This is a genomic window from Ktedonospora formicarum, from assembly GCF_016587355.1.
Lineage (GTDB): Bacteria > Chloroflexota > Ktedonobacteria > Ktedonobacterales > Ktedonobacteraceae > Ktedonobacter > Ktedonobacter formicarum.
In genome coordinates this window covers 918,551-974,153 of sequence record NZ_BNJF01000003.1, presented here as the reverse complement: position 1 = coordinate 974,153, position 55,603 = coordinate 918,551, and the positions used below count along the sequence as shown (strand labels likewise).

General features: G+C 55.6%; 59 protein-coding genes and 1 pseudogene (2 of these 60 cut by a window edge). 19 read left to right on the top strand and 41 right to left on the bottom strand.

The features are described from left to right. The 3 genes in view from K3T82_RS48160 to K3T82_RS30905 are tightly spaced (at most 17 nt apart) and all read right to left on the bottom strand, a layout consistent with a single transcriptional unit that may run on beyond the window. Positions 1-624: the 5' portion of a cytochrome P450 gene (locus tag K3T82_RS48160; RefSeq protein ID WP_236031650.1), read on the bottom strand. 120 nt of this gene lie to the left of the window's left edge; the window shows 624 of its 744 coding nt (coding positions 1-624); it begins with the start codon at positions 622-624; the stop codon falls past the left edge of the window. Positions 625-641: 17 nt separating this feature from the next. After that, on the bottom strand, positions 642-1,112 hold the full coding sequence (locus K3T82_RS48155; RefSeq protein ID WP_236031649.1) for a cytochrome P450: 471 nt from the start codon (positions 1,110-1,112) through the stop codon (positions 642-644). After that, positions 1,109-1,753 carry a TetR/AcrR family transcriptional regulator gene (locus K3T82_RS30905; RefSeq protein ID WP_220197363.1) on the bottom strand — a complete coding sequence of 215 codons (645 nt, stop codon included), beginning with the start codon at positions 1,751-1,753 and terminating at the stop codon, positions 1,109-1,111. The genes K3T82_RS48155 and K3T82_RS30905 overlap by 4 nt, the downstream gene beginning before the upstream one ends. 303 nt (positions 1,754-2,056) lie before the next feature. Between K3T82_RS30905 and K3T82_RS30900 the strand changes: the two genes are divergently transcribed. Continuing rightward, entirely contained in the window at positions 2,057-2,989 is a 933-nt protein-coding gene (locus K3T82_RS30900) for a hypothetical protein (protein WP_220197362.1), read from the top strand. A 152-nt stretch (positions 2,990-3,141) separates the two neighbouring features. Here K3T82_RS30900 and K3T82_RS30895 read toward each other — a convergent pair whose 3' ends face one another. The 3 genes from K3T82_RS30895 to K3T82_RS30885 all read right to left on the bottom strand — a co-directional run bounded on the left by K3T82_RS30895 (position 3,142) and on the right by K3T82_RS30885 (position 5,941). Beyond that, the gene (locus K3T82_RS30895) at positions 3,142-3,684 is read right to left on the bottom strand and encodes a hypothetical protein (RefSeq protein WP_220197361.1); all 543 of its coding nucleotides are present in this window, start codon (positions 3,682-3,684) and stop codon (positions 3,142-3,144) included. An 861-nt stretch (positions 3,685-4,545) separates the two neighbouring features. Next, positions 4,546-4,986 carry a hypothetical protein gene (locus K3T82_RS30890; protein ID WP_220197360.1) on the bottom strand — a complete coding sequence of 147 codons (441 nt, stop codon included), beginning with the start codon at positions 4,984-4,986 and terminating at the stop codon, positions 4,546-4,548. A 550-nt stretch (positions 4,987-5,536) separates the two neighbouring features. Next, complete coding sequence (locus K3T82_RS30885; protein WP_220197359.1) at positions 5,537-5,941, bottom strand: hypothetical protein; 405 nt, start codon at positions 5,939-5,941, stop codon at positions 5,537-5,539. A gap of 498 nt (positions 5,942-6,439) precedes the next feature. On the opposite strand from K3T82_RS30885, the gene K3T82_RS30880 reads away from it, so the two are divergent. Continuing rightward, entirely contained in the window at positions 6,440-6,589 is a 150-nt protein-coding gene (locus tag K3T82_RS30880; protein ID WP_220197358.1) for a hypothetical protein, read from the top strand. Here the strand turns inward: K3T82_RS30880 and K3T82_RS30875 are convergent. Next, a complete protein-coding gene (locus K3T82_RS30875) occupies positions 6,579-6,989 on the bottom strand; it encodes a hypothetical protein (RefSeq protein WP_220197357.1) in 411 nt (136 codons plus the stop codon). The two genes, K3T82_RS30880 and K3T82_RS30875, sit on opposite strands and share 11 nt — an antisense overlap. 428 nt (positions 6,990-7,417) lie before the next feature. Between K3T82_RS30875 and K3T82_RS49280 the strand changes: the two genes are divergently transcribed. Genes K3T82_RS49280 through K3T82_RS30865 form a run of 3 tightly spaced genes read left to right on the top strand, consistent with a single transcriptional unit; the run spans position 7,418 to position 9,230 of the window. Then, positions 7,418-7,861, top strand: a complete 444-nt coding sequence (locus tag K3T82_RS49280; protein ID WP_268886689.1) for a protein kinase domain-containing protein — start codon at positions 7,418-7,420, stop codon at positions 7,859-7,861. Continuing rightward, positions 7,780-8,640: a serine/threonine-protein kinase gene (locus tag K3T82_RS30870; RefSeq protein ID WP_307811251.1), complete on the top strand. Its 861-nt coding sequence runs from the start codon at positions 7,780-7,782 to the stop codon at positions 8,638-8,640. The genes K3T82_RS49280 and K3T82_RS30870 overlap by 82 nt, the downstream gene beginning before the upstream one ends. Beyond that, positions 8,577-9,230, top strand: a complete 654-nt coding sequence (locus tag K3T82_RS30865; protein ID WP_220197356.1) for a hypothetical protein — start codon at positions 8,577-8,579, stop codon at positions 9,228-9,230. The genes K3T82_RS30870 and K3T82_RS30865 overlap by 64 nt, the downstream gene beginning before the upstream one ends. Positions 9,231-9,619: 389 nt before the next feature. On the opposite strand, the gene K3T82_RS30860 is transcribed toward K3T82_RS30865, so the two are convergent. Continuing rightward, positions 9,620-9,799: a hypothetical protein gene (locus K3T82_RS30860; protein ID WP_220197355.1), complete on the bottom strand. Its 180-nt coding sequence runs from the start codon at positions 9,797-9,799 to the stop codon at positions 9,620-9,622. 246 nt (positions 9,800-10,045) lie between these two features. Here K3T82_RS30860 and K3T82_RS30855 point away from each other — a divergent pair, with 246 nt between their 5' ends. Continuing rightward, positions 10,046-10,414: a hypothetical protein gene (locus tag K3T82_RS30855; RefSeq protein WP_220197354.1), complete on the top strand. Its 369-nt coding sequence runs from the start codon at positions 10,046-10,048 to the stop codon at positions 10,412-10,414. A 348-nt stretch (positions 10,415-10,762) separates the two neighbouring features. Here the strand turns inward: K3T82_RS30855 and K3T82_RS30850 are convergent, their stop codons facing one another. Together K3T82_RS30850 and K3T82_RS30845 are read right to left on the bottom strand one after the other, a co-directional pair. Beyond that, a complete protein-coding gene (locus K3T82_RS30850) occupies positions 10,763-11,665 on the bottom strand; it encodes a hypothetical protein (protein ID WP_220197353.1) in 903 nt (300 codons plus the stop codon). A 633-nt stretch (positions 11,666-12,298) separates the two neighbouring features. Continuing rightward, the gene (locus tag K3T82_RS30845) at positions 12,299-13,297 is read right to left on the bottom strand and encodes a coiled-coil domain-containing protein (protein WP_220197352.1); all 999 of its coding nucleotides are present in this window, start codon (positions 13,295-13,297) and stop codon (positions 12,299-12,301) included. A 128-nt stretch (positions 13,298-13,425) separates the two neighbouring features. On the opposite strand from K3T82_RS30845, the gene K3T82_RS30840 reads away from it, so the two are divergent. From K3T82_RS30840 to K3T82_RS30830, 3 genes are all read left to right on the top strand, one after another. Further along, entirely contained in the window at positions 13,426-13,662 is a 237-nt protein-coding gene (locus tag K3T82_RS30840) for a hypothetical protein (protein ID WP_220197351.1), read from the top strand. A gap of 554 nt (positions 13,663-14,216) precedes the next feature. Then, positions 14,217-14,444, top strand: coding sequence for a hypothetical protein (locus tag K3T82_RS30835; RefSeq protein WP_220197350.1), 228 nt, complete (start codon positions 14,217-14,219; stop codon positions 14,442-14,444). Between the two features lie 108 nt (positions 14,445-14,552). After that, positions 14,553-15,080: a hypothetical protein gene (locus K3T82_RS30830; RefSeq protein WP_220197349.1), complete on the top strand. Its 528-nt coding sequence runs from the start codon at positions 14,553-14,555 to the stop codon at positions 15,078-15,080. 357 nt (positions 15,081-15,437) lie between these two features. Here K3T82_RS30830 and K3T82_RS30825 read toward each other — a convergent pair whose 3' ends face one another. The 4 genes from K3T82_RS30825 to K3T82_RS30810 form a co-directional block, all read right to left on the bottom strand. After that, entirely contained in the window at positions 15,438-16,652 is a 1,215-nt protein-coding gene (locus K3T82_RS30825) for an MFS transporter (RefSeq protein ID WP_220197348.1), read from the bottom strand. A gap of 127 nt (positions 16,653-16,779) precedes the next feature. Next, positions 16,780-18,045: an MFS transporter gene (locus tag K3T82_RS30820; protein ID WP_220197347.1), complete on the bottom strand. Its 1,266-nt coding sequence runs from the start codon at positions 18,043-18,045 to the stop codon at positions 16,780-16,782. Between the two features lie 427 nt (positions 18,046-18,472). Then, complete coding sequence (locus K3T82_RS30815; protein WP_220197346.1) at positions 18,473-18,931, bottom strand: hypothetical protein; 459 nt, start codon at positions 18,929-18,931, stop codon at positions 18,473-18,475. Positions 18,932-19,335: 404 nt separating this feature from the next. Further along, the gene (locus K3T82_RS30810) at positions 19,336-19,611 is read right to left on the bottom strand and encodes a hypothetical protein (protein ID WP_220197345.1); all 276 of its coding nucleotides are present in this window, start codon (positions 19,609-19,611) and stop codon (positions 19,336-19,338) included. 137 nt (positions 19,612-19,748) lie between these two features. On the opposite strand from K3T82_RS30810, the gene K3T82_RS30805 reads away from it, so the two are divergent. Then, positions 19,749-21,752, top strand: coding sequence for an ATP-binding cassette domain-containing protein (locus K3T82_RS30805; RefSeq protein ID WP_220197344.1), 2,004 nt, complete (start codon positions 19,749-19,751; stop codon positions 21,750-21,752). A 109-nt stretch (positions 21,753-21,861) separates the two neighbouring features. Here K3T82_RS30805 and K3T82_RS30800 read toward each other — a convergent pair whose 3' ends face one another. From K3T82_RS30800 to K3T82_RS30765, 8 genes and pseudogenes are all read right to left on the bottom strand, one after another. Next, positions 21,862-22,311, bottom strand: coding sequence for an HIT family protein (locus K3T82_RS30800; RefSeq protein WP_220197343.1), 450 nt, complete (start codon positions 22,309-22,311; stop codon positions 21,862-21,864). A gap of 67 nt (positions 22,312-22,378) precedes the next feature. Continuing rightward, entirely contained in the window at positions 22,379-22,723 is a 345-nt protein-coding gene (locus K3T82_RS30795) for a YrdB family protein (protein ID WP_220197342.1), read from the bottom strand. Positions 22,724-22,798: 75 nt separating this feature from the next. Beyond that, positions 22,799-23,364, bottom strand: a pseudogene (locus K3T82_RS30790) (TetR/AcrR family transcriptional regulator). A 117-nt stretch (positions 23,365-23,481) separates the two neighbouring features. Beyond that, a complete protein-coding gene (locus tag K3T82_RS30785; protein ID WP_220197340.1) occupies positions 23,482-24,204 on the bottom strand; it encodes an MBL fold metallo-hydrolase in 723 nt (240 codons plus the stop codon). A 220-nt stretch (positions 24,205-24,424) separates the two neighbouring features. After that, positions 24,425-25,231 carry a class I SAM-dependent methyltransferase gene (locus K3T82_RS30780; RefSeq protein WP_220197339.1) on the bottom strand — a complete coding sequence of 269 codons (807 nt, stop codon included), beginning with the start codon at positions 25,229-25,231 and terminating at the stop codon, positions 24,425-24,427. Between the two features lie 193 nt (positions 25,232-25,424). Next, on the bottom strand, positions 25,425-26,006 hold the full coding sequence (locus tag K3T82_RS30775) for a dihydrofolate reductase family protein (protein ID WP_220197338.1): 582 nt from the start codon (positions 26,004-26,006) through the stop codon (positions 25,425-25,427). Between the two features lie 104 nt (positions 26,007-26,110). Continuing rightward, positions 26,111-26,827, bottom strand: coding sequence for a helix-turn-helix domain-containing protein (locus tag K3T82_RS30770; RefSeq protein WP_236031648.1), 717 nt, complete (start codon positions 26,825-26,827; stop codon positions 26,111-26,113). 192 nt (positions 26,828-27,019) lie between these two features. Further along, positions 27,020-27,979, bottom strand: coding sequence for an alpha/beta hydrolase (locus K3T82_RS30765; protein WP_220197337.1), 960 nt, complete (start codon positions 27,977-27,979; stop codon positions 27,020-27,022). A gap of 340 nt (positions 27,980-28,319) precedes the next feature. On the opposite strand from K3T82_RS30765, the gene K3T82_RS30760 reads away from it, so the two are divergent. After that, positions 28,320-28,838 carry a hypothetical protein gene (locus K3T82_RS30760; protein ID WP_220197336.1) on the top strand — a complete coding sequence of 173 codons (519 nt, stop codon included), beginning with the start codon at positions 28,320-28,322 and terminating at the stop codon, positions 28,836-28,838. A 266-nt stretch (positions 28,839-29,104) separates the two neighbouring features. Here the strand turns inward: K3T82_RS30760 and K3T82_RS30755 are convergent, their stop codons facing one another. From K3T82_RS30755 to K3T82_RS30745, 3 genes are all read right to left on the bottom strand, one after another. Then, a complete protein-coding gene (locus K3T82_RS30755) occupies positions 29,105-29,614 on the bottom strand; it encodes a hypothetical protein (protein WP_220197335.1) in 510 nt (169 codons plus the stop codon). Between the two features lie 631 nt (positions 29,615-30,245). Further along, on the bottom strand, positions 30,246-31,532 hold the full coding sequence (locus K3T82_RS30750) for a leucine-rich repeat domain-containing protein (protein ID WP_220197334.1): 1,287 nt from the start codon (positions 31,530-31,532) through the stop codon (positions 30,246-30,248). A 254-nt stretch (positions 31,533-31,786) separates the two neighbouring features. Continuing rightward, positions 31,787-32,455 (bottom strand): hypothetical protein, encoded by a 669-nt coding sequence (locus K3T82_RS30745; protein WP_220197333.1) that lies wholly within the window; start codon positions 32,453-32,455, stop codon positions 31,787-31,789. Between the two features lie 456 nt (positions 32,456-32,911). On the opposite strand from K3T82_RS30745, the gene K3T82_RS30740 reads away from it, so the two are divergent. Both K3T82_RS30740 and K3T82_RS30735 read left to right on the top strand, forming a co-directional pair. Then, positions 32,912-33,589 carry a helix-turn-helix transcriptional regulator gene (locus tag K3T82_RS30740; RefSeq protein ID WP_220197332.1) on the top strand — a complete coding sequence of 226 codons (678 nt, stop codon included), beginning with the start codon at positions 32,912-32,914 and terminating at the stop codon, positions 33,587-33,589. Between the two features lie 103 nt (positions 33,590-33,692). Further along, positions 33,693-34,262, top strand: a complete 570-nt coding sequence (locus K3T82_RS30735) for a dihydrofolate reductase family protein (protein ID WP_220197331.1) — start codon at positions 33,693-33,695, stop codon at positions 34,260-34,262. Between the two features lie 126 nt (positions 34,263-34,388). Here the strand turns inward: K3T82_RS30735 and K3T82_RS30730 are convergent, their stop codons facing one another. The 6 genes from K3T82_RS30730 to K3T82_RS30705 all read right to left on the bottom strand — a co-directional run bounded on the left by K3T82_RS30730 (position 34,389) and on the right by K3T82_RS30705 (position 41,513). Next, positions 34,389-37,154: a hypothetical protein gene (locus tag K3T82_RS30730; RefSeq protein WP_220197330.1), complete on the bottom strand. Its 2,766-nt coding sequence runs from the start codon at positions 37,152-37,154 to the stop codon at positions 34,389-34,391. A 584-nt stretch (positions 37,155-37,738) separates the two neighbouring features. After that, positions 37,739-38,272, bottom strand: a complete 534-nt coding sequence (locus K3T82_RS30725; protein ID WP_220197329.1) for a YceI family protein — start codon at positions 38,270-38,272, stop codon at positions 37,739-37,741. Positions 38,273-38,433: 161 nt separating this feature from the next. After that, positions 38,434-39,255: a hypothetical protein gene (locus K3T82_RS30720; protein ID WP_220197328.1), complete on the bottom strand. Its 822-nt coding sequence runs from the start codon at positions 39,253-39,255 to the stop codon at positions 38,434-38,436. A 16-nt stretch (positions 39,256-39,271) separates the two neighbouring features. Further along, positions 39,272-39,931, bottom strand: a complete 660-nt coding sequence (locus K3T82_RS30715) for a hypothetical protein (RefSeq protein WP_220197327.1) — start codon at positions 39,929-39,931, stop codon at positions 39,272-39,274. Positions 39,932-40,220: 289 nt separating this feature from the next. Further along, positions 40,221-40,703, bottom strand: a complete 483-nt coding sequence (locus K3T82_RS30710) for a hypothetical protein (RefSeq protein WP_220197326.1) — start codon at positions 40,701-40,703, stop codon at positions 40,221-40,223. 276 nt (positions 40,704-40,979) lie between these two features. Then, on the bottom strand, positions 40,980-41,513 hold the full coding sequence (locus K3T82_RS30705; protein ID WP_220197325.1) for a hypothetical protein: 534 nt from the start codon (positions 41,511-41,513) through the stop codon (positions 40,980-40,982). 292 nt (positions 41,514-41,805) lie between these two features. Between K3T82_RS30705 and K3T82_RS30700 the strand changes: the two genes are divergently transcribed. After that, a complete protein-coding gene (locus tag K3T82_RS30700; protein ID WP_220197324.1) occupies positions 41,806-41,979 on the top strand; it encodes a hypothetical protein in 174 nt (57 codons plus the stop codon). Between the two features lie 108 nt (positions 41,980-42,087). Here the strand turns inward: K3T82_RS30700 and K3T82_RS30695 are convergent, their stop codons facing one another. Further along, the gene (locus tag K3T82_RS30695) at positions 42,088-42,558 is read right to left on the bottom strand and encodes a hypothetical protein (RefSeq protein ID WP_220197323.1); all 471 of its coding nucleotides are present in this window, start codon (positions 42,556-42,558) and stop codon (positions 42,088-42,090) included. A gap of 567 nt (positions 42,559-43,125) precedes the next feature. Between K3T82_RS30695 and K3T82_RS30690 the strand changes: the two genes are divergently transcribed. Beyond that, a complete protein-coding gene (locus tag K3T82_RS30690; protein WP_220197322.1) occupies positions 43,126-43,884 on the top strand; it encodes an SDR family oxidoreductase in 759 nt (252 codons plus the stop codon). A gap of 105 nt (positions 43,885-43,989) precedes the next feature. On the opposite strand, the gene K3T82_RS30685 is transcribed toward K3T82_RS30690, so the two are convergent. From K3T82_RS30685 to K3T82_RS30675, 3 genes are all read right to left on the bottom strand, one after another. Then, a complete protein-coding gene (locus K3T82_RS30685) occupies positions 43,990-44,190 on the bottom strand; it encodes a hypothetical protein (RefSeq protein ID WP_220197321.1) in 201 nt (66 codons plus the stop codon). A gap of 616 nt (positions 44,191-44,806) precedes the next feature. After that, positions 44,807-45,031, bottom strand: coding sequence for a hypothetical protein (locus K3T82_RS30680; protein ID WP_220197320.1), 225 nt, complete (start codon positions 45,029-45,031; stop codon positions 44,807-44,809). Between the two features lie 507 nt (positions 45,032-45,538). Further along, entirely contained in the window at positions 45,539-46,129 is a 591-nt protein-coding gene (locus tag K3T82_RS30675) for a hypothetical protein (protein ID WP_220197319.1), read from the bottom strand. Between the two features lie 339 nt (positions 46,130-46,468). Here K3T82_RS30675 and K3T82_RS50220 point away from each other — a divergent pair, with 339 nt between their 5' ends. Continuing rightward, positions 46,469-46,909, top strand: coding sequence for a hypothetical protein (locus K3T82_RS50220; protein WP_420799352.1), 441 nt, complete (start codon positions 46,469-46,471; stop codon positions 46,907-46,909). 229 nt (positions 46,910-47,138) lie between these two features. Here K3T82_RS50220 and K3T82_RS30665 read toward each other — a convergent pair whose 3' ends face one another. After that, positions 47,139-47,351: a hypothetical protein gene (locus K3T82_RS30665; protein WP_220197318.1), complete on the bottom strand. Its 213-nt coding sequence runs from the start codon at positions 47,349-47,351 to the stop codon at positions 47,139-47,141. A gap of 802 nt (positions 47,352-48,153) precedes the next feature. On the opposite strand from K3T82_RS30665, the gene K3T82_RS30660 reads away from it, so the two are divergent. Then, a complete protein-coding gene (locus K3T82_RS30660; RefSeq protein WP_220197317.1) occupies positions 48,154-49,104 on the top strand; it encodes a phosphotransferase family protein in 951 nt (316 codons plus the stop codon). Between the two features lie 66 nt (positions 49,105-49,170). Here the strand turns inward: K3T82_RS30660 and K3T82_RS30655 are convergent, their stop codons facing one another. Next, entirely contained in the window at positions 49,171-50,721 is a 1,551-nt protein-coding gene (locus tag K3T82_RS30655) for an MDR family MFS transporter (protein ID WP_220197316.1), read from the bottom strand. 134 nt (positions 50,722-50,855) lie between these two features. Beyond that, positions 50,856-51,530 carry a TetR/AcrR family transcriptional regulator gene (locus tag K3T82_RS30650; RefSeq protein ID WP_220197315.1) on the bottom strand — a complete coding sequence of 225 codons (675 nt, stop codon included), beginning with the start codon at positions 51,528-51,530 and terminating at the stop codon, positions 50,856-50,858. 241 nt (positions 51,531-51,771) lie between these two features. Between K3T82_RS30650 and K3T82_RS30645 the strand changes: the two genes are divergently transcribed. Together K3T82_RS30645 and K3T82_RS30640 are read left to right on the top strand one after the other, a co-directional pair. Then, positions 51,772-52,446, top strand: a complete 675-nt coding sequence (locus K3T82_RS30645; RefSeq protein ID WP_220197314.1) for a TMEM175 family protein — start codon at positions 51,772-51,774, stop codon at positions 52,444-52,446. Positions 52,447-52,498: 52 nt separating this feature from the next. Further along, a complete protein-coding gene (locus K3T82_RS30640; RefSeq protein WP_220197313.1) occupies positions 52,499-53,386 on the top strand; it encodes an SPL family radical SAM protein in 888 nt (295 codons plus the stop codon). Between the two features lie 117 nt (positions 53,387-53,503). Here K3T82_RS30640 and K3T82_RS30635 read toward each other — a convergent pair whose 3' ends face one another. The 3 genes from K3T82_RS30635 to K3T82_RS30625 form a co-directional block, all read right to left on the bottom strand. Continuing rightward, complete coding sequence (locus K3T82_RS30635; RefSeq protein ID WP_220197312.1) at positions 53,504-54,082, bottom strand: RraA family protein; 579 nt, start codon at positions 54,080-54,082, stop codon at positions 53,504-53,506. A gap of 52 nt (positions 54,083-54,134) precedes the next feature. Beyond that, on the bottom strand, positions 54,135-54,902 hold the full coding sequence (locus K3T82_RS30630; RefSeq protein WP_220197311.1) for a DUF6585 family protein: 768 nt from the start codon (positions 54,900-54,902) through the stop codon (positions 54,135-54,137). A gap of 144 nt (positions 54,903-55,046) precedes the next feature. After that, positions 55,047-55,603, bottom strand: partial view of a TetR/AcrR family transcriptional regulator gene (locus K3T82_RS30625; protein WP_220197310.1) — the 3' portion only. Its footprint extends 70 nt past the window's final position; 557 of the gene's 627 nt are visible here — the last part of the coding sequence; the start codon falls outside the window, past its right edge; it ends in the stop codon at positions 55,047-55,049.

Sequence of the window (55,603 nt, the reverse complement as noted above, 5' to 3'; positions counted from 1 at the left end):
GATCTGACCTTCGAGACGGCTGAGGGGCGCGCCGAGACAGTAGTGTGCGCCCTGTCCAAAGGCCAGGTGCCGGTTGCGCTCGCGCGCGATGTCGAGCTCATCAGGATTATCGAAGTACTTGGCGTCGCGGTTGGCGGAGCCTAGCACAGCCATAACCAGTTCTCCATGTGGGATAGTTACTCCGGCGAGGGTGATATCCTCGCGAGCATAGCGTTCGGTTGCCATCTCGACGGGGCAGGTAAAGCGGAGCAGTTCTTCAATAGCGGTCTTGATGAGCACGGGTTCGGCTTGTAGCCTCGCTAATTGGTTGGGATGCTCCAACAGGGCAAAGGTGCCGCTCCCAATCAGGTTGACGGTTGTCTCATGCCCCGCGACCAGCAGCAGGAAGATCATAGCAAGGATCTCGTCTTCGCTAAGGTGGTCGCCTTCGTCCCGCGCCAGGACCAGGGCTGTAATCAGGTCGTCAGTGGGTTGCGCACGGCGGGCCTTGATGAGCTTTTTGAGATAGCCCAATAAGCTCATGATGGTAGGGATGAGGAAGAAGGGATTCTTGAAATTGCTCGCTGAGAGAAAGGCCTGGGTCCAGCGATGAAACTTCGCGTTGTCCTTAGCGGGTACGCCCAAGATACGCCCGATCATCGTCAGAGGCAGGGGAGGGCGAAATCGGCGATCAGATCCATGCTTTCTTTGGCTTCCACTTTGTCGAGTAGCTCGTTGGTCAAGACCTGTACCTGATCGCGCATCTGCTCAATCATACGTGGCGTGAAGGCTTTGTGGACGAGGGCGCGCAGACGGGTGTGATCGGGACTATCCAGGTCAAGCATGTTGTACTCAAGTGGCTTGAACATGGGCGGCATCCAGGGCATCTTCTTCAACTGTTCAGGGGTCATAGCTGTGCGACGATCCTTGGCGAAGCGCTCATCCTTCAGGACGTTGAGAACGTCATCATAGCGTGTCACCAGCCACGCGCGCTTATGACCGAACAGAGGTACCGGGAAGACGGGCGCTTCGGCCCGGAGCCGCGCGTAAAAGGGGAAGGGATTGGCCTTAAACGACGCGGAGGTGACATCGACAGGCGCGATAGTGTTTGGGATTGTTGTCGGTTGTGTCATGCTTGTGTACTCCTCAATCCATCGAGAATTAGATCGGTGATGAAAGCCGGGAGGGTTTCCCACTCCTCCTCTAGCGTCTCATCACCCATGACGTACTCCACCATAAGACCCAGGATCAGACCTGAGATGGCGCGAATGGTTAGCCTGACATTGGTGGGCCTGAGAACGCGCTTCTCTGCCCATTGCTGGAAGTAGACTTCCGCCATCTTCATTGTTGGCTCTACAATCTTCTGACGATACTGCTCCCGTAACTCCTGATTAACCATGATTTCTGAAATGAGGACCTTAAAGATCCTGAATTCGTCCGCCTTGAAGATAAGCATGCGGTGCGCGATATAGGCCATCATAAAGCTTCGGAATTCGCCCTTCGATACCTGAGAGATGTCCGTTAACTGGGAGAAGTCCGTTGCACGCTGGTCTGTCTCGTTAAGGCGGTCAAGGATGCCAAGTAGAAGGGCGGTTTTGTTTGTGAAGTAGTTGTAAATCGTACCATCGGCGACCCCCGCTTCGCGCGCGATATCCTTAATCGTCGTTGGGTGAAAGCCCTTGGTAGCGAACACGCGGGTAGCGGCGTCGAGGATCTGGCTGCGCCTCCCCGCGATAAGCTGCTCCTGCAATGCCTCTTTGAGCGGATCTTTCATTTTCTTGCCTCCCCATGAATGTATATTCACTCTGAATGAACACTCATTCAGAGCATAACATAGAACCTGGATGAAGGTCAAGGGGTGGTGGGCCTGCACCATACCCTTGTCCTGAAGGCCCGCGCGATGGGCCGAGGCAAACGCCTGGGAAGCATAAAATAGCCCTGAGCCTATGGGAAGGGGTTGCACGGCGCAGGGGATGGTACTAATAGTTGTGGCTATTCAGATGAAGGTGAATATGGCATAATGGCGTAAATAGGCGATATTCTATCTATTTTTTATGAAATTGAGGACAGAACACATATGCAATGTCGAACATGCCAGAAGGAGATACCGCAGGGAGCTGCGGTCTGTCCCGCCTGCCTGGCTCCTGTGACTTCGGTACCTGCGCCGTCAGAGTTTGTCGCGCCGCAGGGTGGGGCTCCCTTGCCGCCAGGAAATGCCTATCACGCGCCCTATTATCCCTATGTAGCACCACTCGCGCCACCAAAGAAGAAGCGCAAGACAGGGTTGATCGTAGGGCTCTCGATATTGGGCATAGTACTCGTTCTGGGGGGATGTGGCCTTGCGTGCGGTCTCTCGGCTCAGGGATTTGTCTACCTGGTCAATCAAGCGGGGACCACAGGCACTATGCAGCCTATAGAGACGACCGAAGCGCGAGCGGCCTATAATGAAGTGATGAATCTTACGCCTAAGATTAGCGATACGCTTGCCAGCCAGGGAAAAGACTCGTTATTTGAGGTCGATTCGGATGAGACGAGCAGTTGTGGTTTTCAGGACAGCTCTTATCACGCGTCAATTGACCATACGGGCTACATGAGGAACTGCCATCTGGATAAGTTCTGTGTGAATTTCGCTGTTCAGGTTGAGGTCAATCTCCTCAAGGGCGATCTGGCAGCCCTGATGTTCCGCGCCGATGAAGATATGAATAACTACTATTTGTTCCAATATGATGCGCAGGGGACATACGAGCTTATTGGTGCTGACAATCGTACCGATGATTTCGCTTATCTGGCGTCAGGCTCTGCCCCGACCAGGTTCAATGCAGATTATGGGAAGAAAGTTCTTGTGACCCTTATTGCCCGTAATGATAAATTCTATATCTATATAAATCAGCAATATCTGACCCAGGTAACTGACGAATCCTTTACTGTTGGCTTTCTGGCCCTGACGGCTGTAGATAATCAACGCCCAACTGAGGTGGCATTCTCTAACCTAAAGGTCTGGGAGCTCTAACAGACGGCAGAAAAACGATCAGGGGAACATGGTCGCAAAACCACGTTCCCCCTGACCGGTTCAACTCAACGGTTTACACAAAAGGCAATATCAACAACGAAGGCAGCGAGTCCTGGGTGTCGCCCTATTCGCTACTCGCCTCCTCCCGCTCACTACCACATGATATTTATACAGTAACGAATCTTTTTGGCGGCACGCTCCGTCTTCTGCCGCACCTCATTCAAGATATGGATCTCGATTTGGGTGGCATCGGTCAATCTTGTCCTCTGCGCCGCCTCGTTCGCGTCCTTGACCATTCTGACAGCGTTTCTGAGGCTCGACCTGACCGGGTCTACACCTTTGGAAAGACGATTTGCGGCTGTCGCCATGTCTTTAGCAGCCGTCTCGGCCTGCGTTGCCGCTTCTGCCTTGCCTTCCTCCTCCTCTGTACCCTTCGCCTTGTTGGCTTCCTTCCTGGCTTTGGTGGCGGCCTTCTCCAGCTCGGCTGCCTCCTTGCGCGTAGCAAAGATGGTCAGGCCACCGCGTGTGTGCTTGTCTGCCTCTCCGAGTACCAAATTGGCTGCGTCAATCTCGGCGAGGGCCGATTTGATGCGCCCTTGCTGCTTCGGTGGTAGGCCCGCCAAGCGCGTTCGCGCCTCGCTCAGGAGGTCGCGGGTGCCCTCAATCACCTCCAGAAAGGTATTGAGTGTTTCCATAGAGCTTGACAAACTCATTCCATTGCCCCCAGTAGGTTGAGGGTGCTTTGGATGTCCCGATGAGCCTTGCCTACTTGTTTGTTTGGTTCCCTCCTTGATTCTAAACGTACGTGGAACGGGGTAGTTAGCGGCCTGGTCGAAGTGGTAACCTCCGAGCCTTCGGCTACAAGGTTTGGCTATCATGCCACCTACGAACAAGTGACATTTCGCCAGCTCGCTATGTGCTACCAGTTCCAGTACAAGCCTCCATTGCGTTTGGCCTAACTGTGGATACCTCTGACTGTGAACAAGACAGTTTCATACTTTCCTTATCACGGAATGGCTTCCTGGTGCGCGATCCCATGTGCTTGCAGGCGTTCAGCAGCGAACCCAGGAGCCTCTCACGACAAGGATGGTTCAGGCCTCACTCTGTATTGAGAGCAAGAAAGCATACCCCCTTCCAGGCATGCGATAGGTAGTACGTCTCAGCGGTCGTTACGAGTCCATGTGGAATCGCGCAGAGCGAAACACACTTTTCCCATCGCGCCAGAAGACAATGGGTATATTTGAAACATCTATACTATACCTAATACCTTATATAAAAGGCAAGGACAACTTTTGGTTGTTTTTGTATATGCTCTGCTATACACTACGATTGTCCCTATTTAAACCATGAGTTCTGTGAAGGTTGCCATGTTATGCCTACATCTTGGATGAAAGACAAGATAGCTATGTTATTTTCAATGGTGCCAGGGGGATTGTCATATAGAATGGTAGGGGAGGCAAAGTCTGGGGTGTTGATACGTTTGGAGCATGGGAGACTGCGCGGGGAGCAGTGGTGGCGAGGCTCACGCCCCGCTCCACTGCTCGCCACGTCCGTTCTCAGGCTCCGATGCGAAGGTGGTTGAGCACGTCCTCTGCGGCCTCGGCGCGCTGCTCGTCGTACTTCTCGTCCAGGAGCATCGAGCCGCTGACGTTGAAGCTCGCCCTGTGCCGCCGCATGAGCTGCAAGATCACGTCGCTGGAGGCCGCGATCCCGTTGCTGCTCATGATCTCCAGAGCCACCGTGGCTGCCGCCAGGATGAGCCGCTTGTTCTGCTCGCGCAACTGGGTCATGGCCCAGATGCAGGCCAGGATGAGAGCCAGCTTGCGGTCGCTCTGCAGGCGGTCGCCCTGCAGGCCCGTGAGGGCGACCAGGGCGCTTCTCCTGTTCAGCATGTTGTGGATGTCGTCGAAGAACGCACTGTAGTTCGCCTGGTTGTCGCTTCCCAGCGGCAAACCCTTGGCGAGTGCGATCAGTTTGTCCGTGCCGGTTGCGCCCATGATGGGCTCCCCTCAGTCGAATCGGATAAGAGTGAACGTGGCCCATCCTCATTGGAAGAGACCCTGCCACAGGAGACTCTTAACGCCTGAGCGAAGAGCCTGCGACTTGTTCGTTATGACTATACCATATGCCCGATTGTGCTACAAGCGCTTGAATTGCAGTATTACACCCCTATACATTGCATAGTGGGAGCCTTAAGTCCGCCGCGTGAGCCTATTTATGTGTTCATTGCACATTGTTCTGCTAATTATTGCTTGTTATATTTTCTGCCGTATATTGCAATTGTCCCTATTTGAACCATGAGCTTTGTGAAGATTATCAGTATTAAACATATATGCTTTCCTCTTATATGAAAAGCGGGATAGCTATGTTATTTTCAATGGTGCCAGGGATAGGTGTTGTCAGGGGGATTGTTATATAGAAAGGTAGGGGAGGCAAAGTCTGGGGTGGCGATACGCTTGGAATATGGGAGGGCTGTGCGGGGAGCGCCGGAGGCGGGGCGCGCATCTCTGAGAGATGCAGCGCCCCGTCCCGGCGGCTCGACCGCGTTCAGTTCACGATCGCCGTGAGAATCTGCGTCGCCACGTGCGCGTCGCTTGCCTTGTCCTGGATGCCCCGCTTCGTGCCAGGGACCTTGAAGTTCTGCCGGAACAGCTGGCAGACCCACAGGAGGCTGTCGCGGGTCAGTTCGACCCGCTCCTCCTCCATGATCGCCAGCGCGATTCCGGCGGCGTCCTCGACGAGCTGTTCGTTCTGCTCGCCTGCCCGAACCTTGGCCCAGATGCAGGCGATGATTAGGGCAAGCCTGGGCTTGCCCTCCAGATCGGTTGTGAGCTGCGAGATTCCGTCCCGTGTACTACGGGCACCGAAGAGGTCCCCGTAGTACGGCTCGCTTCGGGGGAGGCCCAGCGGCAACCTTCCGGAGATGGCGATCACTTCAGTCGTTCGGCCCACGATGGGCTCCAATCAGTCGATACGGTTGTGAGTAAACGCGGTCCTATCCTTGGCGGATGAGACCCTGCCACAGGAGACTCTTGACGCCTGAGCGAAGAGCCTGCGATTTGTTCACTATGACTATAGCATATGCCCAATCGCTGCACAAGCGCTTGAATTCCAGCCTAAACGCGCCTCTCCACCACCTGGGATGGCCCTCATTCCGCCGTGTGAGCCTGTTTATATTCATTGTTAGGCTCATCATTTATTGCTATATATACCTTGCTGGACATTGTAATTGTCCCTATTTGAGCCATGGGTCATGTGAAGGTTCTTTTGCAACATTTTGCGAATATCAAGCGTGAGAGACTTATAAGTGGGAGAGATGTAATGTAGAGATGAGGTGAGGCTGTGCGGGGAGCGCCGGAGGCGGGGCGCGCATCTCTGAGAGATGCCACACCCCACCCCGGCGGCTCGACCGCGTTCGCGCACTTTCTTCTCGAGGAACTGCGAAGTGACGTGAGTGTCACTTCCCTCATCCTGAAGGCCCGGCGAGACCACGTCATAGACGCGGAAGCCCTGCCGGGATCACTGGGAGGCTTGCAGGAAGCCCTGATGGGCTCCCCTCAGTCGATGCGGTTCTGTGTGAGCGCTCGTCTCAGAGCCTGAGACGAGAGAGCACCGTCGTGGCGATCTCTGCGTGGTCGGCCGCAGTCGTGAGAACAGGCATGTAGCCGCCGGAGACGTCGATGTTCCGCTCCTGCTCGCGCATGACCTCCAGGAGAGCATCGCGGTTCAATGTGAGCTCCTCTGCATCCACGATCTCCAGCGCGGCCCTGGCTGCGTCCTTGACGAGCGGCTCGCCCTGCTGCCCCATCTGGGCCTTGGCCCAGATGCAAGCCACGATGAGGGCCAGCTTGCGCTTGCCCTCCAGCCTTGCCCAGTTGGCCAGGATGCGCTCCTGATCGTGCATGGAGTGCAGCCTTCCGAACTTACTGGCGTAGTTCGTCCGGGCGCCGCTGTGAAGCGGCAACCTTCCGGCGATGCTGATCACTTCGTTTGTGCCCATCACGGGCTCCAATGGTCGATTCGAATACTGCGTGAACGCGGTCCTTTCCTATAGGATAGGACCCTGCCACAGGAGACTCTTGACGCCTGAGCGAAGAGCCTGCGATTTGTTCACTATGACTATACCATATGCCCGATGGTTACACAAGCGCTTGAATTCCAGCCTAAGCCGCCTCCCTATTGCCTTAAGTCCGCCGCATGGGCCTGTTTATGCGCTGATTGCACATTGTTATGTTAAATGTTGCAAAAACGCCAATAATTTGTTACATTTATAGACATGATTGTTGAGCTGTAAAGTCGGTTTGAAACTCTTCTTGTGCAATGTATGGCTTATATATGTGATTTCCCTATCAAAATCTGGCGGGAATAATTCTGTTTCTTCTAATGTGTTCGTGCAGGGGAGAGGTTTATTTTGTTCTGGGGTAAAAGATGCCACTTGATGGATTACAGGTTCGCCACTATCTATTGCTCAAGCTGATAGGTAGTGGTGGTATGGGTGAGATCTATCTCGCCAGGGATCAGCGCCTTGATCGTCAGGTAGCGGTCAAGGTTGTGCGTTCCGATCTGGTGCTGGAGAACGATGAAGAGCAGAGCGCGAAGTTTTACCGCCTCTTTCAAAGAGAAGCGCGAACCATCTCTATGCTCGACCATCCGCATATTCTGCCACTCTTCGACTATGGCGAGGTCTCGCATAATGAGGCCCGGCTGACGTATCTTGTTATGCCCTATCATCCTGAAGGCTCGCTAGATATCTGGCTGCGCAAAAGTGGGAAGACTACCCCCTTCCTCTACTGGTTGTTGCCTCGATCATTCGTCAGGCTGCCGACGCGCTACAATACGCGCATGAACGGCATATCGTTCACCAGGATGTGAAGTCGTCGAATTTTCTGGTACGCGCGAGCAGTGTGAGCCCGGAGGCCCCTCACTTGATGCTCTCGGATTTTGGCCTGGCTCGTTTGCGCTTCTCCTCTTCTCATACCAGCACGCAGGCCCGTGGAACACCAAGCTATATGGCACCGGAGCAGTGGCGTGGGGAGGCAGTGCCAGCGAGCGATCAGTATTCGCTGGCGATTATGGCGTATCGGCTGTTGACCGGTCGCTATCCCTTCGTGGGGGATTCGGTCAATGTGCTCTATCAACATATAAACACTCCCCCTCCTGATGCTAGCCAGATGAACGCGCGAGTCCCAATCCAACTTGCCACTGTCCTGCAACTCGCGATGGCAAAGCAGTCGTCAGAGCGCTTCCCTACTATCGCCACCTTCGCGCAAGCCTTTGAGCAGGCGGCTCGGAGCGCGCCTATCGAACTTGGTGATAGCCTTGTCTCGCAGCCATTGGATGAGGAGCCGAGCCCTACCAGTGGGTCATGGTATATGGGGAGCATATCGGAGCCCTCCGCCCGGAGTACCTCCCACCTCTCCCACGGTAGGCGAACGCCCATTACGATTGGTGATCTGCCCGCAATCGCGCCAGAGATCCTCGAAGATTCTACTACGCCCCCAAGCATGTATTGCCCAACGCGATCCCTTTTTCTGGCGTGCATAACAAGACAACAGAACCTTCCCCAGGCAATGTACCCCCTTCGAGTGTGCCTCCATTTACGCGTGAGGGCGACCCGAGGCGGAGGCGTAAGCGCCTGCTCATCCTGCTAGCCGCGCTGCTGTTGCTCTTCGCCATTGTGGGGGGTATCCTGCTCGACATATCGATAAAGGCTAATACTGGTCAGAGGGCCGTGGCGACGCGCGCCCCGGAGGAGACGGAGACGAAGTGGAGTGGAACGACGACGACGGGTCATAAGCTCACACCGGGCGCGACGGTGACAGTCCCTGCTCTGGCTCCTGCGACCTCTACGCCCGGTGTTACTCCTACGCCTACGAAGAGCGAGGAGCCAGTCCCCTTCCAGGTCCAGAGCGTTGAGATTACCTTCGATCCGCCAGAAGCTACTGGCTCATGCCTCAGTATTGTTACAGTGACCTATATCGCGACCATCATGGTTGCCCCTAACGGACCCGGCGGTATCGTCGACTTCGACTATTCAAGCAATAATGGTCAGAGCTATGAGCATGCCGAACTGACATTCGCGCCCGGCGAGACCAGTCAGACCTTCACCTTCAGTCGGCAACTGACGCTCTCGATCCAACTCGGCTCCCTGGCCCTGGACGTCAAGCATACCGGCATCGTTACCACCACCAGCCCCAACACCATCACGCAGCAAGCCACACCCAAGGTCGGCTGCTCATAACCTCCCAAATGTAGGCGCTCAGCTTTAGCGAGCGCTGCCCCAGCTTGGTGTAGGGCCAGCGATTCGAGCACATTGGGACTATTTGGGCCTTTTCATTTGAAAGCAGATTATTTATACTATCTGTATCTATAAGTGTTGTATTGGCCAACCGTAAGATCGAATGATCAGCCAGATAGGAGCGATCCCTTCTTGAAGATCGGTAGGCACAGCACCCGGTCTGGATGATCGCTATGGTAGGGTGATCAGCGAACTCACTGGCAAGCATGCTGTGTTGTTCGTCGCACTACCAGGTGGAGCATGTCACTCCACACGTTGAGTTCATCGCGTACGTTTTCCGGAAAGGAAGTGCCCCTGAAGGAGGATATGACAACAGAGGAGGTAAATAAGCTCTAAGTACGACTGCCAGGGTTTGTCGAAGGTGCAGTCCGCCAGCGCCATCTGGCGGGCCGTATCTCCAGCAAACCCGCTGGGGACACATCTCTATCCCTCCGAGGGAAAGGATACCCAATGGCAATGGTAATGAGAAGGTCGGACGCAGCGATCCCTTGCGACTGTGGTCGCCGTTGCAAGTGCGTCTCCTGTGTCATCTGTCGGCGGGACAACCGGAGCCCGCTCTCGTCCGACAGGGAGGTGCTGTCGGCATTGGCCGTCGCCGTCAACAACGAGCGTCAGAAGCTGGAGGAGGCGGTAATTGCCGCGTTCACCAGATTCTTCCCCGAGCAGCCGGTCGCCAAGTTCAAGCTGCAGGGGGACGAGGAACTGCCCCAGCGCCCCAGCCGCTTCGTGATGAGCCGCTCGAGGCTTACCGTAAGCGGGTGGACGCGTACCTGGACGTCTGCGCCAGGGCCCTCCTCGACCAGCGGGTGGACGAAGCCACTGAGGACAAGCGTGTGTCCGACGGGCTGACCAAAAATGAGGAGCGTACGTATCGGACGCAGCAGCAGCGGCTGCTGAACCCTCCGATCCAGGCGCTGCTCAAGCGGTTCCGCACGGAGCTCGACCACGTCTGGAACACGTTCGAAGGCCAGATGCGGCGCGGGCTGCCGAACACGGTCAAAGTGCCGACCGTGATCGGGGAACTCACCATCGCCTGGCAGGGCGAACGCTGGGTTGTTCTGTCGCCGAGGGACAAGCAGTACCCGACTGAGGAGCCCAAGAGTGGTGGGCCGTTCCGTCGACGCTGAAGGCCTTCGCGTGGCCTGAGGCCGTAGTTAGAAATTTATCTCCTTAGCAAGAAGGTGTTGCCCCTCATTACGGGCGACACCCTTCTAGCGTTTTGGGGTGGAAATGTGGCTATGTATTGAGGGGAAGTATGAGAATGCGAAAGAACATTATATTGCTCAGCTTGAGCGAGCCTTGGCCCCCCTTGTGACAATACCCCTTTAGATGCTCCCCAACGTAATGTATGTTGCCAAAAACGCGGAGCGGGTGCGGCGCTCATGAGAGCGTCGCACCCGCTCGATGGAACGATGGATGGCACTGTACTTGTAGGGCGGGTCTTCAGCCTGTCAGGCTGCAGTCCCGCCGGGCGATCAGACCGCCGTGGTCAGGTCGGTCTGGCGGAGCTTCGCGGCGTTGTCGAGCTTGATGGTGATGGCCTCGGCGCGCAGCTTCTTCCCCATGGCCTCGTCGGCCTGCCTCTGCAGCGCCTGCCGCTTCCGCGGATCCGACTCGCGCGCCATCTGGCGCTCAAGCTCTTGGTGCTTCGCCTCGGCCGCCGCCGCTTCCGACTTGGCCGCGTTCCCCTCCTTCTCCCACTTCGCGGCGATGGCATCGCGGTGCCGCTCCCAGTCCGCTTCCATGGACTCCCGCGCCACCTGCGGCGCGGTGGACTCGTCCAGGACGAGATCCTTCTTGGCCGCGAGGTTGGCGCGGAAGTTGCGCACCCACTCGTCGGGGTCGAACTTCTTCTTCTGCTTCCCCTGCTGCTCCTCCAGCCACGCCTGGAGCTCTGCCTTGGCCGCAGCCTCGGGCCGCAGCTTCAGGCGCTCCACCTTGGCCTCATCCAGTGAGCTCTGGGCCACCCGGAGGAGGTCCTTGAGCTCCGCCGGCGTGGTCAGCCGGCGACCCGGAAGCAGGCTGGTTACGTCCTTGATGCGCGGCGTGCGCTTGTCATCGACCAGCGCGAGGAAGAGGGCGCCGTATTGGCGGCGGTACTCCTGCGCCCGCTCCTGCATGTGGGAGCAGGCCTGGTCGGCAAGAACCCGCAGCTTGCGGTCCATCTGCCAGCTGCGGACCTGCCGGGCCGCGTCCAGGATGTGCACGAGCTGGAGGACGCCCTCGGTCTCGTCGAGACCGTGCTGGTTGCCGCGCCGGATGCCCACGTTGTAGGCGTGGGTGACCATCCGCTTCAGGTCCTCGTCGGACGTCTGCAAGAGACGCTCGACGGTCCAGGCCTCGCCCGGCTTCGGGCTCTTGCCACGGCCAAATGCCATTGCAACTCCTCGTGAGAGGGGTGAACACCTCCAGCGTCTGCCGGAGATGTCGCTCGCCGGAGACCGACGAACGACACACTGCTACAGGCGTAGGTGTTCGCTCTGCGCGAGGGGTACAGCTTCCATATATTCCATCTGGTGTGTTGCCTTTGTATGTTCCTCCTGATGGTATGACCGCGCTGATAGTGTTGAGAGGATTGTTGGTCAATTCCAACTTCCTCGCGCACTCCGCCGCAGGTCATGTTCAGACTAGTAACGGTGACGGAAGGATCACACAACCTTCCATCGCACCTACTTGCAAGCAAGCAGGCTACAAAGTGATGTTGAGTGAAGCTATTGTAGCATAAGCCGCAAGAGTATGCTAGGCCAAAGTAGGGACAGTTTCTCCTCGCCGACAGTGTAAATATTATCTTCAAAGAAGGCATGTTTCCCTTACAAAACCATGCTTCATTGCCAAATGTAGTCGCTCAGCTTTAGCGAGCGCACGGGCGTAGCCAACACACCAACTGACCCCCAAAAACGCGGAACGGGTGCGGCGCTCATGAGAGCGTCGCACCCGTCCGATGGAACGATGGCACTGTACTGTAGGGTCAGCGGGCACTCAGCCACTCAGGCTGGGTTCCCGCCGGGCGATCACGCCGTCAGGTCGAAGTCCTCCGACCCCGCCCGTTGCGCGTTGCGCACGTGGACCTCGCGGACGATGCCGTGGACCTGGTGCCGCTTGGCCTCGATGGCCTTCTGCACCAGGTTCTTGAGCGTCGCGAGCAGGCCCGCGATCTTGGTGACCAGATCCTCGATGGCCTTGCGGAGGGTCGCAACCTTCTGCGTGAGCGAGGCCTTCAGCGACTCATTGGTGCGCTTGTCGTCGATCTGCTTCTCCAGGCGTCCGATCTCCTGCTCCTTCTTGAAGATCTCGGTCTCGGCCCTGACGCGGTTGCGCATGGAGCTCTTGAGGTCGCGCTCCGCGTTGTGCAGTACGACCTCGGCGGCCTTGCGCTCCTTCGTGGCGGCGCCGCCGAGCTTCTTCTGCTCCTTGATGTACGCCGTCCGCTTCTTGGTCCAGTCGGCGGGGTCGATCCCGTTCTTCTGGGTCTGGAGCCAGTTGTAGAACACCTCGTTGGCGTCGTGGTCGGATCGGGCTTCCAGGCGGATGCGGTCGAGCTTGATCAGCTCGCCGAACGAGGTCGTGGCGCTGCGCTCCAGCGTGCCGATGATGCTCCTGACGTTGCTCTCCAGCTTGGGAGAGCGTTCCAGGTCACCCACGTACTGCTCGACGAGCTTGGTGTAGGAGGTGATGACGACCGCCTCCTGCTCCTCGACCAGCCTGCAGGCGTCGTCGGCGGGCTTCTTGCGGAGCTGGACCTCCTTGTAGGCGGCGGCCAGCGCCGCGTCGACGGCCTTCACGCCGCGCCCCTGCCAGTCGCCTCCGGCACTCAGGTAGGCCTGGAAGACGGGGGCGTTGGACTGCACAGTGGCCTGCTTGCTGCCCGTGGTGCGGGTGTCCTGGTTGGCCATCTCGCTCTGGTAGTTGTGGGCCGCAGCGCTGTCCTTGTGGTTGAACCCGCCCCTGCCGTCGGCCCGCTGGTCGCGGAAGAGCTCACCGACGAGGTACTGCTTCTTGTCCCTTGGCATTGCTTGCTGCTCCTCGTGAGAGGGGTGAACATCTCGGTGTCTGCCGGAGATGTCGCCCGCCGGAAGACCGACGAACGACACACTGCTACAGGCGTAGGTGTTCGCTCTGCGCGAGGTGTACAGTTTCCATGATTCCATCTGGTGTGTTGCCTTTGTATGTTCCTCCTGATGGTATGGCCGCGCTGATAGTGTTGAGAGGATTGTTGGTCAATTCCAACTTCCTCGCGCACTCCGCCGCAGGTCATGTTCAGACTAGTAACGGTGATGGAAGGATCACACAACCTTCCATCGCGCCTACTCGCGAGCAAGCAGGCTACAAAGTGATATTGAGTGAAGTTATTGTAGCACAGACTGCAAGAGCATGATAGGCCAAAGTAGGGACAGTTTCACACGTCCAATATGTAGGCATTGAGCTTTAGTCAATACCGATCCTGCCCACGGCGGGGGGCATGGCGCAGGCTCAAGCTCAATGCCTACATATTCGCCTGGCTGGTTTTGTCCCTATATTCCCCTACGCATACCGTGTTCAATGTGCTATGATAAGCACAATTCACTGAACCCATCCGCTGACTGCTCGCGTCCTTTGGGGACTCGCTTTTTGAGTGGTCTAACTTCACATGGATGGTGCGCGAGGTTATTCTATGACTTCGCGTGTGCGTTTCGCTTGTGGTGCGAGGCATGTGGGCTAACTCGTTGGTGATGAGGGCGCGAAGAGAATTTTTCGCGACCTACCTGCGAACGAACAGAGCTCGCTCTCAAGCGTGCAAGGGAAATGAAAGGTACCATTGACGGATTTTCTCCCTAACCTATTTGTAGACGTTGCCCTCTTCCGGCTACCAGAGCGTATCCGAGACGGGGCTTCACCGGCAAACCAGGGTCGGAAGAAGATAAGGAACTCACACCCCTGAGGGGGCTAATCATGTCGGATAGCCGACTGACGCCTAGCCTACTGGTCAAGGCGTGCAAGCGGTTCCGCAAAGACCTGGTTCGGGGACGTATGTTCTCGACCTGTAGCGGCAGGTGCTACAGAGAGACTTGCACGAATTGCCCGGCCTGCCGGCTACTTTCTGACCGTCCGAGTGAGGACGGCCTGGATGAGTACCGGGTACTCGAGCTCCTTGATTGGGAGCCCGAGAAGAAGGCCTGATCCGTGAGAGCTTATAGGTGGTCTCCCTCTGCCGGGGTAACCCGATGGAGGAAAATCACAGGTAAGCGAGCGGGGATTCCCCACTTGCATCACGGAAGGCAATCTGCCATGAAGAGGTTCGGGAACCAGAGCGACCTGAACAAGCTCATCGAGCGGCTGCACGCCAAGGACCGGCGGATGGCGAAGTTCTGCACGAGCCACGCGGCGTGCCGCGTGGCGAACGGCAACGCGCTGGCGGCCGACGACGCGGCCGTCCAGCGCGAGATCGAGGAGATGAACCACAAGGACCAGGCGGCGGCGGCGGCCCTGACCGCCAAGGCCGAGGAGGTCGAGACCTCGATCTCCGGCGCCGAGGATGCCCTCGACGAGGGCGACCTCAGCGAGGCCCAGCAGAAGATCCGGGACATGGCGTCCTATTTCGACGAGCTGGCGGCGCAGTACGAGGCCGATGGCCTTCCCAAGAAGGCGGCGGCGACCCGGAAGGAGAAGCAGCAGCAACTGGACCGCCTCCGCAAGATCGCGACGGACACCCAGAAGGCGGACAGCGTCGAGGCCAGGAACCGGCTGAGGACGGCCAGGAAGGAGCGGACCCAGCAGCAGTTCGGGTGGCTGCTCAAGCGCCTCAACAAGAGCTGACAACCCCTGTCTGAGCGCTCAACCGCCGGCAAGAGAACCACCGGCAACCTGATGGCTACGGCCTGAAGGTGCCACCGTCAAGCAGGAGTGGCGTGACCCCCACCGGGGGCCACGCCGCTTCTGTGTTTTGGGAGGGGCCGCTGCTAAAGCGACGCGGCTACATATGGTGCATTTCAGGGGCGTGATGCCTGGTCGGAATCCGAACCATCTTCAATGTCACGCTTAGGCGTCAAGCATGAGTCTTATATGTAGCCGCGTCGCTTCAGCAGCGGCCTCCAACCCATTCGAAATATTCGCCCTCTCGCGTTCAAGCATGAGTCTTATATGTAGCCGCGCCGCTTCAGCAGCGGCCTTCAACTACATATGGGGTTTGGGGCGTTGGTAGACACCGAGCCAGGCAAGTTGCATTCCGAGCGTGAGGAGGAGGATGAAGGGCAGGAGCAGGTTGAGTCCGAGGTATTGGGTAACATTGCCCGCGCCCCAGGAGAATATGGCTCCGCCGATATTGCCCTGGCTGGCGAGTAGCCCGATGACGTTGGGGAGTAGCAGGGGTGGAACACGTGTGCCCATGATAGCGAAGGTTGTGGGGAAGATTGGTCCCAGGCTGAAGCCAGTCAGGAACAGGCCCAGAGCCGCTACTAGCGGCGTTGGCGACCACCATGTCAACAGCAGACCCACGAAGGAGCCGAGGAGACAGCCCTGTATGAGTCGCGTATTCCCCACCCTTTGGCTGAACCAGCCAAGCACGATCCGCCCACCAGTTAGGCCAAGCCAGTAGCCGCTGACCATCCAACTTGCGTACAGGGGCAGTGCCAGGCGTGCTCCGGTGAGAAAGCTATAGCTCCAACTACCCAGCGCGACCTCCACTCCACCGTAGAAGATCAAGAAGAAAATAGCGAACTGGACCACGCGTAGCCTCAGCGTTCCCGCGAAGAGCGCGCGCAGGCGGGGGGCCTCCTCTGCTTCGTTCGGGACATGCTTTTCGTAACTGAAGAAAATTCCAAGCAAGATCACAACACAGAGCACAGCCATCACAAGATAGGTACTCCCCCATTGCCAATCGAGCGCCAGTACGCCAGTTGCCAGTAGAGGCCCTAGCCATGCGCCCAGGCCGAAGAAGGCGTGCAGATAGTTGAGTAGCATGGTGTTATTGGGGAGCCCGACCATATAGGCATTCAGACCGGCATCCAGGCAGGCCATGCCGAAGCCAGTCATGACGAAGGCGCATAGCACCAGGGGGTAAGGTGGTGCTAGAGTTATGAGCGAGGCTCCCCCAATATAAATAAGCGCACCACCAAGCAAGACGCGGCGTAAGCCAGCGTGCGCGATCAGGCTACCCACGCTCAGGGAGCCGCTAAGATAGCCACAGGTAGCCGCCAGGAAGATCAAGCCCACCGTCGCGGGCGTGATATGGTACGCGCCCTGAATGCCAGGTAGAAGGATACCCAGCACGCTATCGTTAAGTCCAATCAAGACAAAGACCGCGAAGGCCAACGCTATTCTGAGGCGTACTAGCCTCGGACCGGCGCGTCGTGCGTCCAATGCCTCCTCGTTTTGCGTTTCTTTATTCATAACTACCCCCTTCTTGCCATTGTAAGCGTTGTGTCTAGCCTCTTACTGGCATTTCACAGAGACGGCGAACCCTCGATAAGCTACCCGGACGGTAGCTCTCGAGGGTTTAGTTGAGACAGCGTCGAAACTACTTGTGCCGCCTGAACCTGAACTTGTATAGCGTCCAGAGCAGGCAGGTGGATGACAGGGCGAGCCTGAGCCCCCTGGGATGGAGCACCCAGACCAATCCGACAAAGATCAGCCCTGACCCGGTGAAACCGATTGCGACGGTGTGCACGCCCGCGAATTTGAACGTCTGAAGCATCAGGCAGACGAGCAGGCCGTTGAGTAGCATCCCGTCGTTGGCAGCCATCATGTCGATGGCGCTCATGCGACCCTGGATATGCTCTGGCACCTCATTCACGATCAGCTCTGTCGCGATGATGTTGATCGCGTTAAGGCCGACACTTGCCACCGCCAGGCAGAACATTGCCAGCCAGAGCGATGTCGCGCCCCTGCCTAGCATGAGGAAGAAGCACAGCCAGGCCGACCAGCCCAGCAGGCTAATCACGTTCGAGTAACGCCTCCTGCCCCGAAGCGATTGCACCAGGGCCGTGCAAAATTCCCCGATGCTGGCTGCCGTTACGAGCAGGGAGTACGCGTGAGGGCCGCCGAGCGCGTAGCCAGTGAGCTGCTGAAGCATGGAACCGCTCATACAGGTCGTCACGACGAAGTACACGACGACTGCGAGCCGTACCTCTCGCTTCTGGCCCAGGTACTCCAGGGCCTCACGCATCTTCACTTTCTCTTTCTTCTGAACTGGTCTAGCACGTTTTCCCTCCCGCATATGGCGTAGGACACGCATGAACGGGAGGAAGCTTGCTGTGTTCAGCAGGAAGAGCCATCCCAGTTGCCCCGGCGCGGACAGAAGTCCACCAATCACGGCCCCAAGCGCTATCGCCAACTGGCCAGTGAGATTATTGATGTACCGGGCATTGTTGAGCAGGGAGTAGGGGACTAGCCTCATGATGTACACCGGCTGGGCGGTGCCGAACACCATACTCGCAACGTTCCCGAGCAGAATCAGCGGGTACAGCCCCCACAGGTTCAGGTTCCCCGTGAATTGGAGCACACAGAGGCCGAGCGCCTGCCCTAGTTGGACAGAACTGGCCCACAGCATGACCTTGTGATGGGGATACCTATCGATGATGTTCCCACCCCACGACCCGAGGAACATTCTGGGCGCAAGGCCAATAGCCACCGTCCCGAAGAGCGCCCAGAGCCCTCCCTGGAGGGCGATCATTCCGACGACGATTGTTTGCCCCCAGCCCCCAGCTCTTGAGAGGAAGAGGGTAGTCATATAGCACCGGAATTGACGCACTCGCAAGCTTTCAGGAAGCGTCAGGCCCCACACATTACCACCTTCTTAGTGATGAGATCTTTCTTGCAGCTTTCCCACGAGGTCTTGCGCGATTATTTGGCTCAAGTATTCTCTATCGTTTCTATCAATCCTTTCGTCTGGTTGCTGTCTCTCGCCTGATTTCTTGACTGTGCTGCCGCAGGGATAGAATCCCGCGCGAGCCACCGCAAGATCCTCTCTTTGAATCTCCCTTCAAGGACGTCAGACCCAGGCTATGACGTCCCACGCGAACGTGTGCTCAGAGCAGCGGGATGAGCATGAGCTGATCTCCGTGAAGGGGGAACAAATCTGGAGGATGCGATGCTTTCCCGCCAGAGGACGAAGAAAAGGCATCGGAGAACTCTACTCATGTTATACTCCGCACGCTTCCTCTTATCAAGCCTTTTTATCTATGCGGAGCCCCAATTTGATGCTTCGCGTGTTAAAGCGTATCGCGCCATAGGTCATCAGCGCGCGTGAAGCGAGGCCACCACTCTGCCTCCTGCTCTTCGTCGACCTCTTCTTCGGGGGGCCAGAGGTCGATACCAGCCGCGTCATCGATGATGACGGGAGCATGGCAAGTGAAGCAGCGGCGTGGCGCGTCATGCTTAAAGCTCCCACCACAGGCACATGGCTTGAGGCGAGCCTCTATCACCCGCATGAGTGAGGTATGACTGTCATTTTCCCTGGATGCAGCCTGATCGAGGGCCTGGAATGTCTCATCGTAGTAGCAAACCTCGACATGGATGGGGCAGGTATCGCAATAGAGGTAGTGGTAATCGATGAAAGGTGAGTGATCGATACGTTCAAGTGGACGCTGACAGGCTGGACAGGTGATCCGCTGCCGATTGAGCCAGTTGTCGTCCTCAACATCCTGCGTGTTCGTTTGATCTTCGGTCATGGTAAATCCCTTTATATATGAAGTGCTTGCAATCATTGTCATTGATCGCTCTCGCTCTTGTCAAGAAGCGTGGTGATGAGTTGAGCATAGGAAACGGTGACACCGCATTGCCCATTTGGGGATCCACATATCGATTAGGAATAGTGTAGTTCATGGCCTCAAGGAGCCTCGTTGACTACACTATTCCCAAAGAATAGGTGACCTGTAGCCCGTAAGTACAGGACACAAGCTCAGAGAGAGGTAAATTAGTACTAACTCCATTCTTTTAGGATTAGAAGCAATTGTTGAATTACGTGCGTGTGTGTTACATTACTACTGTAAATTTTGAGGCTAATCGGGTGGTAACACTTTGATGCTGGCTTCATATCGCACGGCTCGTCTGATCGGGTCTGTTGCGAAAAACGTCAGGTGGTATTCGCTTCACGCGATTTCCACATGCTGGCGCGCACATATACAACTTGCTCCGCGATCCTTCCGCCTGTGCCTCTGACTTTTCTGGTCTGGTTGTGCGCGGGAAGTTCTGAGCGCGAGACGCAAGAGAATAGAGCCATTTCAGCAGCGACGTCGCGTGTTCCTTGTACGAATACCAGGCACGTTAGTGGCGATGGTGTTCGCATAAGAATTGTGCGATGGATAGCGCGGATGGCGCTGTACATGTAGGAGATAGGGAAAAATTGCATCCCTGACTGCTCCCTCGCATGGCGAGGAACAGGGGGGTGCGCAAAGAAGGGAGCTACTATGGACAGCTCGCGTCACCACGACGCGAGGATAGCACCTTAAAAAACATATATACCTTCAACTGATCTTAGGAGGATCAGTGAACCGTACCGAGCAAGAGAACCGTACCGAGCGAGTGAGCCGTACCGAGCGTTTGAAGCAGTTCTACCAGTTCATGAAGCTTCTGGTCTGTGGTCGGCGTGCGGCGCTGATTGCTATGCTGATCGTCACCGCGATCAGTGTTGCGGCGGCCTTTGAGACGCCCATTCTGATCAAGGAGGTCGGCCTGGCTGGCACGCTCAAGGACGCTGAAGTCCTGGCGGGCATTCTGGTTGTCGTCGGCGCAGTTAATGCGTTGATGACACATTGGAGCAACACCATCGGCGCGAGCCTGGTGTACACGGGGATTGCCCGCATTCGGTTGCAGCTTCGGGAGCGCGCCGAACAGGCCCCTCCCGGTCTGGACAGCGACATGCTGGGTAACGTGCAGCAGACGGTGTACCGGCGCCTGAATAGCGCCTCGAACGCCCTCATGAGCGGGCCCGTCCCTTTCATGAGCGCTACGCTGGCCTTGATGGCCAACGCCACGGCGGTTGTGGTGATTGCTGGTAAGTTCTCACTGCTCCCGCTGGTCACGCTGATCCCGTTCCTGGTAGTGGCGATCTGCATCGGGCATGCACGGACGAAGGCGATCGCTGAGCGCAGTACCGCCAACCGTTTCCTCACTAACGTCGTACAGGCAGTGCTGGGCTCTGCTGGGCTCAGGCGCATGCACCTCCACACCGCGCCGTATCTTGTGGAGCGGTACGAGAAGGATGTGGAATCTGTCCGGGACACGTCGTTCCGCACCGAGCGCGCGGCTAGCGCAATGGTCATGCCCCTGGGCATGGGCACCACTGTCGCTACGGCTTCGCTGCTGATTGTGGCGGCGCATGTGAACATGCAGTCGTCGGTTTCGACAGCTATCCTGGCGGCCCTGACCCAGATGTCCGCGGCCCTGCTCCAGGTGGCTCGTTCCTGGGTGCGAGTTCAGGAACTGCGTTCGCCCATCGAGAACACGCTGAAGGCCCTCGCGTTGCCGAGGCTTCCGGCCTATGAAGAGCCGGAGACCACGCCTCGCAAGTGCGTCTCCCGCCTGTTCTCCCGTCGGGAGCGCAAGCGCCTGTACAGCGTCTGGCGAAGCGGGCTGGTGTCCTGCTTCAAGAAGGCATGGAGTGGCCTGAAACTCAGGTTGCGGCTCCTGTGGATCTCGATTCGCTACTGGAAGAATGCCGAGAAGCGGCACCACTTCAAGGGCGTCGAGCTTCAGCGCAGGATGGTAGCCTCCAGGCGGCGGTTCCTGATCAGAAGCCTCTTCGCCTATCGGCGTAAGCGGAAGGCGACTAAGGGTAAGGTGTGTCTGAAGAAGGCCGTATCTCCCCCTGCCATTCCCAGCCTGCGTCTGGAGAATGTCAGCTACACGGTACAGGACACTCCGTCCGGGGTGGAGGCGACGATCCTGCAACCGTGTTCGCAGACCCTCACAGGTGGGAACGTCTACGTGGTCACCGGGAAGACGAGCCACGGGAAGACTACGCTGGCGAAGATGCTCGTTGGTCTGCTCACGCCCACAACTGGGCGCGTCCTGATCAACGGCCAGGATATGGCGGGTCTCGGATATGATGAGATCCGAGAGCAGAGCATCGCGCTGTTCGCGCCCGAGTTCATCAAGGGCTCCAGCGTCCACGATGTGCTCTCAACCGCGATGGACGGTGCCGCCAACCCTGAACTTGTCGAGCGCTTGCTCGCCAGGGTGGGGCTGGCAGGTCTTGATCTCGCCCTGGACCCGACAAAGTTGAAGTCTCCTGGCACCAGGCAGCGTCTGGCTGCCGTTGAGATGGCTCTGAAGCGGGAGACGAATCCGCACTGCAGGATTCTCGTCATGGACGAGCACACCAGTTCCCTGGACCCGGAGGCCCGGGAGACTGTGGAGCGACTCCTGGCGGAGTACTACCATGGTTGCCTGGTTGTGATCATGGCAAGTCGGAAGTGGGAGCCTGTCTGGTCGGGTCACCCGCCGGTCATCTACCTCAACCTCGAAAACGGTCAACTTATGCCTGAGTAAGCTCGGGCAGCCAAGCTCACGGAGGCGATCCCTCCAAGAGTGAAGCCGTGTTCTATGCCACCCACAAGGTGAGCATAGAACACGGCTTCGTGGTTTTTATGGGGATAGGTTAGCCTAGCGCGGCTAGACGGCGTTTGAAGTCTTCGCAAAAGGCGGTCAACTCTGGGGCCTGGATGGCGTGCTCTGCATCGACTTGCAGGAAACCGAAGACGCGCGGTCCCTTGAGTTCGGGCGCTAGATCAAAGGGACGGGGAACGACGTGGATGTGGACGTGATGGAAGCCTTCGCCCTCTGCGAAGCACATGGTATATTCCTTCTGCACCGAGTCATAGCCGCGCATAGCCTGCACAAGCTTGTATTCTATCTCCGCGCGCTCCTGGTACTCCTCTAGCGTTAACTCATGCAGGGCCTCGACATGGCGCTTGGGCAGGATCACCAACCAGCCAGCATGCGTAGTGGGATAGGCATGATCGACAACCCAGTGCTCGCCCTCATAGATGAACGGTGCGGGCGATATGCGCCGCTCACCACTCAGGTTCAGGCAGGTAAGGCATTCCATTGGAAGGTCCTCGCTTCTATAGTTATACTTATCAATCAAGTTATTAGTATAACATGTTGTAGAGCGGCTAATACTGCTGCCCGAAGGCGTAGCCAAGCCCCCAGTTGAGGACAAAGACGAGGGCGAAGGCAAGGCCCCAGGCTGGCTGCTTTGCCAGATAAAGGGCCAGGGCTGCCGAGCCGAAGAAGATTATCCCTAGCACGATCCGCCAGATACCATTCAGGTGCCACTGCGCCGTAGGCGCGCCAAAGAGAGCCCAGACCACAATCGCTAAGACGGGCATCCCAATGCCAAATAATAGCTTGAAGGGCAGGTTAGGCCCCACGACAAAGCCCCAGTAGCCCCACGCGACCAATACACCCAATTCCAGAAAGAATGCCAGCGCGAGATTGCTGTTTTTAATGATAGCCATAATGATAAATCCGTTCTTATATATTGTAGCCGTGTTGCTTCAGCAGCGGTGCTACTGCGTCATATTGGTCGCCTATTATTTCTTCTGCTGTTCCAGACCATCGATATAGAGTTTAATCATCCAGTGGAAGCTGGCGTCCTTGTTTATAGCCATACGAAAGCCCCCGGCGAGATCCAGGGCAATAAAGCCGTGAACAATGCTGCGTAGAGAGCGGATAGCGTGGATGGTGCCTTCTTCCCCCAGATTATAGGGGCGAGAATGGCCGCGATCACCTCCACAATCTTTCCCGCAACCTGCTGGGCCTCTGGATCGTCGGGGTTGGGTGCCAGCGTCAGCATGTAGCGACCCGGCATCTCCCGGCTGTACGTTAGATAGGCGTTGGAGAAGGCAATGATAGCCTCTTCGCGCGCCTTCCCAACCGCCGAGCGGAGTGTATGATCGAACAGGTCGCGCAGGCAGTAGAGGGCGAGATCACGCTTGAGTCCCCCCAGTCCCGCGACATGGTTATAGAGTGAAGGCGTACGCACCCCGAGGCGTTCGGCGAGGCGACCGAGAGACAGTTGTTCAAGTCCATCCTCATCAATCAACCTGGCGGCCTCTTCTACCACCCGTGCTTTATCAAGCCCAATCCTATGAACCATGTAATGCCTTCACTCCTTTACACATACCGCTGCTGAAGCGACGCGGCTACATATATTAGGTTTTGACCTTCATATGTACGCATCCGCTTTAGCGAGCGCTTTCCCTTCCTCATGGTGCTATGCTTCCTGCGATTCTTTATCCTTCGCGACGACTCGCTCCATGACCTGGATGGCGCGCTCCATCTCCGCCTGGGGCTGCTTGAGGACGCGTCCATGACCGACTGAGAGCGAAGAGGGCTGAAGCGCCAGCAACTTGCGTGCGCTTGCCAGGGCGAGACCCTTGTTCCAGGTTGCCATAACGACCAGGGGGAAGAGTGGTACGAAGGTGCCACAGACCGCTACGCCGCCCATCGTTTGAAAGGCATCACCTACGATAAGCGCGCGGTCACGCGTGTCGAAGTAGGCGACCTGTCCAGGTGTGTGACCTGGCGTGGCAACCACCTCCAGCGAGCCGACGCGATCACCTTCATTGAACAGCAGTGTGGGCTTTGTCTTCGTGACCACGTATCCGCCGCGTAGCTTCGTCTTTGGCTCACCGGGGTCCATACTCATATCACCCGAGAGGAAGCGAGCGTCCCGTGCGCCGATGCCAACCTGTGCGTCCGGCAGGGCCTCATGCAACTCATCCAGGGAGCCTACGTGGTCAGCATGGGCATGTGTCAGGAGCAGGCGCGTGATAGGCAGGCCCAGACCGCGTGCTATCTCGATGATCTTTGGCCCCTGCCCGCTCATAGCGGCATCAATCAGTGTAAAGCCATCGTCCTCGCGCACAAGGTAGCAATTGATAAAACCCAGTTGTGTCAACTGGTAGAGATTCTCGCTATGCTTGGTTACTTTCATGATAATACCGTCTCACCCTCTCTTGCGAACTGGAATTGTTTATTAACTAATATGTGCATATATTAAACTAATCACATTAGTTTGTCAAGGGGAAAAGAGCGGAGATTGTGGTGAGCTTGCTAGGATGCACCTTATGAGGCTACGGTGCTTCTGATGAGATGATTATCAGAAGCACCTTGTAATGTTGGCGCTTCCCAGGGGATTCGCGCTTTAACTGGAGCTATTCAGGAAGAGAGCACTTGAAGAGCAGACCGAGTGGTTTGCGAGCGGAGATAGTGAGGCCCGACTTCTCGTTGAGCGTTTTCTCGTCGGGGTAGAGGTCCTCTGTTTCGACTATGAAGCCGCTATCCTGCATTGCTTTGAGGTAGGTCACGAGCGGACGGCGTGAAACTGGGAGGCGAAGCCCTCCCGCTCCTGGCATGGCGAACAATCCATGACCAAAGTCGGTCAAGGCCCCTTTCTTCGACAACGAATGGACAAAATCGGGATGTGGTACAGCCGCGATCAGTTGTCCCCCCTTCGCCAGAACGCGAGAGCATTCCTTCAATGCCTGTTCCAGGTTGCGGGTTATGAGCTCATTGAAGAGCATACTCGCCAGGATGAGATGAAAACTCTGATCGGGGAATGGGAATGGGTCGGAGACATCCAGAATCTCATATTCAGCCCCATCGATGAAGAAGTTGGATTGGGCAATATCAAGTTGCTCTGACGACTGGTCTGTGATAACTAAACGGCTGGGGAGTTGTCCGGAGAAGCGTCGAAGCAGCATAGGCACGAAGTAGCCGTTGCCGGCCCCAAGCTCAAGAATGGCGTTCCCCGCGATACCAGGGATCTGTTGCAGGATGCGGTCATTAAGCACATATCGCTTGAACGGGCCGCCGTGATATCCTGTGAGACGATGCCATTTTTTGGCGATTTGATCATAGTAAATGGTTCGGGCTATGGTTTCTTTTCCCTTCTGAACTCTCACCTCTGCGGGCGAGAGCGCTAAGGTCTTATGCGAAAACCAACCCTCATTCGAGGGCACGGCGCCGCTGCCGCGGCTAGCGCACGCGTTCAGGTTTTCGGATAAGGAGTACGTAGATAATCGAGCACTTAACTGTGCCTGCCTAGTATACCTCATCGCTTTAAGCGGAACAATGGGTTTTTGCGCTTTTTTATGCCCGGCGTGGCAAAAGCGCAACGCCGGGCATCCTAACTCAATTGTTCCGCACCCGGCTTTAGGCGCGTGCGTAGCGCATGAGTACTACGCCTGATGGGAATTGCTCAGACGCGATCAAGCGCAGAGAAACATTCAGCCCTTCAGGAAATAGCTTCTTGCCGTTGCCGAGGACGATTGGGTACACAAGCAGGCTATATTCATCGACGAGGTCATTCTGGGCCAGGGTATGTACCAGCACGCTACTGCCATCGATGACGATGTTCTTGCCCGGCTGCTCTTTTAAGGCGCGTATTTCATCGACAACGTTTGCGCGAATCAATGTGGAGTTGCGCCACGCGGAGGTCGATGTGAGGGTGGTGGAAACGACATATTTAGGCGTCTTGTTCATGACATCGCCGAAGGGGTCGCCATCTGGCATGGGATTGAATGCGCCGCCGTGGGTCTGCCATGTTTTGCGTCCCAGAAGCATCGCGTCACTCTGGCTCATTTCCTCAAAAAAGTGCTTTCCTATATCGTCGTGCCAGAATGGGCCTGTCCATCCGCCATGAGTAAAGCCGCCTTCGGTATCTTCTTCCGGGCCTCCTGGGGCCTGGATAACATTGTCCAACGATACAAACTCTGAGACAACTATCTTGCGCATGATTCCCTCCATATAATTCTTTATTGACGTATAATCGAAAGGGTGTTCCATAGATTTTTGTCAAATGCTACCCCTTCCATCAACCTGAACAAGGATAGTATGCCTCAAAGAAAAGGAGTTGTCTTGTACAAAAACGAAAGCTGCTCTGGTCGGCTGTGTTGAAGGAGTTGCGCGGGCGTTTGCCCGATGAAGTGTCGCAGTGACCGTGTGAGATGGGGCTGATCGTAATAGCCCGTTCGCTGAATGGTGTCGGGAATGGAGGTACCTTGCTGTAAGAGGAAGGTCGCGGCGCGGGCCCGTTCGATTTGGCGGATAGTGTTCTGCGTAATTCCTGTAGATTGCAAGAAGCGATACTGAACCGAGCGCGTGGTCAGATCGTTGGGTTGCCCCTGAAGCGCTGCCTCTATGATGAGATCACGAACCAGTAATCCCTCATGTACCAGTCTGTCAACAAAAGTATCGGCATTCTCATAGGTAGGGAATTGCCATGCCGAGCCGCCTAGTTGGAAGGTGTTGTTGGTTGCTTCTGGCAGATCCACCGAATCGTCCACCAGCGATCTTATCGGCAGATGGGGCAAAGATACCCCCGGCTTTAGCAGGATACCTACCCACTCTCCATCCGTGGGGCAATCTCCAACCGGGGTGAATCTGGTCTCTGGTCCCCGAATGCTCATGGTCATTTTGCCCTGAAGCTTGCTAATAACCAGTTCAACGCGGCTGACGGCGATGGAGAGAAACGGGTGAGTGCCCTCACTGTGAGAGCACCAGATCCTTTCAACAAAGGGCGAGTCCGAGAGTCGTAGCTCATCAAAGTGAATCATGCATCTGCCTCCAACACTTCCCAGAGGGGACAATTAACGGCCTACAGCAGCGCTCAGAAAGCTATACGTAAGCGCAGAGCTTTCTCCATCATAGCTCAAGATGAGAGGAGGCACAATCACCCAAAGGGAGTAATCTATCAGGTAAATAGTTGGCATGATCGCGTGACCATGCCAACTGGAAAGAGAAACAGACTAGGAGATGAAGCGGGTCAGGAAGGTCTGAGTAGCGCTCTCGTACGCGGCGGGGTCAGTCGTGTAGGCGAGGGCGTGACCCGCGCCGGGAGTGATAACCACTTCCCTGTGGAGCGCGGAACATTGCTCGTAGAGCTGATGCACCATCGCCGTTGGCACAAAGGTATCCTCCGCGCCGTGGATGAAGAGGGTCGGGAGGCGGTTCTTGCGCACCTGCTTGATGGCTGAGGCTTCGGCGAAGCTATAGCCAGCGTGCAGCTTGCAGAGCAGGCTAGTCAATGGGATCAGGGGGAAGGCGGGTAGCTTATACATGCGCTTTAGCTGGTAGGTCAGGATATCGAGAGCGGAGGTGTAGGCGCAATCGGAGATGACGCACTTCACCTCCTGCGGTAGCGGCTCGCCACTGGTCATGAGCACCGTCGAGCCCCCCATTGAGATCCCATGCAGGACAATGCTCGCGCCCTCACCCGCGCGCTGGATAGCGTAGTGAATCCACTTGATGTAGTCGAGGCGATCATGCCAGCCGAAACCAATATAGCCACCCTCGCTCGCGCCATGTCCGCGTGTATCAGGCATAAGCACATTATAGCCGAACTGCTCATGATACATGCGAGCGAAGAGCGCCATATCATTCCTGGCGTGACCCATATAGCCGTGGGCCAGGATCGCGGTACGTGACGTCGGAACCTTTGCGGGCAGATAGTAGCCACGCAAGAGCAGGCCGTCAAAGGACATCATATCTATATTTTCGAATGCCTGCTGCTCAACCCAGGGAATTTCGGGAAGTGGCACATCACCGCTGGAAGATGTTCGGTTCGCCTCCAGGTCCGGACTCTCCAGCAGAATATCCTTGCGCTTCTGGCGAATGATGCCCAGGCGATAGAAGTACACAGTACTTATAAGCAATACGAGAAAAATCAGGGTAACGATGGTGAGTAGAATCGTAAGAACAGTCGACACGCTTTTTTATACCTCACTTGAGAAGGCCATTCATATTGAAGATATCTTATCATTGAAGCCTGGCGATAACAATGGGAGCAGGAGTTTGAGGGCAGGAATGTCGGCAAAGGTAGGACCAGGTTGGCGAACACATCGGTTTTGACCGGCGCTATTGATACTCAAAAAATACGCCTGTAGCGCGAACCCATGTCATTTCTTGTGTTTGTCGCTCTATTTATAAAAGAAATGTCCGCCAGTCAGAACTTTTGTCGTGTTTAGCCCCCTCAAGAGCAAGGGTGGCTTTAGCTTAGATTAGATGTGACGAAGTGCTGTACATATCTAATCTAAAGAGAGGGACTTCATGAAATTTTCAGTTAAAGCAAAGATCATTTGCCTGGCTGTATTCAGCAGTTCGCTTGCCCTATTGCTGTTAATCAGTTCAGGCCATTCGGCATCAGCCGCCAGCGTAAAGACCAATGAATCCGCCAAAGCTGTAAAGCCCCAGCCCGATGGCGAAGGCATCTCGCTCTACAACACGGGCACCTCACTCTACACACCAGGAACGTCGCTCTACAACACGGGCACCTCACTCTACACACCAGGAACGTCGCTCTACAACACGGGCACCTCACTCTACTATCCACATTATCCATCCTATCGTCCGTACTACCCGTACTATCGTCCGTACTACTATCCGTACTACCGGCCATACTATCAGCCGTACTACTATCCGTACTACCGGCCATACTATCGCCCGTATTACTACCAACCTTATCGCCCATACTACCGCCCGTATAGCACTTATTCTCACCCATACTATGGTTCATCAGCCCGTACAGCCGTGCACTCATATTACCAGACCATGTTAAGAGGTTGGTAATGACCGGCTAGCTAGAAAGAGCCGCGACTAAGGGGGCACGGTACACATACTCCGTGCCTCCTCTCTTCATGATGGGAAGCCGTGTCGCTTGAGCAGCGGTGCCTCTCCCTACGGATATGCTCACTTCAACGCTCCTAATTACTCTTGCCCAAAAACAAAACGTCGCGGAACCCCTGGGTGTGGGGACCGCGATGTTTTGGTTGTCTCTCGCTTGTAAGCAAAACAATATGCAAGCTGCTTGTTAGCAGCGAAAACATGAAAGCCAGTCATGCAGCGTCGCACATCTCGTGAGAGGGCGCGCCATAGGGTTCCAGCCAGTGGTCATCGAGGCCCTCGAAGAACTTGGACGCTCGGTGGTAGATCTCCCAGGCAGGGCTCCTCAGTTGCTTGTAGACCCACTTGAGCACATTCGTCGCCTCGACGAAGAGTTCACGGTTCGCCTCCAGGCGCTCGCGCACCTCGGTGGGTAGCCCAGGATCAGGCTCAGGTGCGGCGTATTTCTTGAGGAAGGCGAGCCCACCGGCGAAGTCCACAATGGTATCATCCTTACGGACACCCATTCCAGAATGCACGGCCTTCCCAGTTCTCTTGCGGTACGCCACCGTGAGCGCGTCGTACGTTATCAGGAAGATTGCGTCGAACATCAGGCAATACCCCAGGAGACGCAACTCCGAAGCCCTTAGGAGGCTATAGGTTTTGTCACCATCTTCTAGCGATGCCCGCACATCCTTGGTCGCCTTCATGGCAGCGACCAGCGCCTCCTGTAAGGCTTCCAACCCCTTCGGAGTTGGTTGTACGCCTCTTGCCTCTGCGCCTTTCTTGCGTCTCGGGCCTGCTCTGCCGTTACGTGCCGAGGCCTCCGACTATGACTGCCTTCTGACATTTTACATCGCCTCCAGTGGCCGATGTCTTTGTCTTGCTTATTCTTTTGTGGCTGGTATGGCTCTCCCAGAGGATTGCCAGCAGCCTATTCATTTAGCGTTCACCTCGTTTCTAGTTCTATGCGTTTACCGAAATTCTGTCCAATCTGCTGATCATTTTTTGTCTCCCCGCGCACACATTACGTGGCAACCAATGACAGGAGTGAAGTTCGGAAACGAAGGGGATCAAGCCTACCCTCCGCCTGGTGAGCGCTCCGCTCCAAGCTCTTCCGCGAAAACTGGCTCCGCTAATACGGTTAGTGCTGCCCCTTGTGAAGGGACGACTCGCTCAGAAATTTGCGAAGAGAACCACCTGCTATCATCCATCAATATTTGGTTATGATGAACAGCGACCCGAAATATTGCATACAGACGATTATACCCAATCAAGCGCTCAAGAGCAAGGGGCGCGCGTTATACCGTAGAGTCTGCCATCCGTAATCTTATGCGCTCTAATGGTTATGCTAAATGCCGTCCAGCATAACGGTTAGAGGAGAACTGAACAGCCCTGTGCGGAGAGTTGTTCGAGCCAGGCAGGGAGCGCGCTGAGCTTGTTCCAGCGTAGATCAAGCTTTGCAAGATGGGGAAGCTCACCCAGGCTCGTTGGGAGTGTGATCAGTCGGTTAGCGCGCAGATCCAGATATTCCAGGTTGGCGAGCTTGCCTATGCTCATTGGGAGCGTAAGTAGATGGTTGTTGCGCAGGTCGAGATGGGTCAGAGAGTGTAGAGAGCCAATTGATTCCGGAAGCTCGATCAGGTGATTATCACTCAAGCGTAACTCTTTGAGGTCACGCAACTCACCAAGTGACGTGGGAAGCGTCGTGAGCCGGTTTCGCATGGCGTGTAGCTCGCGCAGGTGTATAAGTCTCCCAAGTGCTTCGGGTAGTGTGGTGAGTTGGTTGTTATAAAGTCGGAGTTCGCGGAGGCTGGTCAGATTGCCAAGTGACTCAGGAAGCGAGGTGAGCTGGTTGTCGGTAATATTGAGGTAGGTCAGGCCTGTCAGCCGGGTGAAGAGGGATGCAGGCAGTTCGCGCAAGTGATTATCACTCAAATAGAGATAGTCCGTCAGTTCCGAGAGAGTACCGAGCTCCTCCGGTATCTTCTCCAGGTCGTTATGGCCCGCGTCCAGCATTCGTAGCCTTCGCAGGTTGCCGATGTGCGAGGATAGGGCGGTTAACTGGTTCTCGGCGATGTTGAGTGCTTCAAGGTCATGTAAGCGCCAGATAGACGAGGGAAGGGCGCTCAGGTGATTATGTCCAACACTGAGGTCCTTGAGTGCTGTCAGATGTCCGATGCTCGCCGGGAGCGAGGTAAGCTGATTGCTATAGGCGCGCAGAAGCGTGAGATGTGGGAGTGTACACACGCTTTCGGGTAGCATGGTAAGCTGGTTCAAGTCGATGTGTAGCTCTTCCAGTGACATGAGGTCACCCAGCCACTCAGGCAGGCTCTTCAACTGGTTCGCATCTAGCCTGAGCACGCGTAGTTGTGTCAGGGTTGAGAGTGTTTCTGGTATGGTATCCAGGCGATTACCGGAGAGATCTAGATATTCAAGTGACGTCAGTTCTCCCAGGGCTTCGGGTAGCGTGGCAAGCTCGCAGTAGCGCAGCGTCAGAGCCACCACGTGTCCACGCTCAAGGCGTGCATGAACGCGCCCGCCGTCCTCGGTCAGTGTGATAGACTTAACCTCATCGAGCAGATTCCGCGCTCGTAGCCAGCCCTCTATTCGACCAAGCGCTTGCACTTCAACTTCACTATACCGTGTCGTATCTGACATATTAACCCTTTCCTATATACATGCTAGCCGCGATCAATTAAGCCATACGTGTATGGTAAATATCAAAAGATAAGCAGAGGAGGAGGCATGGTGAGTAATGTCCTGTCATGTAGTGATTCGCAGCATAGCCTAATAAAAAGCTAGAGTCAATACGGTATTGAGAAGGCTAGGAGCAAGTATTAATGATTGAGCGAGCCAGGGGCGGGGCCCCGACCCATGTCACAGGTCGAGGCCTCGCCACCACGCGCAGATGCTCACTCCCACTGGAACATCACACTGCCAACCACGCCATACCCCCGCGAGATGCGGATCAGGGCGTAGGCCGGGTCGTAGACGGCGGCGTTGAGCCGCACACGGAGCCAGACCTCCGGGGAGTTCTCCCCGGTGCAGACCTCCGGGGAGAACTCCCCGGTGCTCGGATCGCGGATCTCGACCCCGTCAACTGGCGGGCTGGTGTACCTCTTGATGTCCTCGGCGTCGAGCTGCTCGTCGTCCAGGAAGCCGCAGTACGTTCGGACCACATCGAGCTGCTCTTCCAGATTGGCGAACGCGTCACCCTCCAGGTACGGGTGCAGCAGTTCGATCATGTCGTCCATGCCCCGCAACAGGACACGGTCGATGGTGAACGACTTCTCCGGCCCCGAAAGGGCGGAGAGACGAACCCAGGCATGGGCCGCCTCTGAGAACCACACACGAACCCATACCACGTGGTAGGGCTCGCCGCCCTCGCCCTCGACGAAGGTGCGGATGTCACCGTCGTTGAAGCCGTAGAGGACCGCCACCTGGCGGAACCACTCGCCGAGCTCCTCGCTGGAGAGGGTGGTGCCCTGCATCCTTACCCTATTGGCAGCACCGATCAGGTTCTCGATGCGCCTGACCGAGACCCTTGTTAGGGGTACTTTGCTCAGTCGGCCAACAGACACGACTTCTCCTTGGGTTGTGAGCCGCAGCGTGCGACTCGTAAGGGTGAACGTTTTCAGCGGATGCCGTGGCGCGACTTACTCAAACGCCGTGGGACACGCTCAATCCCACTTGGGTGATTAGAGGATCATCGATAAGGTGATCCATCCAACTACCAGCCCCTAATCACGTATCATGCACGCAAAGAGGAACGATACATTACGCAGCAAGTATACTCTCAAATGCTTTTATAAGCAAGATTAGGCCGCATTCGAGCGTGAGGAGAGGATGTGTAGTTGGAGGAGGGTAAGCGCTCGCTCAAGCGTTGCGCCTATATATGTAGGAAGACGCGACCCTGTCATAAGTAGACGCGGAGCTTCAGCCAGGGCAGTCCACCTCTTCCGTTTTTGTTGAGCAGATGGGAATGAGAGAGCATGTGGTTGAATATTTTTTAAAGTGTAGGATTGAGGGGTGATAAGATGGAAATTTCTATGGAGGGGCGAGCTTCGGATTCTCCATATATAGATATGATCTGGCGTGGACAGGCGGGGAAGGATTATGCTGTGATCTGTCCAGCCGCCAGTCGCTGGCATCTGCTCTTCCATAAGCAGGATGGGCGTGTGAAGGTTTCCGCTGAGGGGCCGATTACCAGGGCTCGACCCACGACTCAGCCTGAGGGGGCGGAATTTCTGGTTATTGAGTTTAAGCTTGGTATATTTCTTCCAAAGCTACCGGTTGATGGCCTGGTAGACACTGAGACTGTCCTTCCGCTCTCGTCTAAGGCGTCCTTCTGGCTGCATGGCTCTACCTGGCAACTTCCCGATTATGACAATGCCGAGATCTTTGTGGCGCGGCTGGTACGTCAGGGTTTAATGGAATGTGATCCGGTCGTGAGCGCGGCCTTACAGGAGCAGCCGCAGGAACTTTCAGAGCGTACAGTACGCCGCCGCTTTCAGCGCGCGACTGGTCTCACTCCTACGACTATCCAGCAGATCGAGCGGGCGCAATACGCGATGACTCTCTTGGGGCAGGGACACTCGCTCCTCGATGCGACCTATCAGGCAGGTTATGCCGACCAGCCGCATATGACGCGGTCCCTCAAGCACTACATCGGTTACACGCCTGCGCAGATCGCGAGCAATGGCAAGGTCGAGTAAGTGTCCATTTTGTTCAATACAATTTCTATTTATCATGCTATACTCAGAGGCATAGAAATGGACCAGCGTCGAAAATGGATTATAAGATGTGAAGGAGTATAGAATGCGTAAAGTCGTTTCCCTCATACATATTTCGCTCGATGGCTATGCGGCTGGCCCCAATGGCGAGCTGGAATGGGCCATTGTTGATAAAGAGACTTCAAGCTTTGTCGATGGCTTTATTGAGAGCGTCGATACTGCTATCTATGGTCGGATAACGTACCAGATGATGAAGGATTATTGGCCTACCGTTCCGTCAGATCCTGAGAGCACCCAGCATGATCTTGACCATTCGCGCTGGGTGGAGGATGTCACCAAGGTTGTGTTTTCGCGAACGCTCGACGCGGTGGATTGGAACAATACCACGCTTGTCAGGGACCACTACGCGGACGCGATCAATTCGCTGAAACACCAGGAGGGCGGCGACATCATGATCTTTGGTAGCCCGCGCCTGGTTCACGTTCTGGCGCAGGACGGCCTGATCGATGAATATGTCATCAATCTCAATCCTCTGCTCCTGGGTGGTGGGACGCCTTTCTTCAAGGATATCCAGGGAAGCGCCTCCCTGAAGCTTGTTACAGCAAAGCAGTTTCACTCCGGCGTAGTTGGTTTACACTACCAGAGCGCAGGTTAGAGCTGCTTCTACTGCGGCTCGGGCTGAAGCTGAGCGTCTACATATGAATGGAAGGCTTGACCTTGTCACATGTAGGCGCTCAACTTTAGCGAGCGTAGAGCCTATCCTGCGATGTTACTCTGGGAATTACCTTTGCCAGAGCCAGGTGCGAATCTCATCGAGAGGAGTCGCCAGGAGGTCCTCGACACGTGCTTGGACTTCATCGGACCAGGCTGGCGAGGGCCGACAGTGGCAGCAGTGGTGTGGTGCCTCTGGCTCGTCGCCTGGATCGTGATAGAGGAAGACGCAGCCGCAATCGGGGCAGCCGGAGCCCATAAAATCTATATTCTCATTCACACCTGCCTGGACCAGCCGTTTGCTTAGTTTCCTGCGCTGAGGAATGGGGAAGCTGATCCGGCTGGGGTGATCCATAGGCATTGTGTTGTCTATGTGCTGCGCTTTCGCTTCATGGGCTGGCTCTTTGTCCGCCAGCTTGTCAGGCAAGGACGGATTCGGAACTGGATCAGGTTGTTCCTGGGCGGCCTGGGGGCTCTCCGCAGTCGGCTGGTCTGCCCGCGCGGTCTCGTCGTGCGCTTTGATCGCGGGTGGATTGGCGAGGGCTTCACCACTCGCGGCCCTGGGGAGGTCGCGAGCGACACGTGCGACATCCGGCGGCAGTTCGCCGCGTCCAAGCGCGGCGCTAGCCTGGAGAATGGCGTTCTTGAGGGCGGTAATAAACCAGGGCATAGGTTTGACTGCACCCTGATCGGTTCGGGCCCGCAGGTCTTTCTGATGGCTCGCCATCTGTATGCAATGGTCAACGGTATTGTACAACCATTGCTCGATGACATCCTGGCGTTGTTCAATGCCAGCTTCTCTGGCGCAAATGAGCAGGCGTTCCATGGAGTTGGCGAGCATAGATTGTGTCGAGAAGGGGTTGGTATCATACAGGCGTTCAGACGCCTGATAACCCAGGAGCATCAGGCGGTGCGTGAGAGGCTCACGCGGAATCATCTTGCCGCGCTCCTCGCTGGATGGCAGGAGTTGGGCTGGTTTCCAGCTCTCACGGCTATTGGTTCGCGCCTTGCGCGAGCGAGCACGCTGATCCATGTCGCTCTGCAAGAGAGGTCGCAGCGGCATGAGGTTCTGGCGCTCACCTGACAGGAAGCGCGGGTCGACGCCACCCGGCCTCGCCTCGAGCGGCTTTGTTCCCTGCTCATTCCGCGCTGTCTTCTCAGGACGCGGCGCGTTCTGCCAGCCTGACAGGTCGGGTCGGTAGAGGCGCTCCCCATCGGGGAAGAGTTCCGCTGCCAGGGCCTTAAAGGGGTTTTCATCCAGCTTTCCGTCGCACGCATGCTGCCTGGATGCTTCCATCGGTTCAGTGATTGGTTGCTGCTCGTTAGGAGAATCTTGCGAGGGAGCAGGGGCTACTTCTTCTCGCTCAGGATCTAAAGCCCGTTCAGAGGGCTGTGTGGTTGGGTCAGGAGACGCACTGATGGCTGATGCATCGCTGTTGGTCTGGTCGTCGTCGGTGGGAGCACCTTCCAGGGGGGGAAGCTCGCCTGTGTGGGGTCGGAAGAGGCGCTTTGTCGTCTCATCTGGCGTGTCTGCCTCTTCTCCCGCGCGCTCAAACTCCGGCTCCTCGACCTCCCAGGACTCATGTTGATCTTGCCACATACTTACCTGTCTCCTCTCTTCTGTCCACTTGCTCTCCTGCTGGACCCCCTTGCTCGGTGCGCCTGCTTTGTGCTTGCTTGCCTGCTTGGGGCCAGCTTCTCCATTGTTGGGATTGCTTAAGGGCTGGGTATCGCTCGAAGTGGGGACTCTGGGTTGGAGACTGGCTGGCTCGTCGGTCTGAAAGTCATGGATACTCCCTTCAGGGTTGTCATAGATTTGATAAGATCTTATGCGAAAACCAACGCCGCTGCTCGCGGCTAGCGCTGCCGCGCTCAGGTTTCCGGATAAGGAGTAGGCTATCTTTTCGCGAAGGCGCTGATATTCTCGAATAATGGCGTTAGCCAGAAAATTTATATTCTCGAAATTCGAATTCGAATCATAAGTCTTGCTATATTCATGTGTTTCGGTCAACTTCGAATTCGAAGTATAAGTCTTAACTACGTTAAGATTTCGATTATATAGGGGATAATCGCGCAGATATTTATTCCATAATGCGCGCATTTGGCATTTATCATAATCTGCTATATCCCTGGCATTTAAAACATCTATTGCCCGTAATCGTAGTTCTGCGTGTACACTATCCTCGCCCTGGTAGCACAGGGGGCAGGCGATATCGCGACAGCGGATCGGAAGTCCGAGCGCGGGTTTACGCGGCTGAGGACCGGGAGCTTTCTTTAATAAGCGCTGATAGCGTGCCCAGCCTGAGACGCGTTCGCGAATGTGTGGATGGTTCTGGATGAACTCGGCGTACTCCCGCTCAGGGGGAACATAGTCGGGCGACTTCGTCCAGTACAGGTAGGCATAGGCCATGTCGTAGAGCGGACCGAAGTCCTTGCAGCGCACGCGCATGGCATGGTAGCTACCGTCCTGCCCCGCTCTGAGAATCCAGTCCTGTTCAATGAGCAGGAGACCGCGCTCGACAAATCTATTCAGGGTATTACGGATCGTGCGCTCGCAGCGGCCCATATATTCCGAGAGCGTATGTACGCCAACATAGGCCTTCTGGTTCTTGGCCTGAAACTCGGTGACGGACCACCAGAACTGGTATTGCGCGCCCGGTAGAATAGTGTGCAGAATTTTCCTGAGCAGGTGTAGGCCCGGAGCCCCCTCAAACTCCTGGTAGCCAAAGCGAAACTCACCTGGCTCACGCGGGATGGGAATTTGCTGGCGCGTCTCCATACGCGGTTTAACCTGACCACGACTGGCATAGAGGGCAGAATGTGTGATGCGTTCCATACATGTTGTACCCGACGGAATGGCCCTGTGTAGCTCCCAATGCCGTCTGAACGGCGGCAGGCGCAAGCGTGTTCAGGGGTTCTCATGGGAAGAACCGGCAAAGATTGCCGGTAGCCCCTTAAGCACAAGGCGCTCCCGTCAATCCTTTCTATGCGGCTATGCCATTGGCGGAGTTCGCGGAATTGTGGGTAGTAGTGATAGAGAGAGGATCAAAATGGTGAAGTTGATTGACTGTATCCGAAACTGAGGTTGGGTAAGACTGTTTGTGTATAAAACTGTTACTCACAGGCGTTTTCCCCTTCCACCTATCAGCCACATTTTCATGTTTAAGTGGATGCTTGATCCAGACTCAAACAAAAAGAAGATTTATACTCCTTCCATAGTATAGCATGTAAATTAGCATTTGTAAAGTATACGGCACCAGTTCCGGCTCAAAGACTACATATGAGATTGAATAAATCTAGCATGAATGAATGGCAAGAAGCGTCTGCTGAAACTCATTGTTTACTTGTATAGATGAGTTTATAAATACTATAGGTAGGCATAAGTTCTATGCCTACCTATAGTTCTGATCTAAGTGATGGCTACTCTTCGAATTTAAAGGCTTCGATATCGAGCTCGATACGTGTTTCGAAGCCGAGAAGCGAGATGCCACGCTCAAGCATCTGATTCCAGTGCATATCAAAGAGGCGACGATCAACGACGCCGACTGCGTTCATCCCGAGTTTCCAGTTATTGTCAGCCATCGGGTCGCGTGAGTAGCCTCGGAATTCGACCTGGAAGCTGACGGTGCGTGTGATACCTCGTAAAGTCAGATTGCCAGTGACGCTACAGCTCTTGGCGGAAGTGCGGCGGACACGGGTGCTCTCAAAGGTAATCGTTGGATAGCGTTGCGCGTCAAAGAAGTCGGGGGAGCGTAGATGTTCATCCCTTTGCGCGATCCCTGTATAGATGCTAGCGGTCTTTACATTTGCCTTGACCCAGGATTTCTCTGGTTCCTGCGTATCGAGATGGAGTGTGCCCTGAACCTCGGAAAAGCGCCCCTTGACAAGGTTGATGTTCAAGTGCGTCACAGAGAATTCCACCAGTGTATGGTAAGGATCGATTGACCATTCCATAAGTGTTACTCCTTAACGTATAAATAATGCCAGCTTACACAGCACATATAAGTCACAGCCGCGAAGCCTGACACGTGTGGCGAGCAAAAAGCAGCGCAGGCGTGAGGGGCAACGCCTTTAAATAAATACTTGCCTTTTCATACCATTATTGGGCGAATAAATCAATGGGGAAAAAGGGTGAGTTTAGGTGTATTGTTGGAGGGAGTAACAACTTCTTGTTGGGCGCAATGCTCCTGGAGCAACGGGTGACGAAAGCTGTAGCCTGTGCCAATGCGCTTTAGCAGCCCACTCGCGCAAAACCTTTCGAGGAAGTCAATATATGTTTTGGGGATGATACCATTGCGTATGAGCCAGTAACGCAAAATAATGCGTTCAATGATGATAGAAAGCATGCCCCATGGCTTGCTAAGCAGCAGAGAGAGGAGTGTGATCAGGCCCCAATTGAGGACAAGGATGAGGACAATAATGAAGAAAGCTGGTTGTAGTAGTACTTTAAGCATATTTCCCGATAAGAATTCCAGGAGAACAATGATCAGACCAAAGCCAATCACATTGCCTATAACCGATTTGAACCCTTTTATCACCCCTCCTGGTTTATTCTGACCTACTCGTTCTATTCTCATATCGACCCTGTTCTTAACCAGCCAGTTAAGCCCTACAAATACGAGTGTGCATAGTAACCCAGCTATCAGTCCAGCCACCGCACTCCCTATGAACCAACCAAGCAAAGGGAAGAAGAGGATGACGACAATTCCGTAGGCGAGGCTAACACTTACCAAATAGGCTGTTCTGGTCTTTGCAGGCAACCAGCTTGGTTGCAGGTCTTCCGGCGTGAAGATTGTGAGGCTGTTTGCTTGCATCTGTCGCGCCAATAAGCCAAGCCAGTGTAGGCTATCATCGGCACTATAACCTTGCTCTCCTTGCTGGTCGCGAACGATCCGTTTCATGTAGTCTTCAAACACTTGCTCTGCTTGCAAGGGCAATGTATCTGGTGCTCCATCAGAATAGGTGAGCGTAAGTAGTTCTAGTAGCAGGGGCGTCCTCTATAGCTGGACGCTCGACATCCCAGGATGAGAGAGGCAAAATAAAGGGTAGGGGCTGTATCTCATCCGCCTCAACTCGCTCAGCTAAAGCAACTGCCAGCTCTAGTAGCAAGGTCGATTTACCCGCCCCTGGCTGCCCCAGAATGAGCAATGCCCCCTGGGCCTGTGCATATGCGTCCTGAATGGAGGTTGATGCGGCTTCTTTATGATGTGGAGCTACCTGTTGCACCGCGTCGGGTTGAAGCTTGAGCGCTAATGTGAGTCCTAGGGTCTCGCGTGAGGATTGCGCGAGCATCTGTGTATAGCGCTGACGTAGCATTTTTGCCACCTGCTCCCGAACCAGCGTACTCTCTGGATCTCTTCCTCTCCGGCTTCTGCTCACTATCCACGCCACCAATCCCAGCAATAAGAAGGCGCTACCCAATGTTAGCAAAAAATACGAATGGAAGAAGACCCATCTAGCCGGAGCTTCTGGCGGAATGCTTTTATCGTTGGCTAATAGAATTGCTGAGCAAATGCATAGATAGAGGAGGAGACCAGTGAATGTGGAGGAGCGCCAGAGCCAGCCCCGCCAGGAGCCAGCGTTTTGATAGTATTTTTGCGGTATTTGCGGCATTTAGTATTAATTGCCCCTTTTTATGATTATCGTATTTTAAGTATTCTATTTAGATGGACGTAAAGGTTGAGATAATTTAAAAATGCGCACAAGACTATTTCAACGGTTACTGATGCCATAGGGTGTGGTTCGTTTCTTTGCAAACATAAAAACACCAAACGCAGGTAAGATAGCCTCCTCTCGATATTCGGGTACTAATGCGAAAAATTTGAATTACCCCTAGCTTCTTCTCTCATTGCATAGGCGACAGGATTGGGATATACTTCATATGTGGATTCACGTCTTTCCCCTAACTGCGCGTGTGATGCACTGCTCTACACGCAGAAGATTCTGCCCGCGCGCAAGCTGCGAAGAATCTCAGGCGAATGACAGCTTCCAGTGCAAGATCCAGTTTGTCCGTCCCGACGACAGGAAGGCCATCATGGCCAACTACATCAGCAGTCGCCCTCCGGGGGAGAACCGCCAGTTCCATCTGCCCCAGGATCTCGCCATCGGCACTGCGGAGAGCATGACCTTGCGGCAGTTCAACGACGAGGTCATCGGCCTGAACAGGGCGAAGCCCTTCCGCATCATCGGCTCTGCCAGTGACACCAACGACACGAACGTCGCGCGACACATGACCGAGCTGGTGGGTGATCGCGTCACTCCCAAGCGCGACGCGATCACCCTCAAGGCAGGCGACGTGATCTACGTCGTCACGTTCCAGGGGAACACGGCGCAGTACGCTCGCCATCGGGTGAGTGGGAAGTAGCACAACAAGGAAGCAAGGCACCACGGCGGCCAGATGGCCGCCGTGGTGTTTTTGGCCCCTTTTTATGGATACCAGGGCTTCTCAGTTCTGTGACAGACCCTTCCTCTGCGAACGAGCCTTCGGCATTCTGCAACAGAGAATTGGTCAGAGGGCGAGCGCGAATGCAAAAATTTGAATTACCCCCGATGCCATATGTACAGCAGGAGCGTCCTTTGAGCCGTGCCCTCCAAACAGCGCTCTTCCCTTGCAGTTACCATCATGTCTACGGTATGATAGGCTCAACTACAAAAATCCTTCTTATCCAGTCTTGATACTGGGGAAGGCTTCGCGATCATCAAACCTTAACGCTGCACTTCGCGCGGGGAAACGGTTCGCGAAGGGATCGCTCTTGAGAGCTCCAAACAAGCGAGTATCACTGTATGATTGGTGCGCTTGCTGGACGGATAGTAGCCATGACTTCAATTGCTGCTCGACCCGAAAAGGACGCGAGCAGGGTGTTGAGGTTCTGGATGCACATTGTCCACCTCCGGGAGACATACCGTCTCCTGAAACTGCGACCAAGGAAGGTAATCCATGTCGCGAGGGGCGGAGTTCATGGTGCCCGACAGCCAGGGCAACCTCGTGAAGGTCACGGTCGAGGGCACGCCCTCGACCGGGTACACCGGGAAGATGGAGGGGGGCTCGCTTCCCACCATCGATGTCGAGGCGAGCCTGGAGGCGGTGGGCATCGACCCCGACCAGGTCAAGTGGAAGAAGTGACCTGATCGCACAGTGAGAGTGGGGAGTCGCCGGAAGGCGGCTCCCCGCCGCGTTACGGTATGATAGGCTCAACTACAAAAATCCTTCCGATCAGGTCTTGATACTGGGAAGGCTTCGCGATCATCAAACCTTAACGCTGCACTTCGCGCGGGGAAACGGTTCGCGAAGGGAGCGCTCTTGAGAGCTCCAAACAAGCGAGTATCACTGTATGATTGGTGCGCTTGCTGGACGAATGACAGCCATGACTTCAACTGCTGCTCGACCCGAAAAGGACGCGAGCAGGGTGTTGAGGTTCTGGATGTACTTTGTCCACCTCCGGGAGGCTATACTGTCTCCTGAAGTTGCGAGTGAGAGAAGGTAATCCATGTCTCGAAAGGTAAAGGTTGACGTCCCCACCAAGGACGGCGAGGGAACGGTCGAGGTGACCGTCAAGGTCGACGACAACGGATTTGTCACCTACTCCCACAAGGGGAAGGGCACGCCCGACCCCGAGCTGCTGGCGCGCGCGCTGGAGCCCTGGAACATCGACGTCAAGTAGTCGGTGACGTCGAGACCCAGTGATCTGGCAGCGGAGTAGTTCGCGCTGCCACCAGTACACAGTGAGAGAGGGGGGAGTCGCTTGCGGGCAACTCCCCCCTCTTCGCGTTTATAAAGTGCTTTCGGACGATTGGCCGGAGGCTGGACATTTGATGACGACCTCAGAGGAGGCGCTGGCAGGGACCTGGCGGTAATCGTTCTTTTCCTGGTAGTTACCAGAGGCCACGCCACGGAAGGTCATGGTCTGACCCTGAGTGCAGGCGACGGACGCGATAGCATTCAAGCCCTGAGCGTTGGAGGGACCCGAGGTACTACTCTCACTCACTTTGTACCATGAGCCACCGACGTTGACCTCGATTCGCGAGGTGACCTGAAGATCAGAAACGGGACCGTCGCACTTCATGCTCCCTATACCTACAAGTTGCCCTTGCATGAGAACTGGCTTGTTGGGAGTGACACGGCAGCTTGCCGTTGGCAGATGAGTGCTTGCCTGCGTAATGATACTTGTGTTAAGAAGAAGCGCGAGACTCAGAATAAGTGCGACCAGGGCCGCGTGCCAGGTTCTTCTTTGACGAAGCATTTCCGATATGTCCTTTCAAACTCATCGTACTGCCCGGTGATTGGCGGCAATGTAGAGGCGCTAGCGTCTACATTTGCCAGATTTATTACTCAAGCACATGCATATTACGCGTATACGCCACCAATGCTTGTGCTTCACCTATCCCCCATTCTCACAACGCATCGGCCTCTCACGATGTGACACTTGCTCCCATTTTCCCTCTTGATTTAATGCGATATATCGTTTACACTTAGCAATACGATATATCGCATTAATGATGCCGTAGAGAGAGCATGGCGCGGGCAAAAACACCTTGTCCTACATATGCGAAGGCACAATGCTTCTGATAGTCATTGTAGAGAAAAAGAATTACCTAACTGTGACCGAGGCAAGATTTAGGTAATAGGGCTGCCCGGCCTCATGGAACGGCGCGGCGACTGTTCGTCTGCCTGGTTGTGGATGATAGAGATCCGCGAATTCATCCGCTATTCATCACAATGGATGATGCGAACTCATCCAGACTAGCCTTACACTTATACACAGGAGCAACTGAGAGCGTACCGCGACGAGCGTGAGGAGGGAGTTACCTTGAGTACATTGAAGCTAAAACATAAGGTTGCCGTGATTACCGGAGGGAATAGTGGGATTGGCCTGGTGACGGCCCACCTGTTTCGAGAGGAGGGCGCGAGTGTCGTGATTATCGGGCGCAATGAGGAGACACTTGAGCGTGCGCGCCGTGAGCTCGGCGGCGACACCCTTGCCATACAAGCGGACGTCTCGCGTCTGGATGATATCCAGCGCGTCATGCGGCAGGTTGGAGACCACTTCGGGCGGATTGATATTCTCTTCGCCAACGCTGGAATCTCGGAATGCCCGCCCATTCAGGAGACGGACGATGCCTTCTTTGACCATATCATGGGGATCAACGTCAAAGGAGTTTTCTTTGCCTTCACCCAGGCCCTTCCCCTGCTCACCCAGGACGCCTCGGTGATCTTCACCAGTTCAGTAGCGCATGAACGTGGGCGACCCGGAGACCCGCTCTACTCCGCGAGCAAGGCAGCGGTGCGGAGTCTGGCTCGTACCCTCGCGGCGGACGAAGAAGTATTGAGCCGGGGAATTCGCGTCAACGTCGTCAGCCCTGGCGCGATCTACACGCCGCTCACGGCGAACCAGGACACCTATGCCATGCTGGAAGCGGTCAATTCCTATGTCGCGGAGACTGTGCCTATGAAGCGTTGGGGGCAGCCCGAGGAGGTCGCGCGGTCCGTGCTCTTCCTCGCCTCTTCCGATTCATCCTACATGACCGGTGGTGAAATCGCCATCGATGGCGGTCTGGGCCAGATCTAAACGCAAAGAAGGTTAGTAGAGCGTGGTGAATCTAACGAGGAAGGGTCACCGGGGCGGGTTGTACCTGCCCCGGTGGCCCTCACCTCTACCAGCGGTGTGCCATGATCAGCGGGAATCCCGCCCCAGCTTGCGGACGTCCTCCGCCGCCTGGCGCTTTCTTTCCGCCTTCTGGCGAAGAATCGCAGCCCCAGTGGGGTCCGGCGGGTTCCTCCGCATCAGATCGTCGGCCTGCCTGTCGAACTCCTTGGCCTCGTTATCGAGCTGATTCGCGTGGTTCACGAAGTGCTCGCGATCCTTTTCGGCCACGATAGGTCTCCCTACTGTCCTGGTTTCCCAGGTTGGGCGCTTTGCCCTAGAAGCGGAACCTGTTGTTCCAACTCCTGAAAAGCTGCTCGTTTACATCTCTGTCGAACGGCAATTCAGGTGCTAGAGCATATCATGACGCGACGGTGAAGCGTTCAGAACTGCTGGTTAAATTCGTCTGCGTTTCTTATATACACCGTTCAGAATGTCCCTACAAGACCACGTGCAAAGCACACAGGAGGCGACATTCTGCTATGCGAGAGAGCGAAAGAACGCAATTCCTTGATTGCATCATTGTATCCTTTGTATTGCCGAAAATCAAGAATAATCTTCTACACATTTAAAATTCAATCTGGGAATGGTGATGCATAATGTGAGGAGAGGGAGCATTATAGCGGGGCACGGCGCAGGCTCAAGCCCTGCGCTTACATATAGCAGTTGAGCACATAGGCGTTGCGCTTCAGTCTATGCATGGCACCCGACCCAATCAAATTCCCTTCCGCTAAAGAAAACGCTTACACACCAATCTGAAAACGATGGCGAACAAACCAACGAAGCCGGGAGCCGCCCTTGGGGGAGGTTCCCGGCTTCATCTACTCACGTGGCGCTGCGATCAGCATCAGCAGGGGGGCTCGTAGTTGCCCGGCCCTCTGAGGAGGGCGTCCGCCTGCCGCTTGAGGCTGTCCGCCTGGGTCGAGTCGCCGGTGGACGCCGCGTCCGCCGCCTTCTCGCAGAGCTCGGCGGCCTGCTGAATCGCCTGCTTCTCGGGGTTGTCGTAGCGCCGCCTGTCGGCGGCCTCCTTCAACTCAAAGGCTGCCAGCCGGAGTCTATCGGCACTGGCCATGGTGTCGTCCTTCCAGGAGTTTGCTTCTCCCCCTGCCTACCAGGAGGAGTACTGGCAATGTACCGACTGCCAGAATCCCGACACACACGATGATATGCCGGGGTTTACAGTGGCTTCCTGTAGAAGAAATGCACCAGATCGCTCGCCCGTGGGGATCTCTGTCTGCGATCAGCAGTGAGTTCCCTGTTGTCCCAGTTTCTCTAGCTCGCGAATTCAGCGATCTCATCAGGCGAGAGCGAAAGCGCGTAGGCCATAGATGTTGGGGGATGTTGATGAGATCATACTACTATGAGGCTCGATGGAGCGTCAAGTTACACTGCGCTCAGTTGGCAAACTGGGGGTATGGAGGGAAAAAAAGCGGATCAAATCGCATAGGGCATGTACAATTTAGCAAGCTAATAAAGTAGTACATTGAGCAGGGAAGTCGGCGGGGCCGACCACGCAGCGATGATGCTGCTGCGTGGTCGGCCCGCGACACTCCCCGATCCCTCGCGAGGGAAGAGGGCCTCAGCGTTCTTCGGGCTCCGGGAGCGGCTCCCACCCGAGTACGTGATCGACTTGGTAATGGGCCAGGGAGAACTGCTCGTCAGAGTCGATGGCCCTGCCGAGCTGGCTGAGCGCGGTAGAAACCTGCTCGTCGCCCAGGCGTTCGACGAGCCTGTAGAGCTTGTGGAGCTTGAAGGGCTCCCAGTCAGCGGGAGTGAGGTCCAGGTCAGTCAGTTCTTGAATGACGGTGTGGTCCTCGCCGCGAAGCTGGTCCTGCCCTTTCAGGGCCTCGACGAGCTGACCGCGCGCCTTGATCATGTTGGCGACCAGCATTTCAGAGGCATTGTTGACGAACAGGGATGCGCCCTTCAGGATTGCCTGTACCTGTCGGACGAATTTGATCTCCTCGTAGGAGCCGGTCTTGATGGACTGGCGAACCCCGGCGATCTCCTCGTTCGCCTCTCGCCACAGGTTGAGGCTTTGAGTTAGCGCCCAGTCGTCAAACTCGAACTTGCCACCATCGAAGTACCCGCTGTTGCGAGTGAATTCGGCGATGTTCAGGCGGAAGCCCTGAAGGAGTTCCAGTGCGACTGCCTCGAAAAAGGGTCCCATTTCAGGTCCTCTTGTCATGGGGATCAGCTTATCTACTGCCCCATATCGTAGGGATCATCCTTTCTCCACCACAACAGTCCACGGAATAGACTGCTTCGCGTGATGTAGAGAGAGGATATAATTGAACGGGTCTAGTATAAACAGTTATTGCCGCCAATGCAAGTTGGTGGGAAAGATTCGTACCCGCTCCTCCTTTGTATGTTGCATTTGTTCGGCTCTTTCCCTATACTTGGAAGCATTCGAGTAGATCTTCTTCTGCTGCAAGTGTTCGCGATGATCCGCTGAAGGTGTAAGTTTAGAAGAAGATCTCCAGGTATCTTTTGATGAGACCTGGACGGCATGGTGGAGAGTGCCAACAAGCTCGTCGTTCAAGCGCGCCTGAAAGGCTCGGGGATGCACTGGCAACATGACCATGTCAACCCCATGCTTGCCTTGCGCAACGCTGTGTGTAATGAGCGATGGCAAGAGATGTGGCGCAAGGCTCTCACCCAGGCTCTCAAGCCTGCGCATATCCCAATGGGGCCTCGTTGTGAAAGCCAGCCACAGCCTCAATCTCTGTCTTTCCGTGTGAGAGACTGCTCCTATCTGCCAGATCTCTCTGCTTCTGCACTTACATGTGCTGCGCCTCAGGAATTCGCCCCTCCGGCCTCCTGCTCTGAGGCAGCCTCTCCCGATGTCCATCTGTCTTCCACCAGGCGCACACATCATCCAGTGCGTTCTCGTGTGGCATCTCTATCCCAGCATCTGGTCAAGGGACCTGCTCGTGTGGAACTCCTCTGACGCACGTGAGAGGACATCGACCGAAATAGTACTGTTCTGGTCGATGTCGCCAACAAGCCTATCGTGAGCGTCAAGCCCAAATTGTCTGAATCAACAAAACACGGGCGAACCGCGCCATGCACGCGCCGGATTGGCGTATGCACGTCGCGAGTCCACCCGCATTCCTGTTGCACAGTGTCTTGCTCAGCGAGAGGAGAGGCTCGGCGCTTCCCTCCGCAACTTCAGGAGATCAAGGCCGGATCACGAAGCCCCGCTGAGTCAGTGCCCTCCGCAGCTCCAGGGCCTTCTCCTCACCCAGCTGCTCGAACAGCATTTGAGACATCGCCTCGGCTGCATCGAAGGGCCACCCCATCAGCTCATCGGCCTGCTCCTCCGCCGTGCGGAGGAGCAGGTCTTGCACGACACTGCGCACCTCGCGCATATAGTTTTGGTAGTCGCTCATCGCGATCTTTCTCCCTCGATTGGATGGGACATGACACTGAGCAATCGGCGGTTTCTCCTTCTCAATGCCTCTGGGAGCGCACGTTGAAGGGGTTCATCTTGTGAGAGGCATAACCACTGTCCTCTCCTGGTACGCCTGTGTCCTCCGCGAGGTCTCAACGATCAAGACACACGAGAGAACCAGCGGGGATGAACCACAACCCGGTCACCTTGGAGCCTGCGCGCAAACCGCACACTCATGTCCTTCGATGGTGACAACCGAAATACTCGTATACGTAGTATAGAAGGACTGTTGAACGAAAGCAAGCTCGAACCTTCCTGATGTGCTCACTGGTTGCAAATAGATGTGGCGCCCCCTACATACCCCCTTGAAATTCTCGCTGAAATTGGGTAAGATTAGAAGAGTAGTCCTCCACACAGAAAGGTATCTTCTCCGATGACGTGGACTTTAACCTGCTAATCTCTCCACTGGTTGCAAGCCGCTGCTAAAGCGACGCGGCTACATATGGTGCTGTGCGCGTTTGCGTGCGATCCACTATGGAATGTGTGACCGGTGGCGGACGTTGAGCAGGAGGAGCGACCCAGGTTCATCGCGAGTTCCCCTTCCTTTATACTCTGCCCAGTCTTTATGTGAAAGCCAGTGGCTTTGTCGTGCCACGCTCAGGTTTTCTTAGCAAGGGCATCCCACAACCTCCTTATGCTCGCGTTCGACGTGCTTTCCCCAACTCTTCCACATTATTGTATTGCGAGTTCGCGCGCCCTTTCGGGATGCGTGCGTAGAGAGTAACATAAGGAGCACATTTATGCCCGATCTCAGACCCATTGTCAGCCAGGAGCAGGCGCTTGCCGCGCTTAGCCAGCACTTTGCCGAGCCTATTACGGACATTGAGCCCCTGGAGGGTGGTCAGGTTATGCGTACCCTGGCCTTCCGAACGGGTGGTTCCGCCTATGTGGCACACTTCAACCGCGACAACATGCTCTCTTCCAACCTGCCGAAAGAAGCGCTCTTATTGCGTAAACTGGCCTCATCGCCGGTTCCGGTCGCGCCCACCCTACACATAGGTCGCCTGGGAGCGCTGCACTATTCGATCCAGCCCCGTATACCCGGTCAAATGCTCGAAAACCTGAAACCGTGGGAGCAGGAGCGCTTCGTTCCGCAAATCATCGACATACTGGATGCCATTCATCACATCGACGTGAGCGAGAGCAGTGGCTATGGCGTCATTGATGACCAGGAGCAGGGGATGGCTTCAAGCTGGCATGGCTTCCTGCGCAGGATCGCGGGTGAGGATGACGAGCATGACTACTATGGGAAGTGGCATCATCTCTTTGATGATACCTTCCTTGAGCGAGATCGCTTTAATGACATCTATCAGCGGATGTGTGGCTTGCTTGCTTACTGTCCTGAGGAACGTTACCTCGTACACGGTAACTACAGCACGCGCAACATCCTCGCCGATGGCGACCAGATCACTGGTGTCATTGATTGGGTCGATGCTCGCTATGGTGATTTTGTCTACGACATCACCTGTCTTGATTTCTGGAATCCCTGGCTCAACATTCGCGAGCACTTCCAGAATCACTATCGCCAGCGTGGTATCGAAGTGCCAGCCTTTGAGCAGCGCCTTCTATGCTACGAATGCTATACGACCCTGGATGGTATGCGCTTCTTCGCCAAGGCCGGGAACGAAGATGCCTACCGTATGGTTTGCCAGCGCTTCGACGCTATTCTGAACGAAAGAGCCAGCATGTAAAATTCCCAAAGAGAACAAAGTGGCAGGTCCGCCCGGACCTGCCACTTTGTTCTCTTTGAGGATTACCTACTCGCCGAGGGCTACAGGCATCTCGGTAGCCTGGATCTCCTCGCCGTTGGCGCGGGCACGCTTGACCGCCTCAAGCGCGGGATCGCGTCCGAGCACCAGAGCGACGACGACGCAGATGGCGCATCCGATCAAGACCAGCCAGAAGGTATCATTAAGGCCCATGATCGTGACATGCTGGGTCACGCAGTCCTTCACCGCGCCGGCTTGCCTGCCTACTGTCGCGGCGCAGGAGGCGGCGATGTTCTGTGCCGATTTGGCGTGAGATGTGGCCTGTTGGCTCAGGTAGGTCGTCAGAACGGCGACCCCTACCGCTGAGAAGACCATACGCATCACATTGACCAGCGACGAGGCACGCGCCATATCCTTGTTGCTCACAGCTGCGAGTGCTACGGTCTGAAGAGCGGTATTGGTTAGCCCCAACCCGACTCCGCGCAGGATGAGCCAGCCCTGAAGCGTACCACCAGTCGTCGAGATGTCGAGTTGTGTCAACCCATAGGTGCCAGCACCCAACAGGATCAGCCCCACAAACGCCAGGGGACGTGGCCCCACCCGGTTATACAGGCGTCCACCGAAGGTCATTCCTACCGCCGTCGCGATTCCCTGCGCCATCAGCCAGAGACCAGCCTCAAAGGGCGTATTATGCTGCACATTCTCGAAGAAGAAGGGGAGCAAGAAGAGGCTTCCGAAGAGCACCGCGCTCACAACCCACATCAAGAAATTGGAGATCGCGAATGTATATTGCCCGAACAGGCGCAGGTTGATCACGGGATCGCTAGCGACAAACAGCTCGACGAGCGCGAAGACCACCAGGATTACGCTGCCCGCGATCATAAAGCCAATCACCAGCGGATCGCCCCAGCCTCGCGTGCCAGCCTCGGTAATGCCATAGACCAGGGTCGTGAAGCCTAGCATCGAGAGCAGGAGTCCCGCGATATCGACGCTTTGTCCTAAGCCTGGGTGCTCATCGCCTGCTGCTATGCGCTCCTGATCGCGATTACGCAGGATGAACAGCGCCAGAACAAACGCGACCAGCCCGATTGGGAGATTGATTGTGAAGATAGAACTCCAATCAAAGGTCGTGGTCAGATAGCCACCAATTGTGGGGCCAAAGGCCGGAGCCAGGAAGATTGGGATGCCAACCGTTGCCGTAACTGGACCTCGCTCAGTTGGCCCGAAGAGACGATAGATCAGCGTGAAGGCCGTCGGCATCATCGCGCCGCCGCCGAGTCCCTGGACGACCCGGAAGGCGATCAACCACTCCTCGCTGGGCGCGAAGACGCAGAGTGCCGACCCCACAGTGAAGAGGCCCAGAGCCGTGAGATACACCACTTTTGTCCCCAGGCGATCACTCAGGTAGCCTATGATCGGAATAACCGCTGCTTGCGAGAGAAAGTAGCCGGTCGAGACCCAGGTGACCGCGTCAAAGCTCGCGTTAAATGCTTTCTGTATTTGTGGTAAAGCTACGCTCACAATCGTATTGTCCAGAACCGCCATAAAGAGGCCCAGGACCAGCACGATTGTTGCCTGCCACCGGTAATTAGTTTGCATGGATTGCAGTCTCCTTACTGCTGTCGAAAATCTGAGCGCGTTCCTATTGATACGAACACCAACGTCGCTGTCGCGGCTAGTGCTATCCGCCGACCAGGCGGCGCCGTGCCCTCATATGAGGGTTGGTTTTCGCATTAGATTTTAGAAGAAGCCATAACGCCATGAAGCACCAGGATCACGATTTGTTCGCGGGCCTGTGCGAGTGCTTCGGGCGAGGAAAAGTCGCGTTCAGGAAAATGTAACTGGTAGCGTGGGATTGAGAGGACATGGAAGAAGCACATATTCAACACATGCGCGACGAGAAGCTGAGGGTCGATCTCCGGGCGAACAATGCCCTGAGTGCGCGCCTTCTCCAGATAGTTGCTGACAACCTTGAATTTATTGCGGAAACAGTGCGGTCCATCGCCTGGTTCAATAAGCATGGATGTTTGCCAGCCCTCCGCCATCTCCCAGGCCAGTATGCGCACCTTGCGAGGTTGACTGATCTGGTAATCGAAGTATTGCCGGATCACGGATGCCATGAACGACCTGAACTGTTCAGTATTGATCTGCTCGTCGCTCTGGATACTATTCTGCATAATCGTGATCAGGTCATCCTCCACTTGCTCCTTGCAACTGTACACCACCGCCTTGTACAGGCCCAGCTTATCTCCGAAGTATTGGAAAATGAGGCTCTTATTATAGCCAGCCGCCTCGGCCACCGCGTCAACGCGTGCCGCGCCAAAGCCATCGCGCGCGAAAATCTCTTTAGCCGCCTCCAGGATGGCTGCCTTAGCCGCCTGGGAGTCCCGCTTTTGTTTCTGTCCCATGTATCCTTGCTCATCCCTCCGTTCTAACTAACCAGATAGTTAGAATATACACGTTCATTCCTGCCTTGTCAAGATCTAACTAACTGGTTAGTTTTGCAATCTCAAATTTTTTGCTCACCTGCCTAAGCATTTTTCTCGCGGATAACTCAGGCAGATCGCGCAGTACTTTCACCGCCAGCATTGCACCTCACGCTGGCGAAAAGATATACTGAGGGTGATTGTGCGTTAGCATAGGAATGATATGAAGATATTTTATAATCGGATCGCGGGCCAAAACCTGGATCGGCTCGCAGCCCTCTCTGACGGCATTTTTGCCGTCGCGATGACCCTGCTCGTGCTCGATTTGCGCACCCCTGCTCTGGCGGACGGGAGCGCCAGGTTTAGCACTCCACTCCTCTGGACCAGCCAGGGGTGGGGGAAGGAACTGGCTTTACTGGGTGCGTTATGGGTGATAGTTCCCCACTTTCTTCCCTATATCATGAGTTTTCTCACCCTTGGTATCTTCTGGGTTGGTCAGCAGACGCAGCTCAGCCATTTTAGGACAAGTAATCGCCATCTCACCTGGCTTCACCTGGCCTTTTTATTCATCATTTCACTTATGCCCTTCTCAACGGGACTCCTGGCCGAGTTCATCACCTATCGCCTGGCTCTCGCGCTCTACTGGCTCCACCTCCTCTTGCTTGGAGGTATCCTCTTCGCCAGTTGGCACTATGCACAGCGAGCAGGCTTGCTGAAAGATGAAGTGACAGACGCGATCCGTGTCGCCACCCAAAGACGCATTGTCCTGTATCAGGTACTATACGCGGTCGCCATGCTCTTTTGCCTCATCAATAACTACTTCAGCATCGTGATACTTATTCTGTTGCAACTGAACTCAGCAATTGCCCCCAGACTGGGCTGGCTTGATCACGCATGACTTTAGGCGAGAGATCTATACCCCGACCACCATTTTATGGTACAATAGTTCTATGCAGACGACTTCAAAGGATGTGAAGAGCATCTTAACACCACAGCGTAACGGCTTCCTCGCGGCAGGACCTTATCCCTTCACACACGCGCTCTCGGCCTACCTGGGGTGTGGCTTTGGGCAGACTACGTGTGGTATGTATTGCTATGCTCAATTCCTGCCTAACTGGACCTTTGGCGGAGGCGGTGCAGCCTGGGGAGAGGCGGTACAGGTCAAATCTAACGCCGCCGAATTGCTAGACCGTGCCCTGGGGAAGATGAAGCCGGAGACGAGGCGCAAACTGCGCATCTTCATGAGCAGTACCACCGATCCCTATCAGCCACTTGAGCGGAAGCACCAGGCTACGCGCCAGTGCCTTGAAGTCTTCGCGCGCTATCCCGACCTCGACCTGCTCGTTGTACAAACTCGCTCGCCGCTCGTCGAGCGCGACCTGCCACTCTTGCGCCAGATTCCCTACGCCTGGCTCTCCATGACCATTGAGACCGACGACCAGACCTATCTCAAGCGCCTACGTGGGGGACCAGCCCTCGCAGCGCGCAGGGAAGTAGTGCGAACCGCGAGTGAGAGCGGCATCAAGGCTCAGATCACCGTCAGCCCATGCCTGCCTTTTAGTAGTGTGGAAGCCTTTGGGCAAAGTCTGCTCACCAGCGGCGCGCGGCGAATCGTCGTCGATACCGTCGTGGATGGCGATGGCTCCGGGGGACGGCGTACCTCCCATAGCACCTATGCCGCGACCGTCCCCGACTGGTCCGAGACCAGCGACGCACATAAGCTCTATGCCTATCTGCAAACTCAGGCAAACCCACACACCTGCGAAATCGCCTGGAGCAACGCTGGTTTCAACGGCATTCCTCCCATCAACCAGCGCCATACCCTCCCCCATATGTAGCCGCGTCGCTTCAGCAGCGTCGGCGGGTAAAGTGCTCGCTAAAGCTGAGCGCCTACATATGGTAAAGGTAACAAATACCATGCATATGTAGCCGCGTCGCTTTAGCAGCGGCGGCAGCTATTTCCCTCTCTGAGCCAGCAAACGTGCCAAACGTTCGTTATCCGATTTCAGGCGTGCTTCAGCCTTCGCCATAAGCTCCGCGATCCGCTCTTGAGGCCAGATTACCACCCCATCATCATCGGCGATCACCAGATCACCATCGCGGATAATCTTGCCGCCAATCGAGACCATGCCACCTATGACGGCTGGTCCATTCTTCTTTGGCGCGATTGGCGTAACACCGCGACACCAGACCGCGAAGCCCATCTCACGAATCTCGCGTGAATCGCGGACAAGCCCATCAGTAACTAGACCCGCGATCCCACCATTCTGCATTTCCAGCGCCATCAAGCCACCGAGAGTCGCCCTGGATGATGCGCTCCCACCCGCGAAAACCAGAACTGTACCAGGCGCGGGCAGATTTTGCAATACCTTGTTTACAGATAGATTCTCATCCTGACTCATCAGCGCCACTGCCGCTGGACCCACAATCAGCGAATTAGCCTGTAGAGGAAGAATATTATTGGGGAGAACTCCCTCACCCTCGCTCGCGTCTGACGCCAGTGTCGCGTTCAACCACTCAGGAAACTTTTGCATAAAACCGTATACCCTTCTCATAAAGTATTTGCTTACTTGCCGAGTATATCTTTCATGAGTGGGTAATGCAATGCCGGATCAGCGCCGCGCACAGCCGGGCATTGGCGACGCGCCCTCGCGGTCGCTTCCACACCCCATCCATTCTGAGCCACAGGCGACCCCCAATGGCGCTAACATCCTCTATCACGCCCAACATACTCACACGTCCTTCATGTTTGATCTGCTGCTTGTCAAGAGTGGTCACACCAAATCTTGACGCGTCAAAAACAATTTCCTCACCGCGCTCCAAACGTTCAAGTGCTCGCGGCAAGAGATAGGGCAAGAGCGCATCTTCAATAGCGTTCCAGAACACCTTGTTTATATAGGTAAAGCCCCATGATGAATGTGAGGTTCGAAACAGGCTTGCATCCCTCGCCAGGAGCACCAAAGCCTGCCCGGTATAAGCATTCCCAATCAGTTTGACCTCCTCCACCTCATCCCAGCGTATTGTCTCGCTATTGCCGCCATCGCGAAAGAGCAAGCCATCGCTACAGAGATACAGGCGTTTGTTACGTTCCAAAATGGCTGCTCGGAAGCTGATTACCGCGCCAATGATGCATATTGCACACATAAAAAACATAGGCCACCACCTTGGATCAGAGCTGTAATCTGGATAGTAATGATAATTCATTAATGCTATTAACCCCAATAACAAGGGGTAAACTAAGAATTGGCAACCGCTTATAAGCGGCAACTTGTTACGATACACCCTGAGCGGCGTGCCGAGGTTATAGGCGTCCGCTTCGCTGCGAATATGGGATGGGAAGGCCGATTGTTTCATAGTGCGCGCTCCCTGCGATAATGAATGATATGGGTGGTCAGCCCAATGAAGCTCTGCTATGGCTTTCACTTGATAGAACGTATGGCAGTACGATTGGTAAAAGAGGGTGATAGAGCCGTGAGGGCAGGGGATGTGGATATTGTTTTATCTACCTTGCGCACCGGGCAGGATAAGATCGACGACGCGTTCCGGTAGTATCTCGGGAAGTGGTTCTGCCAGGAGGAAGGCGCGCACATAGAAGACCCCGATGAGGGTTTCCAGAAGCAATTGGCAATCCGTTTCGGGGGCAAGCTCACCACGCTCAATGGCGCGTTGGAAGAGGGTGTGTAGGCCTATGTGGCGCTGCTGCCAGTACTCCTGGTGGAAGGTCCGAAAGGCAGGGATATGCGCGGTGGCGACACCCGTGCGTACAAGGGCCTGCCCCTCAGCGGTCTGAAGGAAGGTGCTCACCAGGCGCAACAATTCTATGAGGTCAGAGCGTAGCGCGCCCGTATCAGGTATGGGTACCTCGCGAGCCGCCCGACTGGATATGGCGTCGAGCAGCAGTTGCTCACGTGTTCCCCAGCGCCGATAGAGCGAGCTTTCATGCACTCCGGCACGCTCTGCGATGGCGGCGAGACTCAACGCCTCATAGCCACGCTCCTGCACTAGCGCGATTACGGCATCATATGCCGCCGCCTGGACACGAGCGCTCCGCCCGC

Excerpts from the sequence above, each read along its gene's own strand:
- K3T82_RS30730 (WP_220197330.1), bottom strand. The coding sequence starts at position 37,154 with ATGGAACGCATCACACATTCTGCCCTCTATGCCAGTCGTGGTCAGGTT.
- K3T82_RS50220 (WP_420799352.1), top strand. The coding sequence starts at position 46,469 with ATGGTGGAGAGTGCCAACAAGCTCGTCGTTCAAGCGCGCCTGAAAGGC.
- K3T82_RS30775 (WP_220197338.1), bottom strand. The coding sequence starts at position 26,006 with ATGCGCAAGATAGTTGTCTCAGAGTTTGTATCGTTGGACAATGTTATC.
- K3T82_RS49280 (WP_268886689.1), top strand. The coding sequence starts at position 7,418 with ATGCCACTTGATGGATTACAGGTTCGCCACTATCTATTGCTCAAGCTG.
- K3T82_RS30660 (WP_220197317.1), top strand. The coding sequence starts at position 48,154 with ATGCCCGATCTCAGACCCATTGTCAGCCAGGAGCAGGCGCTTGCCGCG.
- K3T82_RS30750 (WP_220197334.1), bottom strand. The coding sequence starts at position 31,532 with ATGTCAGATACGACACGGTATAGTGAAGTTGAAGTGCAAGCGCTTGGT.
- K3T82_RS30695 (WP_220197323.1), bottom strand. The coding sequence starts at position 42,558 with ATGCTTCGTCAAAGAAGAACCTGGCACGCGGCCCTGGTCGCACTTATT.
- K3T82_RS30735 (WP_220197331.1), top strand. The coding sequence starts at position 33,693 with ATGCGTAAAGTCGTTTCCCTCATACATATTTCGCTCGATGGCTATGCG.
- K3T82_RS30630 (WP_220197311.1), bottom strand. The coding sequence starts at position 54,902 with ATGAAACAATCGGCCTTCCCATCCCATATTCGCAGCGAAGCGGACGCC.
- K3T82_RS30725 (WP_220197329.1), bottom strand. The coding sequence starts at position 38,272 with ATGGAATGGTCAATCGATCCTTACCATACACTGGTGGAATTCTCTGTG.
- K3T82_RS30700 (WP_220197324.1), top strand. The coding sequence starts at position 41,806 with ATGTCTCGAAAGGTAAAGGTTGACGTCCCCACCAAGGACGGCGAGGGA.
- K3T82_RS30835 (WP_220197350.1), top strand. The coding sequence starts at position 14,217 with ATGTCGGATAGCCGACTGACGCCTAGCCTACTGGTCAAGGCGTGCAAG.
- K3T82_RS30810 (WP_220197345.1), bottom strand. The coding sequence starts at position 19,611 with ATGCAATTTTTCCCTATCTCCTACATGTACAGCGCCATCCGCGCTATC.
- K3T82_RS30890 (WP_220197360.1), bottom strand. The coding sequence starts at position 4,986 with ATGGGCGCAACCGGCACGGACAAACTGATCGCACTCGCCAAGGGTTTG.
- K3T82_RS30850 (WP_220197353.1), bottom strand. The coding sequence starts at position 11,665 with ATGGCATTTGGCCGTGGCAAGAGCCCGAAGCCGGGCGAGGCCTGGACC.
- K3T82_RS30825 (WP_220197348.1), bottom strand. The coding sequence starts at position 16,652 with ATGAATAAAGAAACGCAAAACGAGGAGGCATTGGACGCACGACGCGCC.
- K3T82_RS30650 (WP_220197315.1), bottom strand. The coding sequence starts at position 51,530 with ATGGGACAGAAACAAAAGCGGGACTCCCAGGCGGCTAAGGCAGCCATC.
- K3T82_RS30800 (WP_220197343.1), bottom strand. The coding sequence starts at position 22,311 with ATGGAATGCCTTACCTGCCTGAACCTGAGTGGTGAGCGGCGCATATCG.
- K3T82_RS30645 (WP_220197314.1), top strand. The coding sequence starts at position 51,772 with ATGAAGATATTTTATAATCGGATCGCGGGCCAAAACCTGGATCGGCTC.
- K3T82_RS30895 (WP_220197361.1), bottom strand. The coding sequence starts at position 3,684 with ATGGAAACACTCAATACCTTTCTGGAGGTGATTGAGGGCACCCGCGAC.
- K3T82_RS30680 (WP_220197320.1), bottom strand. The coding sequence starts at position 45,031 with ATGGCCAGTGCCGATAGACTCCGGCTGGCAGCCTTTGAGTTGAAGGAG.
- K3T82_RS30845 (WP_220197352.1), bottom strand. The coding sequence starts at position 13,297 with ATGCCAAGGGACAAGAAGCAGTACCTCGTCGGTGAGCTCTTCCGCGAC.
- K3T82_RS30665 (WP_220197318.1), bottom strand. The coding sequence starts at position 47,351 with ATGAGCGACTACCAAAACTATATGCGCGAGGTGCGCAGTGTCGTGCAA.
- K3T82_RS30635 (WP_220197312.1), bottom strand. The coding sequence starts at position 54,082 with ATGCAAAAGTTTCCTGAGTGGTTGAACGCGACACTGGCGTCAGACGCG.
- K3T82_RS30795 (WP_220197342.1), bottom strand. The coding sequence starts at position 22,723 with ATGGCTATCATTAAAAACAGCAATCTCGCGCTGGCATTCTTTCTGGAA.
- K3T82_RS30760 (WP_220197336.1), top strand. The coding sequence starts at position 28,320 with ATGAAATTTTCAGTTAAAGCAAAGATCATTTGCCTGGCTGTATTCAGC.
- K3T82_RS30740 (WP_220197332.1), top strand. The coding sequence starts at position 32,912 with ATGGAAATTTCTATGGAGGGGCGAGCTTCGGATTCTCCATATATAGAT.
- K3T82_RS48155 (WP_236031649.1), bottom strand. The coding sequence starts at position 1,112 with ATGACACAACCGACAACAATCCCAAACACTATCGCGCCTGTCGATGTC.
- K3T82_RS30875 (WP_220197357.1), bottom strand. The coding sequence starts at position 6,989 with ATGGGCACAAACGAAGTGATCAGCATCGCCGGAAGGTTGCCGCTTCAC.
- K3T82_RS30770 (WP_236031648.1), bottom strand. The coding sequence starts at position 26,827 with ATGATTCACTTTGATGAGCTACGACTCTCGGACTCGCCCTTTGTTGAA.
- K3T82_RS30900 (WP_220197362.1), top strand. The coding sequence starts at position 2,057 with ATGCAATGTCGAACATGCCAGAAGGAGATACCGCAGGGAGCTGCGGTC.
- K3T82_RS30815 (WP_220197346.1), bottom strand. The coding sequence starts at position 18,931 with ATGACCGAAGATCAAACGAACACGCAGGATGTTGAGGACGACAACTGG.
- K3T82_RS30785 (WP_220197340.1), bottom strand. The coding sequence starts at position 24,204 with ATGAAAGTAACCAAGCATAGCGAGAATCTCTACCAGTTGACACAACTG.
- K3T82_RS30905 (WP_220197363.1), bottom strand. The coding sequence starts at position 1,753 with ATGAAAGATCCGCTCAAAGAGGCATTGCAGGAGCAGCTTATCGCGGGG.
- K3T82_RS30840 (WP_220197351.1), top strand. The coding sequence starts at position 13,426 with ATGATTCCATCTGGTGTGTTGCCTTTGTATGTTCCTCCTGATGGTATG.
- K3T82_RS30830 (WP_220197349.1), top strand. The coding sequence starts at position 14,553 with ATGAAGAGGTTCGGGAACCAGAGCGACCTGAACAAGCTCATCGAGCGG.
- K3T82_RS30715 (WP_220197327.1), bottom strand. The coding sequence starts at position 39,931 with ATGCCGCAAATACCGCAAAAATACTATCAAAACGCTGGCTCCTGGCGG.
- K3T82_RS30640 (WP_220197313.1), top strand. The coding sequence starts at position 52,499 with ATGCAGACGACTTCAAAGGATGTGAAGAGCATCTTAACACCACAGCGT.
- K3T82_RS30655 (WP_220197316.1), bottom strand. The coding sequence starts at position 50,721 with ATGCAAACTAATTACCGGTGGCAGGCAACAATCGTGCTGGTCCTGGGC.
- K3T82_RS30675 (WP_220197319.1), bottom strand. The coding sequence starts at position 46,129 with ATGGGACCCTTTTTCGAGGCAGTCGCACTGGAACTCCTTCAGGGCTTC.